General features: G+C 29.0%; 56 protein-coding genes, 2 tRNA genes, 1 other RNA gene and 1 riboswitch (1 of these 60 cut by a window edge). Of the genes, 46 read left to right on the top strand and 13 right to left on the bottom strand.

Features of this window, described 5'->3' with window-relative positions:
- Positions 1-35 precede the first annotated feature (35 nt).
- The 27 genes from HBE96_RS17275 (at position 36) to HBE96_RS17400 (ending at position 24,196) form a co-directional block, all read left to right on the top strand.
- Positions 36-944, top strand: coding sequence for a hypothetical protein (locus HBE96_RS17275; protein ID WP_169298957.1), 909 nt, complete (start codon positions 36-38; stop codon positions 942-944).
- A gap of 89 nt (positions 945-1,033) precedes the next feature.
- Complete coding sequence (locus tag HBE96_RS17280; protein WP_169298958.1) at positions 1,034-1,801, top strand: type II toxin-antitoxin system HicA family toxin; 768 nt, start codon at positions 1,034-1,036, stop codon at positions 1,799-1,801.
- Between the two features lie 22 nt (positions 1,802-1,823).
- The gene (locus HBE96_RS17285) at positions 1,824-2,264 is read left to right on the top strand and encodes a hypothetical protein (RefSeq protein WP_169298959.1); all 441 of its coding nucleotides are present in this window, start codon (positions 1,824-1,826) and stop codon (positions 2,262-2,264) included.
- A 413-nt stretch (positions 2,265-2,677) separates the two neighbouring features.
- A complete protein-coding gene (locus tag HBE96_RS17290) occupies positions 2,678-5,737 on the top strand; it encodes an RNA dependent RNA polymerase (protein WP_169298960.1) in 3,060 nt (1,019 codons plus the stop codon).
- A 65-nt stretch (positions 5,738-5,802) separates the two neighbouring features.
- A complete protein-coding gene (locus HBE96_RS17295) occupies positions 5,803-5,994 on the top strand; it encodes a hypothetical protein (RefSeq protein WP_169298961.1) in 192 nt (63 codons plus the stop codon).
- 34 nt (positions 5,995-6,028) lie between these two features.
- Positions 6,029-7,162, top strand: a complete 1,134-nt coding sequence (locus tag HBE96_RS17300) for a hypothetical protein (protein WP_169298962.1) — start codon at positions 6,029-6,031, stop codon at positions 7,160-7,162.
- 554 nt (positions 7,163-7,716) lie between these two features.
- Complete coding sequence (locus HBE96_RS17305; RefSeq protein WP_169298963.1) at positions 7,717-8,154, top strand: hypothetical protein; 438 nt, start codon at positions 7,717-7,719, stop codon at positions 8,152-8,154.
- Between the two features lie 59 nt (positions 8,155-8,213).
- A complete protein-coding gene (locus HBE96_RS17310) occupies positions 8,214-8,927 on the top strand; it encodes a hypothetical protein (RefSeq protein ID WP_169298964.1) in 714 nt (237 codons plus the stop codon).
- 69 nt (positions 8,928-8,996) lie between these two features.
- The gene (locus HBE96_RS17315; protein WP_169298965.1) at positions 8,997-9,626 is read left to right on the top strand and encodes a GIY-YIG nuclease family protein; all 630 of its coding nucleotides are present in this window, start codon (positions 8,997-8,999) and stop codon (positions 9,624-9,626) included.
- A 121-nt stretch (positions 9,627-9,747) separates the two neighbouring features.
- Entirely contained in the window at positions 9,748-9,870 is a 123-nt protein-coding gene (locus HBE96_RS26765; RefSeq protein WP_281064360.1) for a hypothetical protein, read from the top strand.
- Between the two features lies 1 nt (position 9,871).
- Entirely contained in the window at positions 9,872-10,234 is a 363-nt protein-coding gene (locus HBE96_RS17320; RefSeq protein WP_169298966.1) for a hypothetical protein, read from the top strand.
- A gap of 53 nt (positions 10,235-10,287) precedes the next feature.
- Positions 10,288-10,566 (top strand): hypothetical protein, encoded by a 279-nt coding sequence (locus HBE96_RS17325; protein ID WP_169298967.1) that lies wholly within the window; start codon positions 10,288-10,290, stop codon positions 10,564-10,566.
- 147 nt (positions 10,567-10,713) lie between these two features.
- Positions 10,714-11,157, top strand: a complete 444-nt coding sequence (locus tag HBE96_RS17330; RefSeq protein WP_169298968.1) for a phBC6A51 family helix-turn-helix protein — start codon at positions 10,714-10,716, stop codon at positions 11,155-11,157.
- A gap of 310 nt (positions 11,158-11,467) precedes the next feature.
- Entirely contained in the window at positions 11,468-12,319 is an 852-nt protein-coding gene (locus tag HBE96_RS17335; RefSeq protein WP_169298969.1) for a tyrosine-type recombinase/integrase, read from the top strand.
- Between the two features lie 330 nt (positions 12,320-12,649).
- On the top strand, positions 12,650-12,862 hold the full coding sequence (locus tag HBE96_RS17340) for a hypothetical protein (protein WP_169298970.1): 213 nt from the start codon (positions 12,650-12,652) through the stop codon (positions 12,860-12,862).
- Positions 12,863-13,533: 671 nt separating this feature from the next.
- Positions 13,534-15,315, top strand: coding sequence for a hypothetical protein (locus tag HBE96_RS17345; RefSeq protein ID WP_243186982.1), 1,782 nt, complete (start codon positions 13,534-13,536; stop codon positions 15,313-15,315).
- Between the two features lie 15 nt (positions 15,316-15,330).
- Positions 15,331-16,737, top strand: a complete 1,407-nt coding sequence (locus HBE96_RS17350) for a phage portal protein (RefSeq protein WP_169298971.1) — start codon at positions 15,331-15,333, stop codon at positions 16,735-16,737.
- A 1-nt stretch (position 16,738) separates the two neighbouring features.
- A complete protein-coding gene (locus HBE96_RS17355; protein WP_169298972.1) occupies positions 16,739-17,584 on the top strand; it encodes a minor capsid protein in 846 nt (281 codons plus the stop codon).
- Positions 17,585-17,684: 100 nt separating this feature from the next.
- The gene (locus HBE96_RS17360; RefSeq protein ID WP_169298973.1) at positions 17,685-18,266 is read left to right on the top strand and encodes a DUF4355 domain-containing protein; all 582 of its coding nucleotides are present in this window, start codon (positions 17,685-17,687) and stop codon (positions 18,264-18,266) included.
- 96 nt (positions 18,267-18,362) lie between these two features.
- Positions 18,363-19,286 carry a hypothetical protein gene (locus tag HBE96_RS17365; RefSeq protein WP_169298974.1) on the top strand — a complete coding sequence of 308 codons (924 nt, stop codon included), beginning with the start codon at positions 18,363-18,365 and terminating at the stop codon, positions 19,284-19,286.
- 66 nt (positions 19,287-19,352) lie between these two features.
- Positions 19,353-19,553: a hypothetical protein gene (locus tag HBE96_RS17370; RefSeq protein ID WP_169298975.1), complete on the top strand. Its 201-nt coding sequence runs from the start codon at positions 19,353-19,355 to the stop codon at positions 19,551-19,553.
- A 61-nt stretch (positions 19,554-19,614) separates the two neighbouring features.
- A complete protein-coding gene (locus tag HBE96_RS17375; RefSeq protein WP_169298976.1) occupies positions 19,615-19,959 on the top strand; it encodes a phage head-tail connector protein in 345 nt (114 codons plus the stop codon).
- Between the two features lie 52 nt (positions 19,960-20,011).
- Positions 20,012-20,278, top strand: a complete 267-nt coding sequence (locus HBE96_RS17380) for a hypothetical protein (protein WP_169298977.1) — start codon at positions 20,012-20,014, stop codon at positions 20,276-20,278.
- A gap of 14 nt (positions 20,279-20,292) precedes the next feature.
- Positions 20,293-22,521, top strand: coding sequence for an Ig-like domain-containing protein (locus tag HBE96_RS17385; RefSeq protein WP_169298978.1), 2,229 nt, complete (start codon positions 20,293-20,295; stop codon positions 22,519-22,521).
- A gap of 62 nt (positions 22,522-22,583) precedes the next feature.
- Complete coding sequence (locus tag HBE96_RS17390; protein ID WP_169298979.1) at positions 22,584-22,814, top strand: hemolysin XhlA family protein; 231 nt, start codon at positions 22,584-22,586, stop codon at positions 22,812-22,814.
- Positions 22,815-22,825: 11 nt separating this feature from the next.
- The gene (locus tag HBE96_RS17395) at positions 22,826-23,641 is read left to right on the top strand and encodes a GH25 family lysozyme (protein ID WP_169298980.1); all 816 of its coding nucleotides are present in this window, start codon (positions 22,826-22,828) and stop codon (positions 23,639-23,641) included.
- A gap of 114 nt (positions 23,642-23,755) precedes the next feature.
- A complete protein-coding gene (locus HBE96_RS17400; RefSeq protein WP_169298981.1) occupies positions 23,756-24,196 on the top strand; it encodes a hypothetical protein in 441 nt (146 codons plus the stop codon).
- Positions 24,197-24,233: 37 nt separating this feature from the next.
- On the opposite strand, the gene HBE96_RS17405 is transcribed toward HBE96_RS17400, so the two are convergent.
- The 3 genes from HBE96_RS17405 to HBE96_RS17415 form a co-directional block, all read right to left on the bottom strand.
- Positions 24,234-25,226, bottom strand: coding sequence for a tyrosine-type recombinase/integrase (locus HBE96_RS17405; protein ID WP_169298982.1), 993 nt, complete (start codon positions 25,224-25,226; stop codon positions 24,234-24,236).
- Between the two features lie 118 nt (positions 25,227-25,344).
- A tRNA-Leu gene (locus tag HBE96_RS17410) sits at positions 25,345-25,431 on the bottom strand.
- Between the two features lie 81 nt (positions 25,432-25,512).
- On the bottom strand, positions 25,513-25,674 hold the full coding sequence (locus HBE96_RS17415; protein ID WP_169298983.1) for a nucleoside-diphosphate kinase: 162 nt from the start codon (positions 25,672-25,674) through the stop codon (positions 25,513-25,515).
- A 159-nt stretch (positions 25,675-25,833) separates the two neighbouring features.
- Between HBE96_RS17415 and HBE96_RS17420 the strand changes: the two genes are divergently transcribed.
- The gene (locus HBE96_RS17420) at positions 25,834-27,060 is read left to right on the top strand and encodes a response regulator transcription factor (protein WP_169298984.1); all 1,227 of its coding nucleotides are present in this window, start codon (positions 25,834-25,836) and stop codon (positions 27,058-27,060) included.
- Positions 27,061-27,435: 375 nt separating this feature from the next.
- Here HBE96_RS17420 and HBE96_RS17425 read toward each other — a convergent pair whose 3' ends face one another.
- Complete coding sequence (locus HBE96_RS17425) at positions 27,436-29,388, bottom strand: S8 family serine peptidase (RefSeq protein WP_169298985.1); 1,953 nt, start codon at positions 29,386-29,388, stop codon at positions 27,436-27,438.
- 534 nt (positions 29,389-29,922) lie between these two features.
- Here HBE96_RS17425 and HBE96_RS17430 point away from each other — a divergent pair.
- Together HBE96_RS17430 and HBE96_RS17435 are read left to right on the top strand one after the other, a co-directional pair.
- Complete coding sequence (locus HBE96_RS17430; RefSeq protein WP_169298986.1) at positions 29,923-30,615, top strand: iron-sulfur cluster assembly scaffold protein; 693 nt, start codon at positions 29,923-29,925, stop codon at positions 30,613-30,615.
- A gap of 21 nt (positions 30,616-30,636) precedes the next feature.
- Positions 30,637-31,638, top strand: a complete 1,002-nt coding sequence (locus tag HBE96_RS17435) for a GGGtGRT protein (RefSeq protein WP_169298987.1) — start codon at positions 30,637-30,639, stop codon at positions 31,636-31,638.
- 779 nt (positions 31,639-32,417) lie between these two features.
- On the opposite strand, the gene HBE96_RS17440 is transcribed toward HBE96_RS17435, so the two are convergent.
- The 6 genes from HBE96_RS17440 to HBE96_RS17465 all read right to left on the bottom strand — a co-directional run bounded on the left by HBE96_RS17440 (position 32,418) and on the right by HBE96_RS17465 (position 35,730).
- Positions 32,418-32,564 (bottom strand): hypothetical protein, encoded by a 147-nt coding sequence (locus HBE96_RS17440; protein WP_169298988.1) that lies wholly within the window; start codon positions 32,562-32,564, stop codon positions 32,418-32,420.
- Between the two features lie 242 nt (positions 32,565-32,806).
- Positions 32,807-33,256 (bottom strand): hypothetical protein, encoded by a 450-nt coding sequence (locus HBE96_RS17445; RefSeq protein ID WP_169298989.1) that lies wholly within the window; start codon positions 33,254-33,256, stop codon positions 32,807-32,809.
- A gap of 104 nt (positions 33,257-33,360) precedes the next feature.
- Entirely contained in the window at positions 33,361-33,927 is a 567-nt protein-coding gene (locus tag HBE96_RS17450; protein ID WP_169298990.1) for a flavodoxin family protein, read from the bottom strand.
- A gap of 5 nt (positions 33,928-33,932) precedes the next feature.
- Positions 33,933-34,274 carry a TIGR04076 family protein gene (locus HBE96_RS17455; RefSeq protein ID WP_169298991.1) on the bottom strand — a complete coding sequence of 114 codons (342 nt, stop codon included), beginning with the start codon at positions 34,272-34,274 and terminating at the stop codon, positions 33,933-33,935.
- 21 nt (positions 34,275-34,295) lie between these two features.
- Positions 34,296-34,817 (bottom strand): nitroreductase, encoded by a 522-nt coding sequence (locus HBE96_RS17460; RefSeq protein ID WP_169298992.1) that lies wholly within the window; start codon positions 34,815-34,817, stop codon positions 34,296-34,298.
- Positions 34,810-35,730 (bottom strand): NADH:flavin oxidoreductase, encoded by a 921-nt coding sequence (locus HBE96_RS17465; protein WP_243186983.1) that lies wholly within the window; start codon positions 35,728-35,730, stop codon positions 34,810-34,812. Before HBE96_RS17465 ends, HBE96_RS17460 begins: the two co-directional genes overlap by 8 nt.
- On the opposite strand from HBE96_RS17465, the gene HBE96_RS17470 reads away from it, so the two are divergent.
- Positions 35,708-36,592: a Crp/Fnr family transcriptional regulator gene (locus HBE96_RS17470; protein ID WP_243186984.1), complete on the top strand. Its 885-nt coding sequence runs from the start codon at positions 35,708-35,710 to the stop codon at positions 36,590-36,592. The two genes, HBE96_RS17465 and HBE96_RS17470, sit on opposite strands and share 23 nt — an antisense overlap.
- A 109-nt stretch (positions 36,593-36,701) precedes the next feature.
- On the opposite strand, the gene HBE96_RS17475 is transcribed toward HBE96_RS17470, so the two are convergent.
- Entirely contained in the window at positions 36,702-38,753 is a 2,052-nt protein-coding gene (locus HBE96_RS17475; protein ID WP_169298995.1) for a methyl-accepting chemotaxis protein, read from the bottom strand.
- A 277-nt stretch (positions 38,754-39,030) separates the two neighbouring features.
- On the opposite strand from HBE96_RS17475, the gene HBE96_RS17480 reads away from it, so the two are divergent.
- The 9 genes from HBE96_RS17480 to HBE96_RS17520 all read left to right on the top strand — a co-directional run bounded on the left by HBE96_RS17480 (position 39,031) and on the right by HBE96_RS17520 (position 51,883).
- Positions 39,031-40,746, top strand: coding sequence for an AAA family ATPase (locus HBE96_RS17480; RefSeq protein ID WP_342590195.1), 1,716 nt, complete (start codon positions 39,031-39,033; stop codon positions 40,744-40,746).
- 83 nt (positions 40,747-40,829) lie between these two features.
- On the top strand, positions 40,830-42,371 hold the full coding sequence (locus HBE96_RS17485) for an AAA family ATPase (RefSeq protein WP_169299042.1): 1,542 nt from the start codon (positions 40,830-40,832) through the stop codon (positions 42,369-42,371).
- Positions 42,372-42,656: 285 nt separating this feature from the next.
- Positions 42,657-42,742: riboswitch (ZMP/ZTP riboswitch) on the top strand.
- Between the two features lie 155 nt (positions 42,743-42,897).
- A complete protein-coding gene (locus HBE96_RS17490) occupies positions 42,898-44,574 on the top strand; it encodes a formate--tetrahydrofolate ligase (protein ID WP_169298996.1) in 1,677 nt (558 codons plus the stop codon).
- A gap of 361 nt (positions 44,575-44,935) precedes the next feature.
- Complete coding sequence (locus HBE96_RS17495; RefSeq protein WP_169298997.1) at positions 44,936-45,073, top strand: hypothetical protein; 138 nt, start codon at positions 44,936-44,938, stop codon at positions 45,071-45,073.
- A gap of 831 nt (positions 45,074-45,904) precedes the next feature.
- On the top strand, positions 45,905-48,547 hold the full coding sequence (polA, locus tag HBE96_RS17500) for a DNA polymerase I (protein ID WP_169298998.1): 2,643 nt from the start codon (positions 45,905-45,907) through the stop codon (positions 48,545-48,547).
- Between the two features lie 30 nt (positions 48,548-48,577).
- Entirely contained in the window at positions 48,578-49,213 is a 636-nt protein-coding gene (coaE, locus tag HBE96_RS17505; RefSeq protein ID WP_169298999.1) for a dephospho-CoA kinase, read from the top strand.
- A complete protein-coding gene (locus tag HBE96_RS17510; protein ID WP_169299000.1) occupies positions 49,214-49,789 on the top strand; it encodes a lytic transglycosylase domain-containing protein in 576 nt (191 codons plus the stop codon). It abuts the gene before it with no gap.
- Between the two features lie 426 nt (positions 49,790-50,215).
- A tRNA-Leu gene (locus HBE96_RS17515) sits at positions 50,216-50,300 on the top strand.
- A 992-nt stretch (positions 50,301-51,292) separates the two neighbouring features.
- Positions 51,293-51,883, top strand: coding sequence for a hypothetical protein (locus tag HBE96_RS17520; RefSeq protein ID WP_169299001.1), 591 nt, complete (start codon positions 51,293-51,295; stop codon positions 51,881-51,883).
- Between the two features lie 74 nt (positions 51,884-51,957).
- On the opposite strand, the gene HBE96_RS17525 is transcribed toward HBE96_RS17520, so the two are convergent.
- Positions 51,958-52,779: an Ig-like domain-containing protein gene (locus HBE96_RS17525; protein ID WP_169299002.1), complete on the bottom strand. Its 822-nt coding sequence runs from the start codon at positions 52,777-52,779 to the stop codon at positions 51,958-51,960.
- Positions 52,780-53,002: 223 nt separating this feature from the next.
- On the opposite strand from HBE96_RS17525, the gene HBE96_RS26770 reads away from it, so the two are divergent.
- The 6 genes from HBE96_RS26770 to ssrS all read left to right on the top strand — a co-directional run bounded on the left by HBE96_RS26770 (position 53,003) and on the right by ssrS (position 56,924).
- Positions 53,003-53,128: a hypothetical protein gene (locus HBE96_RS26770; RefSeq protein WP_281064361.1), complete on the top strand. Its 126-nt coding sequence runs from the start codon at positions 53,003-53,005 to the stop codon at positions 53,126-53,128.
- A gap of 39 nt (positions 53,129-53,167) precedes the next feature.
- Positions 53,168-53,299 carry a hypothetical protein gene (locus tag HBE96_RS26775; protein WP_281064362.1) on the top strand — a complete coding sequence of 44 codons (132 nt, stop codon included), beginning with the start codon at positions 53,168-53,170 and terminating at the stop codon, positions 53,297-53,299.
- Positions 53,300-53,582: 283 nt separating this feature from the next.
- Positions 53,583-54,419 (top strand): hypothetical protein, encoded by an 837-nt coding sequence (locus HBE96_RS17530; protein ID WP_169299003.1) that lies wholly within the window; start codon positions 53,583-53,585, stop codon positions 54,417-54,419.
- A gap of 313 nt (positions 54,420-54,732) precedes the next feature.
- On the top strand, positions 54,733-54,876 hold the full coding sequence (locus HBE96_RS17535; protein WP_169299004.1) for a hypothetical protein: 144 nt from the start codon (positions 54,733-54,735) through the stop codon (positions 54,874-54,876).
- A gap of 92 nt (positions 54,877-54,968) precedes the next feature.
- Complete coding sequence (locus HBE96_RS17540; protein ID WP_169299005.1) at positions 54,969-56,534, top strand: recombinase family protein; 1,566 nt, start codon at positions 54,969-54,971, stop codon at positions 56,532-56,534.
- 195 nt (positions 56,535-56,729) lie between these two features.
- A non-coding RNA gene (gene ssrS, locus HBE96_RS17545) (6S RNA) lies at positions 56,730-56,924 on the top strand.
- A 51-nt stretch (positions 56,925-56,975) separates the two neighbouring features.
- On the opposite strand, the gene HBE96_RS17550 is transcribed toward ssrS, so the two are convergent.
- Positions 56,976-57,671, bottom strand: partial view of an AraC family transcriptional regulator gene (locus HBE96_RS17550; protein WP_169299006.1) — the 3' portion only. Its footprint extends 216 nt past the window's final position; 696 of the gene's 912 nt are visible here — the last part of the coding sequence; its start codon lies off the right edge, out of view; it ends in the stop codon at positions 56,976-56,978.

The following is a 57,671-nucleotide window of genomic DNA, read 5'->3' on the forward strand; positions in this document are numbered from 1 at the left end:
TTATTAAGAAAGATTTAGAGGAGGATTTTATTATTATGAAAAAGAAATCGCATGTAATTACATTTGAAGAGTATGAGGAAATGCAAAAAAGAAGGTTGTTAACGTTTGAGGAATACTGTGACATCATGAAATCTAAGTATAAGGACAAGTTAGAAGCAATTGATGGTGAATTAATGATGGCAGGTTCGTTTAGTAGGGGACAACTATTATATGACATTCTAGAAAGCTCTAGGTTAGAAAATGAATTAAAGTATTATGTGTTCCTAAATTGGTGGGACAGCATAGATTCATGCCATGAGAAATTTGGAGACAACGTTAAAAAATGGTTAGATGCAGCAAAAGTTAAGCTTAGCTTTAATGACTTAACTGTAGATGAAGATGGATATGTGAAAGTTTATAGAGGTACTAATGAATTTTCTCGTTCTTGGATGGGAATGAGTTGGACTACAGATAAGTATATAGCCTTAAAGTTTGCTGAAGGAGCTAGAGTAAGAATGCCAGTGCAATCTCCTGCAATATTAGTTGGAAGAGTTCATGTAGATGCGATTTTAGGTGTAATTAATAGCAGAAATGAAAGCGAAATTATATGTTATTATACCGAATCAGACAAGGTGTTATATCCTGATTCTGAAGAGTATCAAGAAATTGAAGTTGGACTTGAAGAACATATGGAACAAATACAAAAAGAAACAGATAGGCAAATTGCAGAAATGGTTGAAAAGATGAAGATTAAGAAAGAAGTACCACAATGTAAAAAGCCAACACCAGAGCAAAAAGCTAAAATAGACGAAGCAAAAGTAGCTTTTAATAAAGAGCTTGAATTAATAAAACAAGGTAAAACCGACTTAACAAGAATGGAAGAATTGAGAAAAAAACATAGAAATCTGATTGCTGAATACTGTATGACAGATGAACAAAAAGCCAATGGAGAGATACCATTTTAGTGAACATATAGGACAAGGGATTATTCCTTTGTCCAAACCATAGGCAAGGATCAATTGAACAAATAGTTAAATGAAAGGGGAATTTAATAATGAAACCACAAGAGATTAAATTAAACAGACAATTTTTGGCATTGCAAAAAGAAATTGAGGACTTTTGGTTCACAGATGGAAATGACAACATAAGTGAATTTTCAGATAAGGTAGCTAGGGAAAAATATTTTGAAATACAAGATATAGCAGCTTCAATTGAAAAGTTGTGCAAAAGTGAAGAATTTACTGTGAAGAAATGTAATGAACTTTCAAATCGTTTTAAAGATACAGTAATTAATTTTCAGGAGTATTTATATAATCCTGAAACTAAAGAAGGGTTTAAAAAGGATTTATTTGAAGGTGTTGCAGAGAAAAGTAAGAAAATAATAGATGAAATTAAGAAGGTACAGGCTTTAGCTTACTATAATAATATGCAAAAATTAGCAAATCAGATTGATTGTAGAACTTGGCAAACGGTAGGACGTATAACTTATATATTAAATACTGTTGTAGATGAAGTTATGAATCCATATAAAGTTGCTATAAATGAAGAAATAAATAAAGTAGAAAAGATTTTAAAAAATAAACATGATGAAATTGAATCTGCAAAAAATATAGAAGAAATCAGTAAAACCCAAACTAAAAAAATATTTGATTACAAAGAAATGGATAAGTTAATCAAATTGAATGGTTTTGAACCAATAAGACAAACAGGAGACCATAAGATTTACAGTAATGTAAATGGTAAGAGTATACCAGTTCCACAGCATGTACTAGGAAAGGGCTTAAGTGTAAAAATCCAAAAGCAAATATTATTGACTAATTAATGAAAGGTGATAGGTGATATATATGATTAGTAAAGAAAAACAAAGTTTAGCAAGAAGCTTAGGTATGAGTGAAAAAACATTTAGAGAATGGCGAAAGTTTTCACATAATATATTAGAGTTCCAAAAAAATATAGGAGATGAATTAGCTAATAAATTTAATAGGTCAGTAGATTCAATAGAAAAAAATAAAAAAATAATGTTGAGTTATAAAGAATTAGGAAAGGTGGTAACATTACCACTTGATAAACAAATAGAAATAGCAAAAAAATTTATTGAAAATCCACAAAATATGAGAGAGTTGTGGAAAGAGTATTTTCCGATAAAAACAAAAATAACAATAGAAGTAAATGAAATAACAAATAAACTTATAGAAAAACAAGCGAAAGAAAAAGGATTATCTAAAAGTGATTATTCAAGTCAATTAGTAATGCTCATGACAAGAGTTATAGATCAAGAAGAATAGTGGTAATGTTACCACTAAAAAATAATTCAGTTAATTCCGCAACGTTGTGTAATCTAAAATAGCTAACGTTTGCGAATTTGAAAATAGTTGTTGACGGCTTATTTGAAAAAGACAACGTTGTCTAATTTGAATTCTTCATAATGATGAGTGACTTAATAAAATTGATTTTTTATTCAGTTTAAGTACATAGGGGCTACCGCCCCAACTTTTGTGAGAAATAAAAAAGAATAAGTCAAATAACCTATTCTAAATATATTTAAAGTTTTAATTATTATTAGTTTAATGAACACTTCGTGAAACTCCGTTTCACTACGTAGCGAATGTGAGTGTTCAAGAAAATTTTAACAAGATAATAGTAACACAATATTAAAATTACATCAAATAAAATTTATATCAATGGAGGTTGATAGTGTATGTTAAAAAGTTATAAAATTTTAAAAGTTAAAAATGATAAAATTAAGAGCGAAAATATAGAAAATGAAGAAGGCAAAAAGCTTAAACAGTATAAAATCAATACAAAAGATTGGAAAAATGGTGAATATGAAAGTAATTTAATAAGAATTAATGAAAGTTTTAACGCTGAAACAGTAAGAATATTAAGTAAAAAAGACTATGAAAAAGATATGATACTTGATGAATTATTATTAGTAGAATTTGAAAGTAAAATAGAAGCCAAAAGAAAATGTAAAAACGGAATCTACTTGAATAATGAATATTACGTATTTTTCAATAGTAGTCCAAGCTGGATTAAACAACAATGTATTATGTTTATCAAAGAAGAAGGCAATATAAAAACTGGTACTGAAATGCTAATATCTTTAAAAAAATATAAAGATTCATTGGAAAATGATGTTAAGTTGTCTAAGGAAGATGCTAGATATAGTTTAGGATGGACAGGAGCAAAGAGAATTGACTCTAAACCTAGATTTATTGTAGTTGATAATCCTAAAAACATTATTACAGAGGAATGTTACTATACAGAAGAAAAAGAAACAAGCAGAGTGTATACAAATAAAGTATTAACAAAAATAAATTATGAAAAAGAAGTACATAAAGGTAAACAAACCATTGAAAATGATTTATTTGATGGTTGTGGGGTATGTAGCTTTAAATATGCTACAGAAATAACAAATAAACTTGAGTTAGAATCAACACCTTGTTGGTATGGTATAAGAATGTATGGAATGTCAATCAAGGGCGTTGTAAGTAAATTCAATATATATAAATGGTTTAAAGATAATAATATAACTCACATAAAAGATATTTGGGGTAATATGCAGCCAGTAGAAGGTGTAGATTTAATTATAAACGGTTCTATGGCTAAATGGCATGACAAATTTAATTCTATGGAAGAGTATTTGAAAAAAGTTAAAGAATTTGAAGAACATAAAAAAATATCTAAGGTTTGGAAACAAATTGATGGACTTTGGATAGTAAAACATGAAGAAAAGTTAAATACATATACCAGAGCCAATTATCAACTACTTGGAAATTTAGCTTTAAATAAAAAAGATATATTAACTTTGTCAGAACAAACAAAGCAGCACTACATGGATATTTATAAAAATGATTGGGAAAAAACAATGATATGGCTAGGAAATGTAAATAATGAAGATGTATTAGATGAAGAAAATGAAGATACATTAGAAGAATCTTTAACTTCTAAATTAAGTACAATATTAGCAACTCAACCTAAAATGATAGATGATGAATATGTTAAAGAAAGTCTTAGAAGAATGTTACAAAAGAAAATTGAACAAATAGGATATGGAAAAGTATATATAAAAGGAAATTTCAGAACAGCAATTCAAGATCCTATTATGTTTATGCAGTACATAAGCAATATATATACTGAAGAAATAGAAAATGAAGATAAGAAGGTAACTGTAATGACAGATGAAGCAGGTTGCCTTGAAAAGTATGAAATATCTTTAGATGATGCAGAGGACGGAGAAGTAAGAACAATATGTAGACATCCTTTAAATTGTTTCTTAGAAATTAAGAATGTGACCTGTAGAAAAAATAAATTATATAATAAATGGTTAGATCATATGAAAAATTGCATTATATTTAATGGAAAAGATTGTTTAGTTAATATTTGTTCAGGAGAAGATTTTGATTTAGATATGAATTTTGTAATTGATGAACAAATCATTAGAGATAGTGTAGTAGAAGGACTACCAATAATTAATGTTGATGATGGCAAAAGAAAACCTACAGAGGGACTATTTACGACTAAAAATAGAGCAATTACTATCACAAACAGTTTTGGAAACTTAATTGGAAAATTATCCAACTATGGTGCTACAAATTCAGCTTTTGGTAATGCAAGTAATGTTGAAGCTACTAGAGAAAAAATTAAAGAGAATATGATGGAACAATTAAATAATTTGGTTAAATTAACACATTATCAGATGGAAGCAATTGATGCTCCAAAGCTAAGTTATGTACCCACTATTCCTAAAGATTTAAAAGTGAGAGTTAAGCCATATTATATGAAATATATAGCCAAACATAAAGGCTATGAATTGCATGAAAAGAAACAGGTTAAAATGCCTTGTGCTTTAAATCAATTATGTTGGGATATGGAACATTTCTATAACTCAATCAAATGGGATTTTGGAGATACTGAAGTAAATAGAAATATAGCTAATGAATATATAATTGATTACAAAGAAATGTTAGCTACTGAAAATGAAAAAGATTTACTTGAAAAAGTTGAAAATATTTTAAAAGAATACTACAAACAGGAACAAAAAATTAATTTATGGGCAAAGAAATCTAAAGAAGAAATTATGAAAGATGGAACTATAGAGGCTAAATCTTCTCAACTTAAAGCTATTACAGAAAATAAAAAATTAGGACTAAAAATTAAACAAGAAGAAACAAGAAAAAGTTTAAATGAATTAAATATTAAAGACACAGTATTAGCAAGTATAATAGCTTATTTAGTTTATGTTAAAAAACCAAATAGAAGTAAAAATCCACTTTGGTTGTATTCTTTTGAGGGATTAGTTAAAAATCTTCAAAAAACCAACAATGGATATACATATAGCTTTATAAGAGATAAAAAAGGACATATTGAATATTTAGCAGATGCATATTCAAAAATAGCATCTGAAAATACATATATAACATCAGAACATCTATCAAAAATATCGGAAAAAGAAACAAGCAAAAAAGGTAGAATTATTGATTTTGCTACTCGTATAGGTAAATTTACTAATATGACAGGAGAAGAAGTTGCTAAGGAAATAGTGACTAAAGAATATCTACTAAAAGTTATAGAAGAAAATAAAACAAAAGTAGTTGGATTAATAGATGATGATGGAGTTATTATAGGTTCTATCTTTTGGGATAAAGGGCAAATTGATGAATTTACTCATATATCAAGTTGGGAAGGATATAAAGTTAGGGTTGATGTAACAAAAGTAAATGATAAGAGTTTAGGAATAGTTATTAATAGTATATAACACTACGGGGACTTCCTGTCCCCTACGCAGTGATTAATTAAGAATGAAAGGTGTGAAAGATTAATATGGAAAATAAAGAATATTATAATATAAGAAAAAAATATTTAGCTGAAGGAATGGCATTTCTAGGTTATAAATATTTTAAAGAAGGTTATGGAAAAGATACAATTTATAAATTCAAGAATACAAAAGAATTTAATACAGCCCTAACTGGCTTAATGGAATTGAAAAAACGAGTAGGACAATTTTTAGAGTAAGAAATAAACCGAGTGAAAGTGAGGAATACCGAGTATGGAAGTTACCAATTTACATAAAGGACAAATATTTAAAAGTTTAAAAGAATTATGCGAACTATTAAATATAGAATATAAAGATAGTACAAACAGTAGAAATAAAATAATTAAAGAACTAGAATGTTATTTTAAATTTCACAAAGATGGTAGAAAAATAGTTATAGATGAAATCTATGATACACCAAAAGAAAAAGTTGACAATAGAGGTAAATCAGAAGGATCAAGAGGAAACAATACAGAAGGAATTTATGGAAAATATATAGATAAATTATTAATAAACTATTTTAAATATTGTTTAGAGAATGAAAATTATGTATTATGGGAAACTGTGAATATGTTGGCAGAAAGGGTTGGAATGATCAATAGTAATTTTAGAATAGTCAACTCAAATAAATATGAATTTAAACAACTTATTAATAAAGAAAATAATATTAAAATGACTAATACACCTTTTTATAATGTATTTACAAAAATAAATGAATTAAAAAGAAAACCTATAATTTCCTCTTTAGATAGATTGCAAAAAAATGATTTAATTACATATGAAATGAGTTACATTATATATTATAAACATGAAAATAGATTACCTAAAATTGGAGAAGATGAAATTATAAAAGAATGTATAGATAAAGCTAAAGAAAAGTTTAAAATTAAATCTACTAAAGAAATAATGAATAATGAAAAATTAAAAAACGAATATTATGAATATGTAAATAAATTAGTTACAGAACAAATTGAAGAATGTGATGGAATTTATTCAGGATTTAAAATAATATTAGATGAACGAATATTAGATTTAAAAGTAAATAATATTAGAAAACAGAAAGAAGAATTTAACAAAATTATAATTAAAAAAATTAAAGAAAAAATGGCTAAAAATAAAAAAAAGATTGATGAAGAATATGGAGATTATTTTGGTACACCTAATCCATTTTGGAAAAAATATATTAAAGAAATTTTAGATGTAAATTATCTAGCATATACTGAAGTTGTAATAGATTATATATGTAATTTGAATAAAAAAAATATAACATATGAAATTGAAAATATAAAAAGACAAATGCAACAAAATATTAAAGATGCTCAAGAATTATTAAATAGTGGATTATATGAAGATGCTTGGGAAGAATAAATATAAACCGACCAATTTTAAAACACCTATATATAAATATATATATAATTAATAATATATAGGCGTTTTAAAAACGGTCGGTTTATAAAGAAAAAAATAATATAACCGCCCTTTGGGTTTGCCCTAGTGGCTTACCTTTTGGGCGAGGTCTTAATATATTTAGGGATAGTAGGAACGCTAGTGACGTACTAACCCTAAATATATTAAGAGTTGGTTAGCAAAAGGTAAAAGAACGCAATTAGATAAAGAAATATATAATAATTAATATATCTTTTCGTAATTTAATAATATGTAAGGGCAAGTTTCCTAGAGCTACTACGCAACAAGTTGCTAGTATCTCTACGTCAATGTTCCACACCCTTACGTTGTGAATAAATGAGATACTTTAACAAAACATTAAAATAGTATTAATATGATAGGATTTATGATTTTTAATCTTATTTATTCAATTTTTAGTTTTTAAAATTTTATAACACATTTAGAGTAGGATTTGATTGTTCTACTCTTTTTTATTACTCAAAATAAATTATAAATTGAAAGGTGATGGATAATTAATGGAAAACTTAGAAAACAACAAATTATATCAGGCAATCGTGGAATTAAATACTAAAGGAAGTATTCAGGATCAGTGTAAAAAAGCATATGAAGATTATAAGAAGTATAGAGATTTGGTAGCAGATTATAAAGATATACTTAAGACATATAAAAACAAAAATATGGAATTATTATTGTATAAGTATCAAGTTAGATTAGATGCTGTATTAGAAGAATTTGTATATCTTAATACTAGAATTATAAAGACTTTAAATATAATAGAATCATATGTGGATTTTAACTTGTTTATGGAGAAATTTGAGTTAAATGAAGATGAAGTTGATGAGCAGTATACGTATTATGACAATCTGCTAATGAGCAGTAATTATATAGGCTTTGTGTGCCGAAAAGGTCTAATACAAAATGAAAAAATTGTAAATGAGATGATTGAGGATTAGCCGATTGGTTAGTCCTTTTTTAATATAAAAAAATATATAAATGAAAGGTGATTGATGATATGAAAAAACAACAGAAACAAGAATTGAAAGAAAGTTTAAAGGCGATTGAAGAGGTACTTAACAGACATGAACAGTATGAGATTGATAACGGAGACTATTATGATTATGCTTTATTGCTACATAAGGATACGATACTATTTGACATAAGTGTAGAAGATGAAGATTTGCAAAGTTATGAAATAGAAATAACTGATGTAAATAAATCAGATGTTAAATCAATTTGTAAGCTACTAATAAATTACATTTATGAAAATGAAATTAATCCTAGACAGTCTTATGTGAAAAATGCTAATAATTTTAGAAAGAGAAAAATCAAGAGCCTTTGCTTATGGAGTGAAAGATTCGATGAAACTAAAGTAGAAAAAATCAATAAAGAATTAATTGAACATTATCAAAAAGTTAAAGAATATGAAAATAAGATAAGTAAATATAAGAATTACATATCTGATATTTACTCTGTATTATGGATACTTTGTAAGAATTGGAAAGCAGAAGATATTAAGGATTATTGTATAGAAAGATTTAAACATTTTAATGTACAAGATGTTGAAGTTTTTATAGAAGATAATAGGGTTACAGCAATTTATATCGGTAATTCTAGAAGGTATAAACTTAGTGATGATATAGATAGTTTTAGTAAAAATGATGATGTGTTCAGAGAATTATTTAGTAAAGTAAAAACAATACAAGAACTTGAAGAAGCTGCATGTTAAATTTAACATTCAGCTTTTTTTATTATACAAAAAAATATAAATAAAAAAATTATGAAGGGTGGAATTTTTATGTTAACAAAGCAAGGTAAAATAAATGTTATGGGAGTATATGGAATTAAGACGATGCAAGGGGTTGTGAAATATATAGGCTCAGCTTTAGAAGTCAATGATGCTTACAGTAGGCACAGAACCAATTTAATTAATGGAGATTACTATGAAACTAATAAGCATGAGTTACAGGCGCTTTTTAATCAAGAGGATTTAATATTTTATGTTATTAAAGAATGTAAAAGAGATGATCTTGATAAAGAAGAAACTAAATATATAAAACTATATTATAAGACTATAGTTAATAGAGATAAAAAGGGTAAGAGAAGAAAAAATAAGAGTACACCAGAAGAAACACTGAAAAGAAGACAATCTAATTTAGGAGAAAATAATCCTCATAATACTTGTCTAACTGAAAAAGATGCTTCAGAAATTTTGTGGCTAAAGAAAAATACAAAAATTAAGCAAAAGGATATTGCTCAAGAATATGAATGTAGTCCTAATTTAGTTTCTAGGATTGGAAATGATAGATGGAAAAGTATAGAATCAATAAAACCTACTTGGTTACTAGAAAAGCTTGGAATAGAAAAAGAAGTTGATTGTACTGCAATACTTTCAACCTCTGGTACACCTGCAAGTGTACATATGTAAATTTAGATATTATTAATTATAACATATTAAGAGGAAAAATATACATATAAAAAAGTTAAGGGTAGTAATGAAATGTTGCTACCCTATTTTAAGGCATCATATAGGAAAGGTGGTAATGGCAATGTTATTATTTTTATTAGGTATAAGTTTTTTATTGAATTTATGCTTAACTGTTTTGATATTTAAAGATTGCAAAAAAATTGATAATAATGTAGAAAAAATTGAAGAAAGGTGTGGTGAATAATATGATAACTAAGTCGTTAAATAAAATTGCATATATTACATATAAAACAGGATCAATGGGAGATATAATAGAAGATAATAAAGGAATGTATTTGTTTCAAATATTAGATACAGAAGAAATAAATATAGCAGTAGATGAATATAATAAAGCAGTTAGTTTACAATGCAAATTAGATGTAGATATGATTGAATACAACAGAATAATACACATGTATAAGAATAAAGTAAAGGAATTCAAAGTTAAAAAAGCTCAAGATATAATTTTCAATGATAAAGAGTTCAAATTGGAATGGAAGAAAAAAGAAGAACGTCTAAATAGAATAGATAAAATTTGCGACAAAATTATAAATAATTTGGAAAATTAGAAGGATTTTGGGTATTGGTAGAGAATGTTTATCTTATGAAGGGAGCTGGGAATATGGATATAAAAGAAAGGCAGAATTTAAGAAATCTTTGTTTGAAAGAAGAATATGAATATTACTTTAATTCTTATGGATATAATGGACATCATATAGAACTAAATTTGGCTGATGAAAGAGAAAAAGAAACATATTTGGCATTGTTATATCTTGAAGATAAAAAACTAATTAATATTAAAAAAGGTAATGTTCAAGGGGAATCTACTATTACAATTACATCTTTAGGAATAGATGAAGTGGAAAAATTAATTTTGGAAAATGAAGTTAATAAAAAATAATATTTAAAAGCATTGTAGAGATACAGTGCTTTTGTTTTGCTTAAATATTGGAGGATAATTTTATTATTTATTACAGAATATAATAAAGAAAATAGTTATAAATATTAGTATATTTTATGAAACAACTGAAAGGATGTGAGATAGGAAATGTTGAACGAAAAACAGATACAATGTATAGAACAAATAGCGTTAGGAGAGTTGACAAAAGAGGAAATAGCAAAGGAAATAGGGATTACTTCAAGAACTATCTATAACTGGCAAAATAACGAAGAATTTAGAGTTGAACTTCGCCAACGTTCACATGTTATACAAACTGCAATGGAAGCCGAGGGTAAAGCCAGAATGGTTGCAAAAGGTCAAATTGCTATAGAAAATATTTTTAAACTTGCAAATAACGCCAAACAAGAGAAAGTCAAGTTAGATGCTAATATATTCATATATGAGGCAATTTTCGGTAAGGCAACGACTAGATTGCAAGACATTACAGCAGATGAAAATAAGAAGGACAAGAAGGTTACAACAGAGCAACTACTTGATGAATTTAAGAAGTTCAGTGTGATTAAAAACGATGAACTTGAAAAAGCTGAATAAAAAATTTAGTAGGCATGTATATTAAGTAACATTTTTAAATAGTAATTATTAAGTAATATTATATATTGATACATATATGTATTGTTTTTAGATCATAAGCTTTGTATTAATATAAGTTATTTGATTACTAGATTAGAATTATTATTATGTCTTGAGTTTTTAAGAGATAACTTATATATAATTCCTTAAAATAGCATGAATTATGGTGTTTTTATAATTAGACTCATCACATAATAGTAGTTATGTCTTGACTTTGAAATAGCATAGTAGTACAATTACAGTATAGAAAATATTGTAAGGAAGTGCTATTATGAATTATTTAAAAATGTTTGAAGAATATTTACATAATGAAGATAAGAGCAAAAATACAATTGATGGTTACATGAGAGATTTAACCGACTTCTATAACTGGTATATTGATAAAAATAATTGTAAACTAACTGATATCATCGGCTTGGATACACAGGAATATAAAAAGGTTCTTGAAAAGCAATATAAGGCTACTACAATTAATAGAAAGGTAGCAACATTAAATAAGTTCTTAGGATGGATGAAGAATAATAACTATATAACTAAGGATATTAAGTTAAAACAAATAAAGAATAATGATGGTGTTAAGTTCAAAGGACTTGAAGAAAAGACACTATGGCAGCTTAGAAAAGAAATTCATAGAATGGGAAATTTACTTCATATATGTATAATCGAAATATTAATGAATACAGGTATAAGAGTAAGTGAGTTGTGCAGTATCCAATTGCAAGATATAGAAATAACAGAGCGTAAAGGTGTTCTTAAGGTTACTGGTAAAGGTAATAAGCAAAGGGAAATACCTCTTAACAAAGATGTAAGAGAAGCAATTAGTAATTATTTAGAAGTTAGAAAAGCTAAAAATGATGATTATTATTTATTGCAGGGGCAACGTGGAGCTATGACAAGAAAAGCAATAGATATTATATTAAAAAATTATGGCAGTAGATTAAATATAGATGTATCAGCTCATATGCTAAGGCATACATTAGCATACAAATTAGTTACTAATTCAAATGTTAGTATTACAACGGTTCAATCAATATTAGGTCATGAAAAGCTTGAAACTACAATGATATATACTCAAACATTGAATAAGGATAAAGAAAATGCACTAGAAAATATAGAATGGTAAAGATAACTTTTAATAGGTTATCTTTTTTTTATTTGGCAGGATAGTAATGAATAATAACCTTGTTAAGGTTATAGTTACCCTATCGTTTGCCTAATGACTACTTATATGGAATGGAATTAATAGTCAATGGCTGTGACGAAAGGAACAGGTCTTTAGACTTTATCATTTACTATTAATGTAATGGAATATACAATCTACAAGGCAAATGATAAGTAAATATATATATAGAAGCGGGACAAAGAAAAAATAAACAATTCAATTATTATTAATAGTAGCAGGAGCAGGGTAAATTAAAAAGGTTATATATTAAATAGAATAGGAGCGGTTGTTATGGATAGTAAGCAAATAAAAGATATATTACAAGCATTAAAAGATAAACATGATAAACAGGAACAAGTATATAATGATACAGTAGCAGAGATACAAGAACTATGTGAACATAAGGAATTAATAGGAATTATGATAGGTAAGAAGTGTACTGTATGTGGAAAGATATTTACCAATGATGATGAAAGACTAACACATTATAAAGCAATTGATTAAGTAGCAGAGGTCATGGGAGCAGGACACACGACCTTATATATATTTATAATAACAGAAGCAGGGTAAATATAAGATATATCAATAGATTACATGACAGGCTTGAGTTTAAGCTTGTTAACTATGTTATATCTATTTATAATATAGCAGCAATATATATTAATCATAGTAGCAGGGTTATATTATTTAAGGAACGGAGCGGGACTATTATATTTGAACATAATAGCAGCGATTTATGTATTAGATAAAAGAAAGAATTAAATAAAAAAAGTTTAATTGATATATTTACCTTTAAGTAGCAGGGTAAGTATATTTTTTATCAGAGAGTAGCGGGACTTAATAGAATAGTAGATCAAAATAAATTGTATTAGCATATAAAATATGGGGGTACTTTCTTTTTTGTTTTTTTTACACGCCCCCTACAGTTACTTCAATGATTATTTAAAATATTTTTGTAACTTCGGACTTATAAAAGGATATGCAATTATTGTGTACCCTTAATTTGGCTATCCTTTTCATGGATAGCTGATTTTAATTCACACTTGAAATGTGAGCAAGAATATAATAATACAAAAATATTTTATAAAAAAATTTTACAGTTTCGGAACAGATAATTCCGATTGAACTACCTCATATTATAGGTGGTTCATTTTTTAAATTAAGGAGAGGATGGAATGTTTTATGATAATATAGAATTTACTGAAAATGATAAATTCAATAGATATTTATTACATAAGTATATAAATAAAATGTATAAAGATAATGGAGCAACAGAGGAACAAGCAGAACAAGCAACACAAGAATTAATACTAAAATATAAAGATAATTTATTTGGCAAAGATTCCCTATCAGTAATGATCGGAAATGTCAGCATACCTTTTTTTTGTTCCTATTTTCTTCAAGATACCTTTGTTGCTAAAGATGATAATACTGCAAGAGAATTAGCAGAGGTTCATTATGAGATATGGGACACCTTAGAAGATATGATTATTAAAGATAAATTTGATAAATTAGAACTAATTATGCCAAGGGGAACAGCAAAGACAACAGTTTGCGACTTCGCCCTAAGTGTGTATCTACACGCATATAAGAAGTCTATATATACTCTTGTATGTGGTAAAACTGAACAAGATGCAGTTGAGTTCATAGCACAGACTAGACAAGCATTTGAGGAAAACCCTTATATAATAGAAGCATTTGGAGAATTAATTAATACTAAGGAAAACACAGTAAACAAATTGGAATTAGAATTAGACAACCCGAATGGGAAAACAAAAATCCAAGCAATATCTTCTTCAACTTCTATGAGAGGTAAAAAATATAATGGAGCAAGACCTAGTTGTATTATAGCAGACGATTATCAATCTAAAAGTGATTGTATTACTCAAGAAGCTAGAGAGAAAAAATATTTAACTTGGGTAGAAGATTCAGAATTTGCAGGTGATAAGGCAGTATATAGACAAGGTAAAAAGATTAAATCAGGGACAAAATTCATAATTTTAGGCACAATACTCCATTCTGATTGCTTCATGTCAAGGCTTTTAAAGAATAAAGAATATAAACATAAAGTACGTAGAATTTGTAATTTTGACGTTGATAAATATTTTCACGAAGGATTATGGGAAGAATTTAGGAAAGTTTATTTTAATAATAAATTACAAGATTCAGTAAGTGAAGCAAAAGAATTTTATTTCCAACACGAACAAGAAATGCAATATGAAACAATTTGGCAAGATAAATATGATTGCCTAGAAGAAGCCATATCATATTATAATAATCCTAGTTCTTGGAAACAAGAGATGATGAACGATGCTAGTAAACTCGGTGAAAAATGGTTTACTTCAATTAAAACATTACCTTATAAGAGTGAAGAAGGTAAAGATTCTATTATTGGTCATAAAGTTGAGAAAATGATGCTTACAGTAGACCCTGCAAGTACAAGTACAGTACGTTCTGATAGTTTTGCATTTGTAGTTGGTTCAGTAAGCAACAATGGATTTAAGTATGTACATAAAGGAGAGTTAATTAAATATGATGCTAGAACACAGTTTGATGATTATTTAGCACATATTATTGAATTGTTAAAGACTTATAAAGAAATAATTGCAGTTTTCATAGAAAAAAACACGTTTAATGGTTCGGATGCTAACCAATTAGAAAAGCTTATTGAAGAAGACTCCGAACTATCGGGCAGAGATATTCAAATTATAAATGAAAGTCAACGTAAGAATAAAGACGATAAAATAGCTTCATGTGTTTCAGCAGTTAATAATGGAGCAGTAATTTTTAATGAAGAAGATGAAGATTTCATTGAAGAAGTAAAGTCATTTTGTGGACAGGACTTTAGTTTACATGATGATGCACCCGATTGTTTAAGTGAATTTTACAATAGAATAGATTTAATAAAAAAGATAGAACCTTTAAGGTTCTTTAATAATTTGAAAATAAAATATTAGAATAGGAGGTAGAACATGGACACAAATACACCAATAAAAACAATAGATAGTTTAGATACAACATTAAGAAAAGTTGTTACTCAATGTTGTAGTCAATATCAGAGTGAAAAACTTTTAAATGAAACTAAATATAAATATTATAAAGATCATCATGATATTGTAGATAATTATATAAGCGTAGACAAGCGAAGTAATCAAATATGCCAGTGTAACTTTATTGGTAGATTTATTGATGAAGAAATTAGTTATATACTAGGTAAGCCAGTTTCATTCACTCCAAAAAATGGCAAAACAGATGTTATTATGGATATTGATTATTATTTAGCACATTGGAGTAAAAAACATAATCAAAATTTATGTAGGGATTTAAGTATATATGGTAAAGCATATGAACTATTTTATATAAATCAAGACAAGGAATTTTGTGCGAAAATATTAAATCCATTAAATAGTTTTGGTTTGATAGATGAAAATAATATGGTAGTTTTATTCTTATATTTTTACCGAAAGCCATTTATTGATAATATATTTATTGATATTTATACTGATAATGAGATTATAACGGTAAAAGGTGGTACTTTAGAGGTAATATCAAGAAAGCCTAACGTATTTCTTGGTAGAGTTCCAGTTGCGTTTGCAAATATAGACCGTACTATATTTGATATGATAAAGGGGTTAAATGATAGTTATAATGTAACACTAAGTAATGCAGTAAATGAAAATAGTGATTTCCGTAATGCTTATCTCAAGGTTTGTGGAGCATCTGTTAAAGAAGATGATATTAAATATTTTGACACAAAAGGAATTATTAATGTTCCAAAAGATGCTAATATTGATTTCTTGATAAAAGAATTGAATGATGGTTACTTAAAAACAACTCTAAAAGAATTAAAAGATGATATTTATGAGTGTACAGGTCATATAGATACTTCTGAGAAACCAAGTTCAAATACGTCAAGCTTGGCATTACGTGGACGATTATTAACCCTTGAGCAACGTTGCCAGTTGATAGCAGATAGTTTGACAGATGTAATAATGATAAGATTGAAATTCTTATTTTTGTTCCTTAAAAATTATCAAGCAGGATTTAAGAAAAAAAATAATAAATCTTATGATTATAAAAATATTGAAGTTAAATTTAGTCCTAATGTACCAACAGACCTAAGTATGATTTCATCTATAATTAGTCAATTAGGTGGAGTTGATATATCTCAAGAAACTAAATTATCATTGTTACCTTTTATTGAAAATCCAAAACTTGAAATGAAACGTATTAGAGATGAACAGGATAAAAATATGTTAAACCTAGATGATGATTATAACCCATATGATGATGAAAAAGTTGATGAGAATAAAACAAATATACCCGATAATGGCGATCCTTCAAATGTTCCCAATAGCATAAATTATATAGGTGTATAAAATGAAAATTGAAGATAAAAACAAGGATAAAAAGCTACATGAAAAAATGATAGCTTTATTTTTGTTTATTTTAAAATATACAAAACAAATTGATTTATTAATGGGTACATTTAAGGAAAATAGGGAACTTATTAAAACTAAAATTAATCAAATTTATTTAACTTATCCCAATGATGATAAGTTGCAATTGACTTCATCTACTGTAAATAAAATTACAACTGAATTACAACCATTATTTAAGCAAGTAATAAATAATTTAACATTACAAGAAGATGAAGCTTTAGGCAGCTTATTGTCGAAGGTATACAAGGAAACTTATTATAAAACTTCTTATATTATTGGAGCAACTAAATTAATAAAACTTACAGATGAACAAGTTGCTAAGATAATTAAGGAGAAAATAGACCGTAAAAATGCTTATGATAGGAATAAAATTAATAAAATTAAATTTATAAATCAGTTAATTAAGGAGATAAAGTATAACTTAATAAAGGGCGTATCACTACAAAAAATGTTTAAGGTAATTGATAAGAACTTTAATACAGGGGTATTTTATAGCCACCGATTAGTTGAAAATCAGTTAGTTATTGATTTTACAAAGGCACAATTACAGGCTTATGTAGATGGAGGAATAGAGGAAGTGTGGTATTCTGCAATATTGGACAATGTTACTACAGACTTATGTAAAAATTTAAATGATAATATTTATCCAATTGGTCAAGCACCTATACCCATACTTAATACTCATGTTAATTGTAGATCAATGCTTATTCCTATTATTGAAGGTCATAAAGCAAATTCCCTAAGTTGGGAAATGTATCAATCAAATAATAATATAACAATATAAAAAATCTTTTTCGGAATTTGTAGATTGAACAAATTACTATTATTTGAACTTGATAGGACATAAAAAGGTATGGACTATTAAGGGCAGGAGGTTAATTATTATGGCAATAGAAAATTTTAATGAAATAACAGAATATTTTACAACTAATAAAGATTCAGAAGATGTTAAGAATTTTATGAATGGATTAATCAACGTTGATAAGGTAAAAAACTTTCTTGAAACTAACGAGGAAGGTAAACAATATCTTCAAACTTATGGAGATAAACGTGTAACTAAAGGTGTAGAAACTTTTAAAACTAATACACTACCTAAATTAATAGAAGAAGAAATTGCTAAAAGAAATCCTAGCAATAAAGACCCTCGAGAGATAAAGTTGGAACAAGCTTTAGCAGAAATAGATAAAATAAAAGCTGAAAGTTTAAAGAAAGACCTTGCAAATAAAGCATTAAAGGTTGCAACCGAGAAAAAACTTCCTAGTGATATTTTAAATTATTTCATAGGTTCAGATGAAGAAACTACTATGAACAACTTAACAGCACTGGAAAAATCTTTAGAAACTTATACTCAAAGTGTGAAAGATGATTTTCTAAAAAGTGGAACTCATATCCCACCTAAAGGAGATAATTTACCAACTACAGAAGAACAGGCACAGGCAGAAATTAACAAATGCTTTGGATTATAGAATAAATAATATAAAAAATGGTCTTTTTGTAATTGCAGACGTTAAAGAACAAGAATTTTAAATAAAAAATAATAATATAAAAGGATGGTAATAAATATGGCAAATTCAATAGCTTATGCTACTTTATTTCAAAACGCTTTAGACAAGCAATTAATTGCAGGAGCAACTTCAGGTTGGATGGAAGGAAATGCATCACAAGTTATTTACAATGGAGGAAATACTATCAAGATTCCCAAAATTACAATGGATGGTTTAGGCAACTATGATAGAAATAATGGATTTACACAAGGTGCAGTAAATTTAGCATACGAAACTATGACTATGACACAAGATAGAGCAAGAACATTTACTTTAGATGCTATGGACGTTAACGAAAGTAATTTTGTTGCAAGTGCAAGTAATGTTATGAGCCAGTTCCAAGCAGTACAAGTTATCCCCGAAATAGATGCTTATAGATATTCACGTATAGCAAGTTTGGCTATAACAGGGGGACAGGCAGTTGGTGGTTATACACCAGTAGCAACAGATATATTAAGCAAATTAAAAGCTGATATAGCAAAAATTAAAGATGTAGTTGGAGAAGTACCTTTAATAGTTACTATGTCTACTTTAACTAAGAACATATTAGAAAATTCAACTGAAATAAATAAACAATTAGTTGTAACAGATTTTGCAAAAGGAGCATATTCAACTAAAGTATTTATGATAGATGATTGTCCTGTAATTGGTGTACCTTCAGCACGTTTAAAGACTGCATACATATTTAATGATGGTAAAACAGCAGGGCAAACTCAAGGTGGATTTACAGCAGATGCTTCAGCTAAAAATATAAACTGGATAATCTCAACTCAAACAGCACCTATAGCAGTAAGCAAAACAGATACTATGAGAATATTCGACCCAATGGTAAACCAAGCTGCTAATGCTTACAAATTAGACTACAGAAAATATCATGATTTATGGATTCCAAATAACGCTTTAGCAGGTGTATTTGTAAACGTAAAAGAAGCTTTATCATAGGAGAACAGGGGAATTAAATTCCCTTGTTTTTAATTTTTTAAAAATAATTTAAGAGGTGATATATTAATGAAATTACAATTTTTAAATGCTATTAGAATAGTAGCCAATGAAAACAAAAATGAAATTGCACATTTAAAATCTTTAGGATATAAGGAAATTGAAGAAGTTATAGAAGATGAAGAAAAAAATAATGATGATGAAGAAGTGGAAAAGGTAGAAGAAACTCCAAAAACTAAAGGAAAGAATAAAAATAAAGAAGAAGAATAATAGAAGGGGTATGGGTAGAAATATCTATATCCCTATTCTTTTGTAACAGGGTGGTGAGAATATGACAGGGAGTGGAACAGGTCAGATAATAGAAACTACAGTGCTATTATCTGATATTAAAACTTTATTGAGAATTAAAGAAACAGATAATAGTAAAGATGGAATATTAAATATTTATTTAAGGAGAGGTAACAATGCTATTATTAAATATTTAAATAATCCTTCTATCACAGATGCTACAGCATATCCCGATGCCCTAATCGAGTATGTTTTAGTTTGCTATAGAAGAAACGGAAATGAGGGTATTAAACAAAGTTCAGTTGGTAGTCAATCAGCAACTTGGGAAGGTGGACTTCCAAAGAGTGTAAAAGAATTATTACCATTGCCTTATATACAACTATTGTAATATAAGGCTTTTTATACCCTCTAAATAATAATATAAAATTGGAGGTAATGAAATGTTTTATAATGCGACAGTTGATATATATAATTTACCAACCGATTTAAAATCAATCGGTTTAGTAGATGGAGATTTGCAAGAATATGATAAACAAATAAAAATAGAAGAATTTGTTTTTTGTATAAGTAAAAGATTTTATTGTGAATATACTAATTTAATTACGAAAAAAAGCTTTTTAAAAATAGATAATGAATTTTATAAATGTATAAAACCTAAAAATTATGGTGGCTGTATGGAAATAATGCTTTATAAATGCCAAAGCTAAAGGGGGAATAATTAATGCTTGGAAATGTTAAAGGCTATTTGAATGATAATATAGATAATAATATTGATTTTCTCCTTTATGAAGTTGGTATTAATATTAAAGTCAATGAAATTGATAAAAGAGCAATTATAATAGATGCTACAGAGAAAATTAATGAATTAGATGAAAAAATTATTATTACTAATTTTCAAATTAATCAAGGAGATTTAATATTCTATAACAACATGAACTGGCTTATTTTATCAGAAATAGATGTAAGCAAAAACACTTATAGAGGAAGAATAACAAAATGTAATTTTGATGTTAAATTCCCTATTCCAATTAGTTATAAAAATGCTAATAGTGAAGTAGAAGATTATAAATATAATTATACCGTTCCAATAATTGCAACTAGATCAGCATTTAATGTTACAACTAATCAGTATTTTTCTTTAGCAGATGGAGAAGCTTATTTTACAGTTAAAAGTGATAGCTTTACAAAATGGAAAGGTTATAGTGATTTTATAAGTTTAGGTACAGAAATTGTGAAATTTGGATATGCGTTTAAGTTTGAAGGAATAGATCAAACAAAAAAAGGTTTAATTACTTATCATGGAAAAGTTAGTGAAACTAGCACACAGTTAATGGATATGGCAAACGAAAGTACATTCTTTTCAAAGAAATATGAACTTAATATAAATTTTATAGATAATTTAGAAATGGGTTCAACAATAAAACCTAGTGTTCAAATATTGGCTGATAATGTTGATATTACTGGTAAAGTTCCAGTATATTATACGTCTTTAACCCCCGATACTATTAGTATTGGAACAGATGGAACTATTACTCCTATATCAACAGGAACAGCAAAAATAAAAGTCTTTTCTCAAGGTGTTGTTAAATATCTTGAATTTAATGTGAAAGCAATTAATTACAGTATAAATATATTAAATAAAACCGACAACGTTGGCGTAAATTACACCTATATTTTAGATGTTGGGTGCTATAAAGATGGTGTAAAAGAAACTAATCCAATAATTACATATAGTTCTAGTGACCCGAATGTTGCCACTATTGGTAATGATGGTACTATAAAAGGTATTAAGCAAGGAATAGTAACTATTACAGCCAATTACAACGGTATGAGTGATAGTATGAATATTAGTATTATTGCTATAAATACAATAAATATTACTAATAAAATAAATGCACTTAAAGTTGGAGAAAGTTACAATTTGGCGATTGCTTGTACAAGTAATAATATTGTAGATACTAACCCAGTATTGACTTATACAATATCAGATCCGAATGTTTTAACAGTTATTAATGGAACAATTAAGGCTATTGGTGCAGGTACAGCAACCGTAGTTGTGGCTTATAAAGATAAAATAGATAGTATTACTATTACAGCAACAGCAATAGTTTATGCTATATCAATAGGTAATAAGCCAACTACTACAATGTATATAGGAGATACTTTACAATTAAGTATCAATTGTACTATAGATGGTGTAGCAGATACTAACCCAGTAATAACTTATGTTTCAAGTGATATCAATGTTTTAACTGTATCAAATACAGGTTTAATTACTTACAATTCAGCAGGTTCAGCCACAGTTACAACTATTTACAATGGTGTTTCTGATAGTACAACCATTTCAGTAAAATCAATACCACTAATAACAACTTATAGCTTTAAAACTATTATATTAGATAATGTTGTAATGACTAATGATGCAGTAATACTTGATAAAGGAACAACTAAAACAATAAAAGTTACTGAAATTAGAAAATTAGTAACTCAAGGAGCAACAACCATTACAGATGAAATTATATCTAATCCAACGGTTGCATATTCACTTGATAATGCTAATGTAACTATAGATAGCAATGGATTAATTAAGGGAGTTGCAGCAGGAACTTCTATTATAAGTATTGCTTATCAAGATATAGTTAAGCAAATATCAATAGTTGTAAATGATGCTTTAACTATAACTGGAAAGACAAGTGTTGTATTAAATAGGTCTACTACCTACACAAGTAATATGAATGTAAATTGGACTATTGCAAATGAACCTGTAAATGGTGTAACTGAAAGTATAGTATATGCTACCATTACAGCTTATACAGACACAACAGTAACAATCAAAACGACATCAAAGTGGATTTTCGATGATGGGCATAATAGATACTTTAATATTGTGGCTACAAGCAAAGATGGTAGTAAAACTACAACCAACAAAGTTAGAATAACACCATATTAATAGAAAAGGCTAGAAATAGTCTTTTTTTTATTACCTATTTTTATAGAAAGGATGGTGAAAGTATGGATGGTAATAGTGATGTAATTCAAGAGATTTTGGAAAGGTTGGTTCGTATGGAAACCAAATTAGACGATTTTACAAATTTAAGAGAAAAAACCGATATAGCATTTACTACAAGTAAGCAGAATGAAAAAGATATAACAGAAATAAAGGATAATGTTAAATGGTGTTGGAGGACAACACTTGGGGCAATAATTATTGCAGCCATAGGATTATTTTTTAAATTCCATTAAGGAGGTAATTTATGTTAAAGGGAATTGATGTATATGAAGGTGACGATATAGAGGACTTTAATTTATTAAAACAAAATGTAGATTTATTAATCCAAAAAGCTACCGAGGGGGTAACACATATAGATAGTTTAATTCATTATAGATATGGTAATTGTAAGTCTATTGGTATTCCAATAGGTTTTTATCATTTTGCTAGTTTTAATAGTGTAAATCCTATAGGAGAAGCACAACATTTTCTATCAGTTATTAGTGAATTTGAAAGTGATACAATTTTATGGCTTGATATAGAGGAAGATACAAGATGGTCAAAACAAAATGCTATAAATTATGCTAATCAATTTATAAATTATGTACAATCTCAAGGTTATAAGATAGGCATATATACAGGAGAAAGCTTTTATTTAGAATATTTACAAGGGAATATTACCGATATTCCTTTATGGTTAGCAAAATATTCTAGTAAAGAGCCTTGTCTATATCCTAATTGTTCATGGCAATATAGTGATAAGGGACAAATTGAAGGAATTGTTACTCAAACTGATTTAGATTATTTTCAAGAAAGTATATTAATAACTACAGGAGGTAAAAAGAAAGTGAAAAATATAGTTGTCTATAATGGTATAGCAGATCAGAGAATAGCTGAGTATTTAGCAGATAAATTAAATTGTCCTACTATTTTAGGAAGTAGACCTTTTGATTATTCGATAGTTGAAGATGTATATGCAGTAGGTGGTGGAGAATTTACTTCTTATGTAAAACAAAAATTCACTGGCGTAGATAGATTTGAAACTTTAGATTTAGTTAGGGAATTTATTAAAACATTGTAGACAAAACAATTTAAATGTCTACAGATATAAAACTTGTATACATATGTAGACACTCTTTAACCTTGTAGATATATGTATACAAAAAAATATATATTAGAAAGGATTTTTGATTTTATGGAAAATTATTTAATACAGATAATGCAATTAATATTAGGTTTAGTAATTATTATAATTACACCTTTTGCTTATAAAACCTTGACAGCTTTTGAAAAGAAAGCAATTGCAGTTGCAGGGGAAAGTAATTATAATTTTATACGGACTTTTGTTGTAGATATAGTTAAAAGTAAACCTAATGAATTTTACGAAAATGAATTAGTTGAAATACTTGATATTATAGATAATAGATTTGGAAATAAATTTACTAAAAATGAAATAGAAATGCTAGTAGATGCTACAATAAAAGATTTTGGTAAGACCGTTAAAAGTCTACCTATAGAACCAACAGGAGAATTAAATACAGATCAAAATAAATTAATACAAACTAGTGAAAATGAAGTTATAGAAAAGCTTCAAGAAACTTTAGATATATTAAAAAATCAAAATAAACAAGGGTAAATTTAATTCACCCTTGTTTAATAATTATAGTTATATATTACCTAATATATTTATCTAGTAGCTTGGTTTCACTATGTTTTTTTATAATATCCGAATTATCTAATTGAATATATTTTCGGCACATTGCTAATGTTGAATGTCCTAATATTTTTTGTAGTACAAAAATGTCACCACCAGCCTTAATGAAATTTGTTGCAAATACATGTCTGAAAACATGAGGTGTACATCTTTGTTCAACACCAGATGATTTGCCGTAATCTTCAAAGTTGTGTACTATTTGGTTTCTTGTTATTTTTCCACCAAAACTTGATTGAAAAACATAGCTACAATTATTTTCTTTGGATATATTAATCAGTTCTTTTAAAAATTTACATGTCTTATTACTTATTGGAACTTGCCTAAACATTCTTGTTTTAGCATTTTCAGCCTTAATATTAACTAATCCAACTTTTAAATCAATATCTTCAACTTCAAGATTTATGGCTTCAGTTATTCTTATTCCGCAATCAAGCATCAAAAGCATTAAACAAAAGTCACGATATCCAGAATATGCTTTTTTATTTGGAGCTTTCAGCATTTTTTTAACATCAGTATCTGATAATGGTCTAATTGTATCTTTAGGTTCTTTTACTAATTTCAGTTTTGTTGAAAAATCTATATCGATATAATTTTCATTATGCAGCCATTTTAAGAATGTTTTTAGGTTACGAAGTCTGATATTTATAGTACAAGGTTTATATTGCTTTTCGTACACCATATAGTGAATATAACCTCTTAAAAGGTCTATATCTAAGCAACGGACTGGTGTAATCCGATGCTCCGTTTCAAGATAATTTTTGAGATAATTGAAATGAGTTTTATGGTCTTGTAAACTTCTAGGAGCTAGACCTTCTAAGGCTTTGAACTCCATAAATTTTTTATGTAATTCAAAAAAATCGTTGATAGTAATGTCATTAAAAATTTCTCGGTCACTTGTAATAATCGGACTAGACTCAGTTTCATTTGTTAATTTAAGTTTTCTTCTACTCATTGATATTCCTCCATTTGTTATATTTTGAGTAGAAGCAATCCACCACGACGGACTTTTTATTTTTAGACATGAAAAAAGGCTTTAACGAGATTAATTAAAATCTGTTAAAACCTTTTAATGGTGCCGAAGGCGGGACTTGAACCCGCACGAGTGTGACCTCGACGGATTTTGAGTCCGTTGCGTCTGCCAATTCCACCACTCCGGCATGTAACGAAATAATAATAACATATAAATACCATGGTGTCAATAAAAAATGCTATTTATATTAAGAAATTTTTATTGTAGATCAAAAAATTTCTGAAAACCAAGTTTTAAGCTTTCTTGCAGCACTTTGCAAACTATCTGAAGAATGAGCTAAGTTTCGTTCTTTATTATTAGCAAATTTATCATAGATATTTCCAGAAGCAGCTTCAAGGAAACTGGTAGCCTTATTTACTCTTTTTACCAAGAAGGTAGTGTTAGCTTTTTTAGTGTTTACAGAATGTTAATAAAGTTGACACTTATATTATATATAGATTTTATAAAATTTAATCTAGATAAGTGTGTTTTACCAATGATTATTAGTATACTTTATTTTTGCCTGAAATTTTGGCTTGGAGGAAAACAAATGTGGAAATTACTTATAGTTGATGATGAATTTAGAATTAGAAAAGAGTTAAGAAATCTGATAAGTTGTATGCAAAGGGATATTGAAATTATAGGAGAAGCAGAAAATGGTGAACAGGCAATGAACATCATAAGTGAAATAAAGCCGGATATTATGTTAGTGGATATAGGAATGCCAGTTATTAGTGGGTTAGAATTTATCGAAAATATAAAAGAAAGAGACATGGATTGCATTACAATAATTATCAGCAGTTCTAGTGAATTTTTGCATGTACAAAAGGCATTAAGACTTAATGTTTTTGATTATTTACTAAAACCAGTGAAGAGTAGTACATTTCATAGTGCAATACAGAATGCTATAAAAGAATTAAATAGAAGGAAAAGTAATAGGGAATATGAGAAGTGGAAAGCAAAGAACGTTGAAGAAAATATCTCCTTGGTGAAGAAAAGTTTTTTAAATAAATTGATTTTTGGAGAAATGAATAAAAAAGGAATTGAGCAAAATTTAAAGTTTTTAAAAATTAGAAAAGAAAGCCTGTCAGGAATTTGTGTAATTAAACTTTTAGAAAGATTTAATATTGAAAATGATCTAAGAAAAGTAAATTATATGATTGAATTAAAAAGCATTGTAGAAAAAATTATGTGTGAAGAGGAATATAATGTTTTAATTCATAATGCTGAAAATATAATAATAGTATTTTCAACCATTAGAAATAAAGAGCAGTGGTATAAAGTTGGGAAAAATCTGAAGAAGGCTGTTATAAAAAAGTTAAATCAAATTGTAGTTGTTGCACAGTCAGAAAGTAAAGGGGAAATTGCTGAAATAAAAAATAAATATAAAGCTTTACTGAACGCTATAAGTAGGGAAGCGAAACAGAAGCCTTTTGCTTTGATGATGTGTAATTTTATTCAAGCACATTATTTTGAAAATGATTTCAAGATTTCTAAAGTTGCAGAGGAATTTAAAATAACTCCTGCGTATGTAACTAAAATATTAAAAGCAGGAATAGGGTGTTCTTTTGTATATTATTTAACAAATGTGAGAATTGAAAGTGCTATAGAAATGATGAAGGATTCTACAGTAAAAATTGGTGAAGTTTCTGAATTAGTAGGGTATAGCAGTCAGCATTATTTCAGCAGAGCATTTAAGAAGGTAACTGGAGAATCACCTATAAAGTTCAGAGAGAAAAGACTGCTTGGTTGCAGAATGAGTTTGGAAGAAATGTAATTTTTCATGATAAGTTAATATACATAAAATAGTAAAAAGTAATATAAGGAGAATGGAAAATTACAAACCTATACGGTGTTTTTGTAAACAGCATATTGTTTAATAGGATATTTAAGAAGAATATAACATAAAACGTTTACAAAAGTGCAAAAAAAGTTTTTATTATTACAGATATATATGTGGAAAACGATTGTATAATTAAAAATATACAGTTCTAGTATAATCACGAATCCATAATGCACATAAGATATAGGTTATGTAGCTCAACTTTCACAGTTTAAAAATATTGCAAAGGAATATTTTTTGAGAGGACAGGGGACAATTATCCTCTGTCCTTTTAAAAAGAAGTTGAGTAATTAACAAAAATCAAACTTATTATCTGTTAAGAATAATATATTGAGCTACAACTACCTGTGATGCATTTCCAGATGAATCTATTGCTATCATAGCAAGAGTGGTATTATTTTTTATTGTTATTGGTCCTGTGTACAAATTACTTTTTGATGTTGGCATAGTTCTATCTGTAGTATAGTAAATTGATACTCCAGGTGTGATATCACTTAAAGTTATATTTTGTGCTTTTAGATACAGACCACTTCTAACACTTGCTGTTGGATTAGCTGGAGGTGTAACTATGGTATATGAGTTACTTAGAACTCCAGAGGTATTTCCTGATGAATCAACAGCTATAGCTTTTAAAGTACTGGTTGTTGTTATTTTTATATAGCCAGTATATAGTGTGCTGTTAGTAGTTGGAGTGCTTCCGTCTAAAGTATAATAAGCTTTTAATGGTTTTGAATATCTATCATATAGTGTAACTGTTAAAGGAGTTCTATATGAACCTGATGGTACAGAAGCTGTTGGTGTAGGTATTGTTCCAAGCGTAGGTGTTACTTTAGGTGTAGTTCCTGATTGTGATATTGTATACAATACGCTTAAAACTGAAGAAGAATTTCCTGAATTATCTATTGCAACAGCTTTTAATGTTGTAGTTGAACTTATTATAATAGGTGATGAATATAACTTACTTGAAGATGTTGGTGTAGTTCCGTCTAATGTATAGTATATGGAAACTCCACTGGTTGCATCACTTAATGAAACTGTTTGGCTTGTAGTATAAGTTCCAGCTGCTACACTTGCTATAGGTGTTGATACTGTAGTAGTTGTAGTTGCTGCACTACCTGGTGCTACTATTAAGCCGTAACCATATAATGAATCCTTACCAGATGTTCCAAGATCTTTTACATTGCTATCAAGCATCTGTCTTAACTGTAAATTGGTATAGCTTGGATACTTCTGCTTTAATAATGCTAGATCTCCAGTTACAAAAGGAGTTGCCATTGATGTACCACTCATTTTTGCATATCCATTATTCAAGTAAGTGCTTAGTATATCAACTCCTGGTGCGCTTACTTCAAGTTTGCTTCCAGTAGAGGAAAAATAAGCTCTTGTATTGCTAGAGTCTACTGCTCCAACTGCAATAACTGAAGGATAATTAGCAGGATATTCAATGCTCGTTCCAGTACCACTAGTATTACCGTCATTACCAGCAGCTGCTACAACTAATATTCCATTATTGTAAGCTGTGTCTATAGCATTTTTTAATGCTGTAGAAGTTTCATTTGTTCCCATACTCATTGATATTATATCCATCTTATTTTGCATTGCCCAGTCTATTCCAGCTATTATATCTGAAGTATAGCCTTGTCCACTAGAATCAAGGGCTTTTACAGCATATATTGAGGCATCTGGTGCCACTCCTTTAACGCCACCATTTAATCCCTGTGCAGCAATGACTCCTGCCACATGTGTACCATGACCGTTTTGGTCAGTATAGGATGATCCCGATGAACCAGTTATAACATTAGTACCACCTGCAATTGCTAAATCAGAATGTGAAGCTATTCCACTATCTATAATGGCAATTTTTACACCTTTACCTGTTAATCCTGATTGCCATGAAGCGGGAGCATTTATATCATTAACTCCCCAATTAGTCATGGAAGCTGATGATTTTACTATTGAAGTTGAAGATATTTTTACTACGTTATCTTCTTCTACATAATCTACAGTTGAATCTTTTTTTAGCTTGTCTATATTTTGAGTTGTCATTTCAGCAGTAGCTGCATTGAAATATTTAAATTGTTGTTTGGATTTTCCGTTATATTTTGATATTACCTGGCCTTTATCAGTACTGTTTGTCTTAAATTTAATTATATATTTTTTGGTACTGCTTTGTGATGGAGTACTAGCAAAAACTGTTACTCCACATAGGAAATTAAGTAATAATACTATTAACAGTGTACCTATATACTTTTTTTGCTTCATTTTACAAGCCTCCTTGTATGTGTGGAATGAATTTCACATTTAATAGAGTGTTCATAATCTGATTTGTAATAATTGTATTTTATTTAATCATTCACATCAACTCCTTTAAAATATTTTCACTAGTTTATATGTATTTTTATATAGAATGTATTTAATTTGCGATATTTTGTCATATAAGGTCATTTTACCATACTAATATAACAATTTTGTTACAACAGCAAAATTTTCCGTGAGGGAAACTTTGGAATATTGGTAGATACTTAGGAAGTTAATACCTTATTATTCATAATTTGCAATATAAGCATATTGCAAAGCAATTTTTTATATTATTCTATAAATTTTTATACAGAAATGTATTGTTATATTAAGGCATCTTTGCTACAATATAATTGTTCAGTGTGAATTGTGCTGTACTTAGTGGGAACATAAAAATCCCACTGGGATATAAAAAGTACTACCAGGGGTGAAAAATTATGAATTAAGTTTTTTACTCTTATAAAAATAATTTTATCAGTAGAGGAAGGAGAATAAAATATGATTTATTCAACAGAAGTTGACAGAATGTGTTGCGTAACTAAAGGAGCAAACCACCAATCAGCTCCAATTCCAGAAGAAGGAAAATGGGTGCGCTCTAAAGAAATAAAAGATATATCAGGATTAACACATGGTATAGGTTGGTGTGCTCCACAACAAGGTGCTTGCAAACTTACTTTAAATGTTAAAGATGGAATAATTGAAGAAGCTTTAGTTGAAACAATAGGATGTTCAGGAATGACTCATTCAGCAGCTATGGCATCAGAAATACTTCCAGGAAAAACTATACTTGAAGCATTAAACACAGATTTAGTTTGTGATGCTATAAATACAGCAATGAGAGAATTATTCTTACAAATAGTATATGGAAGAACTCAAACTGCTTTCTCAGAAGGTGGACTACCTATAGGAGCAGGTCTTGAAGATTTAGGAAAAGGATTAAGAAGCCAGGTTGGTACTATGTATGGTACAAAAGCTAAGGGAACTAGATACTTAGAAATGGCTGAAGGTTATGTTACAAATGTAGCTTTAGACGAAAACAACGAAGTTATAGGATATAAATTCGTTCACCTTGGAAAAATGATGGAAATGATAGGAAAAGGAATGGATGCTAACGAAGCTAAAGAAAAAGCTACTGGACAATATGGTAGATTTGATGAAGCTGTAAAAGTTATCGATCCAAGACATGAATAATATATAAGGAGGACGTTTGAAATGGCATTATTTGAAAGTTATGAAAGAAGAATTGATCAGATTAAACCAGTGCTTGAAAAGTATGGCATGAAGACTATAGAAGAAGCTAAGGCTGTTTGTGATGAAAAGGGAATAGATGTTTATAACATAGTTAAATCAACTCAGCCAATATGTTTTGAAAATGCTTGCTGGGCTTACATATTAGGTGCTGCAATAGCTATAAAAAAAGGATGTAAAAAGGCTGCTGAAGCTGGAGAAGCTTTAGGAGAAGGCTTACAAGCTTTCTGTATTCCAGGATCAGTTGCAGACGATAGAAAAGTTGGAATAGGACACGGAAATTTAGCAGCTATGCTTTTAAGAGAAGAAACTAAATGTTTTGCTTTCTTAGCAGGACATGAATCATTTGCAGCTGCTGAAGGTGCTATAAAAATAGCTGAAAAAGCTAACAGAGTTAGAAAAGAACCATTAAGAGTTATATTAAATGGTCTTGGAAAAGATGCTGCTTATGTAATTTCAAGAATTAATGGATTTACATATGTTGAAACTAAATTTGACTACTACACAGGAAAATTAGCAGTAGTTAGAGAAGTTGCTTTCTCAAAGGGCGAAAGAGCTAAAGTTAAATGCTATGGTTCAGACGATGTTAGAGAAGGTGTTGCTATAATGCACAAAGAGGGAGTTGACGTATCAATAACTGGTAACTCAACTAACCCAACAAGATTCCAGCATCCAGTTGCAGGAACATACAAAAAAGAATGTTATGAACAAGGTAAGAAATACTTCTCAGTTGCATCAGGTGGTGGTACTGGAAGAACTCTTCACCCAGATAACATGGGATCAGGTCCAGCTTCTTATGGTATGACAGATACTATGGGAAGAATGCATTCAGATGCTCAATTTGCAGGTTCTTCATCAGTTCCAGCTCACGTTGAAATGATGGGCCTTATAGGAATGGGTAACAACCCAATGGTTGGAGCTTCAGTTGCAGTAGCAGTTGCTGTTGAAGAAGCTATGAGCAAATAAGGGTTTAGACCGTATTAACTGAATAAAAACTGATTAAAGTTTATAATAAAAAAAGAGACACGTTTAATTAATTAAAATTAGTTAGATGTGTCTCTTTTTTGTATGCATTTATTTAGGTGGGTGATATAATAATATGCAAAAAAATTAAGAATACAAACAGATAATGAAATTCTTACTTAGCACAGCAGTTAGATCAAATAAAATAATCAAGAGATGGGAAAAATAATATAAATTCTTTTAAAAGTCATGATATTACTCACTTAAAAGAAGAAATATATAAGTACCCACAAACTCAAATAGTATTTGAAATGATAGACAATGGAGAAATACTGAACGATTAGTACGCTAAGTGAATTATGAATAAGTTTATCTAGCTTCATAATAAGATTAATATTCACTGCATAAATATATGGTGGAAGAGCATATGTAGGTTATAAAAAAATGAGAAATAGCTGAATTCATCATTATCATAATGCAGTGAGTAACTTAATAAAGTTTAAATCAATGTTAAAGTGGTAGTAATGGTTAAAAAAACTGTTGCTACCATTTAGTTTTATAAATTAAAATATAATAGTCCACACAAGTTGAAGAATTTGCAAAGACAGTGGGATGGAATATAAGAAAATAAATTTGAGTACATAGTTTATAAAAAATTGTTAGCCTTACAGAGATTGGAAGTTAGCTGACAATTTTTGTTGCCAAGGAGAAGAATTTAATACAAAAGAAGAAGCAATATCCGCAGGAAGAGATGAATTAATTAAACGTAATAAATTAAGAATTTAGCAAGGCAAAGAAACTAGTAAATCATTTGAAATTGGATAAATTGAAGAAGTAACTCCATGCGGAGTTGATGTAGATTTTATTTTAGATAATGTTGCAGAAAATACAATAGAAGGCATGGAAGTAGGAGAAGATTGTCTTTGCAATGTTGCAAAAGAATTGTAATGAAAAATATATATTTTCTAGTAGTTACAAACAGAGCTTAACAGTTTATAAGTGTGAAACATTTAGAATAAACTTAAATTTACAGTTTTAGTAAGTAAAAATTATAAAATAAAAAATCAGTTACTTTTTAACTTAAGGTAACTGATTTTTTTTATATTTTATAATAATAAGTATTTTAACAACCATGAAGTTTCTCTATTAATGTTATTTCTAAAGAGACATATTAATGTCTACTAAGTTGAGTTTTTGAAATTGGTTGAGAGTTTAGGGTCATATTTGTTGTTTTTAAAGGATTATCAATATTAATATTAAGTGACTTCTCATTATCATTTATAAGTGATGTTTTATTTATAGTTGAAGTGGTAGATGGACCAGCAACAGTATTGAATTGAATGATTAGTGCACTAAAAAGTTCGCAATTATCTACAAACTTAATGCCTGGAAGCATATCTAATTCATATGAAGAATTTGTATCATAATTTCCAACTGGTGAATTTACTATAATAGTTTTTCTGTCTGAAGATAGTGAAATATTAGCTGCAACCTTAGTTCCATTACCATCAACTTTGTATACATTTACATAACTTTGAATAGGAAAATTATCTATAACTTGGTTAGGTAATCCCAATGTAAATGTTTTATTAGTAAACTGATATCCTTGCAGTGTATACATTCCTAATGTTGATACTCTTGCTGTTATTATATCATCAAGACGTTCTTTAGCATTAGGAATATCTTTTACATTATGATTAATAATTAATCTGTCTATTTTACATTTTATGCGTTTAGTTTTTTCACCATATTAGCCATATTGACACCTAGTGTTTGTAAAATCTTATGTCCCTTGGCATCCATCCCTACGCTAGAGCCATGCTGAAACATCATATTCCAATACTCACTGGTTACTACAGGCATTTCGCTGAATGCAAAATATTTATTTAATCGGTCAAGTGTTGCTGTTGACCCAGCACGATAACAACTTGCCACAGCAGCCGCAGGCTTTCCCCTAAATAATTGCCCATGTGTACTTGCCGCATAAAAAACACGATCAAGTAATGCACAAAGAGCACCATTTGGACCCGCAAAGTAAACAGGAGTACCAACGATAATTCCATCTGCCTGCAAGAAGGCTTCTATCAAAGCATTGCAGGGATCATCTGTAAAGACACATCGATTTGTTTTTTCACACCTACAGCAATCAATGCATCCATGAATAGGCTTGTTTCCTATATGAAACCATTCTGTTTCAATCCCATTGTTAAGTAGGGATTGCTCTACCATAGTAAGAGCGGTGTATGTACTCCCATTTTTATGAGAACTACCATTAACTAATAGAACTTTCATAATATTTATTCCTCCTCGTCAATACGTTCGATTTTGAAGATAACTGGTCGAGTACCATCGTTGCAGCAGGCAATCATCATCTTTTCGTCATTTGTCCAGCCTTTCATGATAGAACCGCCCTGAAGTGCTGCATAAACGTACCGACTGACACAGTCCCAGGCTTCTGAGCAAAATTTGCCGTTCAGCATATGCCAGAAGTCGTCTCGTTCGCCGTTACGCTCTAAAATAAATTCCTGTCCTTCTTCAAAGAATGGGCAAGGACCTGATTTTGGATCTTTAAGATATTGGCCTTGTAAATCTGTATAACATTCTTTTCTCAAAACTGTTATTTTACATTTATGTTGCATAATATTCCTCCTATATTTAGTTTATTCAATGTAGTAGACGTAATTTTCTTTTCTTGGTGATGCTTTCGGCAATTCTCCTTCGGCATAACCAAGAATACAGTGTCCAATACCTTCGTACTCACCTTCAATATCAAGGGATTTAAGAATTGCTTTTCCTTCTGGACGTTCAAATTCTTCTTTTGCTCTGTGAATCCAGCAGCTTCCGATACCAAGATCATGTGCTGCCAGCATCAGATTCCCCATAACAAGACTACCATCATAAACGTGATTTACCCAATTCTTATCAGCTAACACAATTAGAACAACTGGAGCCCCATAGAACGGGTCACTATTAGTTCCCATGATTTCTGCATTCAGTTTGGAAAGCTTATCTCGTAGTTTCTTATTTGTCACAGCGATAATAATAGGTGACTGTCTATTCATTCCCGTAGCAGCATAGGTACCGGCTGTCACGATTTTATCAATGATTTCCTTTGGTACCATATCTGGCTTATACTTTCGTATACTTCTTCTTGTTTCAATTTTTTTGATTACTTCACTCATATTTTTTTACCTCTCTTTTTCGTGCAGGACATTTCCTTCCATCTATATACCATAGACAGCTCCTGCAATTTTTGCATGGAATAGGTTCTATTCCATTTAGGACCTTATTAGCCCAGCTTGGATCACACAGATGCCCTCGACCAACTGCCACTAGATCTGCATATCCCTTTTCTAGAATGTCTTCTGCCTGTTTTGCAGATGTAATGCCACCAACACATATGACTGGAATGGTGGACACTTCTTTTACCAAAGATGCCATATAAACTGTTCTTTCATATGGAAAAGAATCTAGGCATTCCTGAAAATAGTAACATCCCAAAGATACATTTAGAAAATCTGCACCAGCAGCTTCTGAAGCTTTTGCTATCTTTATTAATTCTTCTTTATTGTTATGACCGAAACGGACATCTACAAGGAAATCTGAACCACAGTTTTCTTTAATGGCAGAAATCAGCTCAGTCAACAATACTGTTCCATCTGCATATTCATCAGTGCGGTTGTTTCGCTCCATAATCTGATTCAGATAAAAGCCATGTGCTGCATGAAGTTCTACACCATCAAATCCTGCAGTTTTGCAGCGAACTGCTGCAGATACAAAATCATCCCGATAGGCAAGGAACTGTGACCTTGAGATTTCATTTAGTGAAATTTCTTTCATAGCAGACAAACCTGTATTCATCATTTGCACAACAGCTACAGCATCATTCTTTTTTGTTGCCTGCGCAAGAAGGGTTAATCCTTCCAGACAATTGACATCAAAGATACCAATGGTGTTCCTTGTCTCCTTAAGTTTTGAAGTCGCACAGGCTTCTATAATAATCAAGCCAGCCCCACCCTCAGCAAAACTTTGATAATGTTGTAAATGTCGCTTGTTTACCAATCCATCTGGATTGGTTAATCCAAAATCAGCCATTGGTGGTACCACGATTCTGTTTTTTATAGTCTTTACATTAATCTTAATTGGAGCCTTGAGGTTAGAGAACGCTGTTACCATATTTATATCTCCTTTCCTACTTCCTTTATTTTTATCAGCTCTTTTTGAAAGTCATATATTTTTTGGTATAATAAAAGTATTTAATTTTAATTCTAAAGGAGCTGATTTCATGCTTACACCACGTTATTTTTTTACAAATGATTTTTTGCAATGTTATAACTACTTTTTGTTACAGTCACATAAAAAGAAAATATTCCATAAAGGCGATTACTTATGGAAGCCTGGGGAACCTTTTAATACAATCCACTACATTATTTCTGGAGTTGCACAAAATTACATTGAGCATGAAAATGGTCATCGCAAGATTGTTTCATTTCATGGAAAGGGCACCGTATTTCCTGGCTACCACCAAAAAAACTACAAAATTGAAAAATCCATTATTACAATTGCTATGACTGACATGGAAGTATTGGAATTCACAAAAGAAGAATTCCACACCATGTTTGAAGACAATTACAATGTGCGATCCGCTGTCATCGACTGGTTTTCAACCTATGCCAATTTGCTTTTATATGATAATGCACATCAGGAGTACAACAGTTCTTTCATAAAGCTTTGTAATTTGATCTATCTACTTCTGGTTAGTGAAGATATTAGGTCAGAAAGCTTTATTGGAATTACACAAAATGATCTTGCTGATGTTCTTGGAATCAGTCGTGTAAATTTAACACGTGGGTTATCCTTTCTGCGCAATGAAAATATCATTGCAACACGTAGAAAACATATTGAAGTAATTGATTCTTCTGCATTAGCTAAATATTGTTCTATTGAAACACTTTAACATTAAATGTTCTGAATCATTATTCAATTAATATTGATTATATATAAATAAATTAAATTTTTCTGCTAAGAATGATACAAAAAACACTTTATGTAATTTATAATTATATTTAAAGCTGAGTTTTAAATTTAGCTATACTTTCTTCAAGGTTTTCTGCTAACTTATTCAATTGCTCAGTATGAGAATTAAATTCCTCTATCATAGCTAGAGTCTCTTCGGTACTTGCTGACATTTGCTCTGTAGAGGCACTAGTATGTTTTGATGAAGTGTAAATATCTTCTATAATCTTTACCATAAAATTCTTATTATCAACCATTTCCTTATTTAAGTTATTTACTTGTTTTGCTTCATTATAAAGCCTTTGTATATTTGAAGATATATCTTCAAATATACTTTTAGTATCATTAACTGCATTATTTTGTTCTTTAAATATTTGTTCATTTGAACTAATAGAAGCTACTGCATTTTTTGATTTTACTTGTATTTTCTTAACAAGATTCTGTATCTTACTAGAAGCTGCAGCACTTTCCTCTGCCAATTTTCGCACTTCTTCTGCAACAACTGCAAATCCCTTTCCTGCCTCTCCAGCTCGTGCAGCTTCTATAGAAGCATTAAGTGATAATAAATTAGTTTGTTCAGAAATTTCATTAATCGCTTCACTTATAATTGCAATTTCCATAGAACTATTATCAACCTCCAAAACCATTTTAGTAAGTCTTTCTTCTGCAGCAATTGTGTTTTGAGTTTTATCTGTTAATGTTTTTACTGTATATATTCCTTTTTCATTTATTTCTTGTGTTTCTTTTAGCATTTCTCCTATTACACTGATAGAGGTAGATACATTTTCAATATTTTCAGCTAAATGAGAAATGTGTTCTTCACTCTTTTCAGTACTACTTACTTGAGATATGCTTGCTTTTGATATTTCGCTTATATTTATAACTGCATCATTTGTAGCTACCTGAGTTTGAGCTGCTGTTTCTTTCAATGATGATGATTGCTCTGTTATAACCTTTGAATATTCTTTAACCTTATCTACTAATGTGCTTATACTTAAAGTCATATTATTATATCCTTCACCAATTTCTGAAAACTCATCTTCTGTTTTTATATAAACCTGTGCGGTTAAATCACCCTTTGAAGATTTCCTTAATACTTCTTTTAGTTTATCTAAATGCTTAATAACCATATTAGTACTTACATAGGATGCTATTATTAAAGCTATTATTATTGTTATAATGCCTATAATTATCATAAACTTTTTTATTGAAACCGCACCCTGATTCAATTCAGATACCGGTAAATTACATATTACCTTCCAATTTGTATTAGGCTCTGTCTCAAAAGAAGTTATATATTCTTTTCCATCTGTTTTGGTTCTCAAATTCCCTTCAGCTTTTTTTAAACTATCAAGTAATTCTGTACTTTCAACTAATTTCCTAATTTTTTTCTTATCAGAATGTATAAGTATTTCTCCATTGCTGTTAGTTACATAAACAAATCCTGATTGTCCTATTTTTATTCCATTTATCTTTTTTATCAACTCATTAAGATTTATATCCATAGCCACAGCACCATACATTGTTCCATTTCTCTCTATAGCCTTTGATAAAGTTACTACTGTAATGGGTTCTTTATTATTTTTATTATTATCTAAATAGGGTTTTGTCCATAAGATTTTGTCTTGAGAAGCAGCATTTTTATACCATTCTGATGTAGTAGGATCATATGTTTTTTTCTCTGCATATAAAGCTTTTACTTTTCCTGAATACATATTTTTATTTCTTGTAGCTATATATGCTGCTTTTACATTGCCATTTGAATCAACCAAATTACTAAGCATAGCTCTCATTGTTGAAACCTCTGGTTTGATCAGCATAGTATCTGAAGCTTCTCCACTTTCTTCACTATTTACCATGTCTACAAAAACAGGACTTTTAGCCAGCAGAGTTTCTGTTTTATTAAGACTAGATGTAAATTCATTTAATGAATATTCTATTTGCTTATTTATTTGAACAGTTTCTGACGTTTTTTGCATTTTAAGAGTATTAAAAACTTTTAGGTAGGATGAAATTCCCAAAATAGTAGCAGGCACTATCATGATTGTAGTAAAAATTAAAAAAAGTTTAGTCTTTACCGATTTAAATTTTATTTTTTTCATTGGGTTACCTCCAAATCTTACTTTTATCAGTTATCAGTATATAATATACATTTTAATAACATATTTTTTTATGTTAATTTCTTGTAAAAAATATTTTAATCATTAGTGAACAATTATATGATTTAAATAAATTATAGAGAAAATATTGTATTTCCTTATGCTTTTTTTCTTTATATATTGATATAAGATTTCTGCTCAAAAATTTATTATGTAAATTTCGTTTAAGTTTAATATGCTTTAGGATATAATAAAAATAAGTGTGAATAGCTGAAGGAAGGTGTTTAAGCTGATTAAAAAATTACCATATGGTCAAAGTAACTACAAAAATTTAGTATATGATAATTATATATATATAGATAAGACAGAATATATTGAAAGACTAGAAAATTTTCATTCAAGTTATATAACTTTTTTAAGGCCAAGACGTTTTGGAAAAAGTCTTTTTACTTCAGTTTTGGCTAATTATTATGATATAAATGAAAAGGATAATTTTGAAAAATTTTTTGGAGAAACCTACATAGGAAAGAATAGTACTAAAGAAAAAAATAGTTATTATATTTTAAAGTTTAATTTTACAGGATTAAATACAGATACAGAAGAAGGGCTTAAAGAAACCTTTATAAGAACTATAAAAGATTCTTTTGATAAATTTATTCAAGTATATAATTTGGATATAAGTTATATACAAGAAGGCAGTGCCGCAAGCATATTCGAAAATTTTCTTACCCAGGTAAGTTTTAAAATCCAAAGCCCAATGTACGTAATAATAGATGAATATGATCATTTTGCAAATGAACTTTTAAGCTTTAAAACAGATTTATTTTCAAATGTAGTGAGTAAAACAGGCTTCGTAAGAAAATGGTATGAAGTATTAAAAAAAGGTACAGAATCCATAGTGAAAAGAATATTTATGACAGGTGTAAGCCCTATAACTTTAGATAGTTTAACCAGTGGTTTTAATATTGCAATGGATATAACAAGATATCCTGCTTTTAATGAAATGATGGGATTTACTAAAGAAGAAGTTATAGGACTAATAAATAATGTAGTTAGAAAGCCTCTAAATAAAATTGAATTAGAAGAACTTTTACAGGTACTTCAAAAGAATTATAATGGATATTTGTTTTCAGAAGAATGTGAAAAGAGATTGTTTAATAGTGATATGATTCTTTATTATATGCAAAGTTATGTGGATTCAGGTAAAGGACCCAAAAGTTTAATAGATAGAAATATAGCAAGTGACTATGGAAAACTAGGTAAAATGTTTGATTTGAAGAATAAAAGTGCCAATATGCAGGTATTGGATGATATATTAAAAGGAGAAAGAATTACCTCAAGAATAACAGAGGGGTTTTCTTTAGAAAAGGATTTTAGTAAAGATGATTTTAAATTATTGCTCTTTTATTTGGGAATGTTAACAATAGATAAAATAGTTTTAGATAGATCTATATTAAAAATTCCTAATTATGCTATAAAAGGTCTTTATTTTGAATATTCTGGTAAAAAGCTTAATGAAGCTATAGATTATGAAATAGATGTATCGGATATAGAAGATTCAATAGCAGAAATAGCTTTAGAGGGTAAAAATGAAAGCCTCATAAAAATAGTTGAAAAAACCTTAAATAAACTTTCCAATAGGGACTACATTAAATTTGACGAAAAGTATGTAAAACTAATATTTTTAACTTATTGTTTTTTAAGTAAAATATACTTAGTTAAGTCTGAATATGAAGTTGATAATGGATATATTGATGTAGCACTTTTAAAACAGGCAAATATGGAGCCAACCTATTTTGCAATATTTGAACTGAAATATATAACAAAAGCAGAGTATGAAAGAGAAGGAGAAAAAATAGTAGAAGAAAAAACAAAGGAAGCATCAGCACAACTTAAACAATATTCTAAGTCAGAAGAACTAAGTTCACTGCCTAATTTAAAAAAGTGGGCATTAGTATTTGTAAATGATAAATGTGTAGTTAATATGGAAATATAGACTTCTATATCAGGTGATTTTTAAGTTCAGATTGAATTTGGTTTAAGGCAAATATAAATTAATTTGAGATAGGGGTGAGATTAATAGATAGGCGTTTTAATACCACTGGTATTTGTATTCCACATTTACACTATATGGTTGATATAACCAATAAGCTTAAGAAGATTGAAGCTATGGTTAAAAAAGGTGACTATTTTGTTATAAATAGACCGAGGCAGTATGGTAAAACTACTACAATGTATATGCTGGAACAAGCGTTAAAAGATGAATATTTAGTTTTAAATATTAGTTTTGAAGGCTTAGGAGACAAAGTTTTTGAAAGTGAGTCGGATTTCTCAGCAGTTTTTTTAAAAGTTTTAGCTAAAGCTGCAAAGTACCAAGATAAAGAAATGAGTGATTTTATACTTCAGCTTATAAGTGGTATAAATAACTTTGAACTTTTATCAGAAAGTATAACAGAACTTATAGAAAAAAGTGAAAAAGAAGTAATTCTTTTAATTGATGAGGTTGATAAAAGTTCTAATAATCAGCTGTTTCTAAGTTTTCTAGGCATACTTAGAAATAAATTTTTATTAAAACAGCAGGGTAAGGATAAAACATTTCATTCAGTTATTCTTGCAGGTGTTTATGATATTAAAAATCTTAAGCTTAAAATTAGACAGGATGATGAGAAAAAATATAATAGCCCATGGAATATAGCAGTAAAATTTGATGTAGATATGAGTTTTAATTCTGCAGAAATAGCTACTATGCTAAAGGATTATTGTGAAGATAAAAATATACAAATGAATATTTCTAAGATTTCAGAGAACATTTATTTTTATACTAATGGATATCCTTTTTTAGTAAGTAGGATTTGTGAAATTATTGATGAAAGTCAGTTGGAGTGGAATAAAGACAGTATTAGTAAAGCAGTAAAGGAATTGCTTCAAGAAAATAATACACTTTTTGATGATTTAGTTAAAAATGTTGAAAATAACAATGAACTTAGAGAATATATTTTTGATCTAATAATTAATGGTAGTGAAAAAACTTTTAATATTGATAATCCAATTATAAGTTTAGGTATTGTGTTTGGTTATTTTAAAAATGTTAATGGAAGAGTGAATATATCTAATAGAATTTTTCAGGAGAGACTTTATAATTATTTTTCTTCTAAGCTGGAAAATAAGACAGATATGTCTAATTATAATTTTAGAGATAACTTTATAATAGATAATAAATTAGATTTTGAGAAGATACTTTTAAGATTTCAACAATTTATTAAGGAACAATATAGTTCTATTGATTCAAAATTTATAGAACGAGAAGGTAGACTTCTTTTTTTATCCTTCATAAAGCCAATAATAAATGGAGTAGGTTTTGACTTTAAGGAAGTTCAGATTTCAGAAGAAAAAAGATTAGATATAGTAGTTACATATCTTTCTAATAAATATTTAGTAGAATTGAAAATATGGAGAGGTATTGAATATCATAAAAAAGGATTAAAGCAGCTTAAGGATTACCTGGATATTCAAGGTTTGGATAAGGGATATCTTGTTGTTTATAATTTTAATAAAGATAAAGAGTATAAGGAAGAAAAGATTGAGTATGAAGGAAAAGAAATATTTGCAGTATATGTGTAGGAAGTTTTATCCGATCGCTACCATTGCTAATACCCCTATCTTCTTTAAGTGGGGTATAAGCACTGCTACGCGCCTGGATAAGTTCTTCTAAGACTCAGATGGGTAAAATGCCTAAATGGCATTTTACGAGCTCTGCTCCGGTAAGAGGTATTTCTCACAAGCAAACTCCACCTGAGTCTAAGAATCACTTGATGAAAATAATTAAATTTTCCATTTACCAATTGACATAATATGCATTATCATTTAATATTAAACGAGAGACAAGTATGTGTGTTAAAATAAACTAAAGAGTCACATAACTGGCGGAAGTGGAGTTTACCACAGGGAGTGTGATTTATAAAGTATGAATGTCGACCGCCTGGGCAAATGTCCAGGGGGTTTTATGTTTTTTGATAACGCCTGGACATCTCTAATTAAAACTAAATAGAAATTTCAATGTAAAGTTATCTAATTTTCTCAGGTTTTAATTATAGAAATTATTGAGAAGACAAAAATAAACAAAAATTAGAGATGGAGGTATTTTAAAATGGGTTTTAAATCAGATATCGAAATAGCACAGGAATGTAAGGTGCAGGACATAAGGAAAATAGCTTCTAAAGTAGGTATTTCAGAAGATGACATTGAGCTTTATGGAAAATATAAGGCTAAAGTAGATTACAACTTATTAAAGAAAACTCCAGGAAAAAACGGTAAGCTAATTCTTTGTACAGCAATTAATCCAACACCAGCAGGTGAAGGAAAAACTACTACATCAATAGGTGTGGCTGATGCTTTGTCGAAATTAGGCAAAAACGCAATAGTAGCATTAAGAGAGCCATCACTAGGACCTGTATTTGGTATAAAAGGTGGAGCAGCTGGCGGTGGATATGCACAGGTTGTTCCTATGGAAGATATCAACCTACATTTTACAGGTGATTTTCATGCAATTGGAGCAGCTAACAATTTATTAGCTGCAATGATAGATAATCATATATATCAAGGAAATGCTTTAGACATTGATCCAAGAAGAATAGTTTGGAGAAGATGTGTTGATATGAACGACAGACAATTAAGATTTGTTGTTGATGGCATGGGCGGAAAAGCTAACGGAATGCCAAGAGAAGATGGATTTGATATTACTGTTGCTTCAGAAATAATGGCCATATTCTGCTTAGCTAGTGATATAACTGATTTAAAAGCAAGACTTGCTAGAATAGTTGTAGCATATACAAGAGCAGGAGTACCTGTAACAGCTGGACAAATAAATGCTCAGGGCGCTATGGCAGCATTACTTAAAGACGCATTAAAACCAAATCTAGTTCAAACTTTAGAGGGAACACCAGCTTTTGTTCATGGTGGACCTTTTGCAAACATAGCTCACGGATGTAATTCAGTAATAGCTACAAGAATGGCTACTCATTTTGCAGATTATGTAGTTACAGAAGCGGGTTTCGGTGCTGATCTTGGAGCAGAAAAATTCCTGGATATAAAATGTAGAATGGCAGGACTTAAACCAGATGCAGTTGTAATAGTTGCTACAGTAAGAGCACTAAAATATAATGGTGGAGTGCCAAAGTCTGATTTAAATAATGAAAATTTAGAGGCTCTTGAAAAAGGACTTCCAAATCTATTAAAACATGTTGAAAATATAACTAAAGTATTTAAATTACCAGCAGTGGTTGCAATAAATGCATTTCCAACTGATACACAAGCTGAATTAAAATTAGTTGAAGATAGATGTAAAGCTCTTAATGTAAATGTTAAATTATCAGAAGTTTGGGCAAAAGGTGGAGAAGGTGGAGTTGAAGTTGCTAAGGAAGTAATAAGATTAATAGAAACAGAAGAAAACAACTTCCAATTTGCTTATGATACAGAACTTCCAATAAGAGAAAAAATAAGAGCCATAGCTCAAAAAGTTTATGGTGCTGATGATGCAGTATTTACAGCACAAGCTGAAAAAGAAATTGATGAATTAGAAAAAAATGGATTTTCCAAAACCCCAATATGTATGGCAAAAACTCAGTATTCTTTAACTGATGACCAGACTAAACTTGGAAGACCAACAGGATTTAAAATAACTGTAAGACAGGTAACAATTTCAGCAGGGGCAGGTTTTGTTGTTGCTTTAACTGGAGCAATAATGAAAATGCCAGGACTTCCTAAAGTTCCAGCAGCTGAAAAAATTGATGTTAATAAAGATGGAGTGATAAGTGGACTATTCTAATTTTATTTAGTGTAAAACCACTAATCTAATTCTATTTAATATAAAACATTAGCTTGTTGATAGATGTATTTTACCAACAAGCTTTTTTATTTTGTTTAAAAAAGGATTTTTTATAGATGGTGTTTCTTTATATATTTTTTTAAATGGAAGAACTAAAACATCTGAGTAAATTTTTAAAATATTTCAATTATTCTGTTAAATAGTAGTGACATTTATTTATAAAAATATTATAATGATATTATAAAACAATAAAAAACATACATAATTTAGATCTTTTAAGAAAAGTATGATTTTATGGCTGTTCCATAGTGTAACCATATTATTAGAAATGCATATTAATAAGTGAAAGGAAGTGGTTTTCATGAAAAACTACAATAATGAAGATAAAAAAAATGTGGAGGCTGCTAAAAAAGGTAAAAAAGCAGTGAAAAAGATCAGAAGAAGGGAATCTCATAGATTTTTATTTGATATGATTGGTGCTTTGTTTACTAGAGGTTAAGGTTTTAAATGTAATACAGAATAATGATTATAATTATTGGTATTTAGCAAGATTTAAAACTTTACTGTTTTTCACTTAAAATAAGGATTATTAACTTAGCTTTCACAAATACAAAACTTTAACTTAATGTAATTAAGCATAATGCGAAGTATTATTTTTGAGGGAACATAGGGATGATTCACAGAAGACAGTGAAGGGGGATTTCTTTTCAGATACACTACGAAAAATCTTTAATTTAAAAGCAACTCCTGCTCTTTTATTTTTTTAGATACTTTTTGAGTAAGCGATGTTTTGCATTATCAAAGCAAGCTATAAATATCAATTAATTTATAATAGAATATTAAAAATTATAGTAACAGGTAAGTTTAAATGCTTGTTACTTTTTTCTATTTAATCAGGCATCTAAAATCTATGATTTTCAGATGATCACTTACTCATCCGACAAAGGAGGAGGAGTTTCATTTAAGCAGGTATCCAAAATCTATGATTTTGTGATATTCGCTTACTCATCCGACGAAAGGAGGAGGAGTTTCATTTAAGCAGGTATCCAAAATCTATGATTTTGTGATATTCGCTTACTCATTCGACAAAGGAGGAGGAGTTTCATTTAATAATCTGGGTATAATTAAAATAAGAGAAAAGTTATTTAATAAAATATTAAAAAAAATGGAGACTAAACTTATTAAGATGATATAATAAAGAGATTGGAAAAATAGAAAGTAAATATAGTATATATAAAATAACTCAACTTTCGTAGTTTAAGCAAATTGAGATAAAACCTTTTTTGTGTGTGAAAGTTCAGTTAAACAATTAATAAATTTGGAGGATTTTATGTCTAAGGAAAAGTTATTAATACTTGATGGAAACAGTTTAATGAATAGAGCGTTTTATGCATTACCACCATTAACTAATTCTCAGGGTATACATACTAATGGAGTATATGGTTTTGTAACAATGCTTTTAAAGATGAGAGAGGAAATAAGTCCTGATTATATAGTGTGTACTTTTGATAGAAAAGCTCCTACATTTAGGCATAATGAATATAAAGATTATAAAGCAGGCAGAAAAAGAATGCCTGAGGAACTGGCAGAGCAGTTTCCTATAGTGAAAAAATTATTGAATATGCTTTCTATAAGTATATTTGAAATTGATGGATTTGAAGCAGATGATCTCATAGGAACTTTATCTGTATATGCAGAAAAGAAGGATGTAGAAGTTTATATAGTTACAGGAGACAAAGATGCTCTTCAATTAGCTACAGATAATGTAAAAGTTGTTATAACTAAAAAAGGAATTACAGAAAAAGAAATATATGATAGAAACAGAATGATTTCAGAATTTGAAGTTACACCAACTCAGTTTATAGATGTAAAAGGTCTTATGGGAGATAAATCAGATAATATACCTGGTGTTCCAGGAGTAGGTGAAAAAACAGCTTTTAAGCTTATAAAAGAATATGGAAGCATAGAAAACGTATTGTCTAATATAGATAATATTAGTGGAAAAAAACTAAAAGAAAATTTAGAGCATTTTAGCCAGCAGGCTATATTTAGTAAAAAACTTGCTACAATTATGCTTAATGTTCCTATAGAAATAGATTTAGAGGAAATAAAGTCTAAGGAAAATTATGATGTAGAAGGTGTAAAGGAATTATTTATAGATCTTCAATTTAAATCTCTTATAGATAAAGTAATAGATGAAAAAAGATTACAGGAAGAGATTGATAGAGAAGATATTAAAGTTGATTTTAAAAATATAAGTACTATACAGGATTTTAAGAAGCTTGAAGAAAATATAAATTTACTTGCTAAAGATAAAATTTTGTATGTAACTTTTAATATTGTAGATGGCAATGTTTATTCAAAAAGTTATATTGAAAAGATGTTCTTAAGCATGGAAAATGAAAATTATGTGGTAGAACTTCAAAAAATATATGAAGAAAATAACCAAGAAACATTAAATATTCTTAAAAATATATTTGAGAATGATAAAATAGAAAAGGTAAGTCATGATGTGAAAGTGCCATATACTGTATTTCACAAAATGGGAATAAACTTTAAAAGTGTAAAATTTGATACAAAAATAGCAGCTTATTTAATTGATTCTTCTAGAGGAGAATATGAATTAAACTCTATTATACAGGATTATCTTAAAATAATGCTTCAAGGTGAAGAAGATGAGCTTAGAATAAAAGAAAATTATCTTTTAAAAGATGTTTTTGAAAAATTAAGTAATGAGATAAAAGAATTAGGCATGGAAGAACTTTTATATAAAGTTGAACAGCCACTTACTTTAGTATTAGCGTCTATGGAATATGAAGGCTTTAAAGTTGATAGGTCAAAGTTAGAAGAATTGGGAGAAAAGTTTAAAATAGAAATAGATAAACTTCAAAAGGACATATATGACCTAGCAGGAGAGGAGTTTAATATTAATTCTCCAAAGCAGCTTGGGAAAATATTATTTGAAAAGCTTGATTTACCTGTAATTAAAAAGACAAAAACAGGATATTCAACTAATGCAGAGGTTTTAGAACAACTTTTAGATAAGCATCCTATTATAGAAAAAATAACTTATTACAGACAGGTTAGTAAGCTTTATTCTACATATATTGAAGGATTAAAAGCTGTAATTGATGAAGATTCCAAGATACACTCCAGCTTTAATCAAGCAGTTACTACTACAGGAAGATTATCAAGCACAGAACCTAATCTTCAAAATATACCAATAAAATATGAAATGGGTAGAGAAATAAGGAAAGTATTTGTACCTGAAGATGAAAATTCAATAATACTTTCAGCAGATTATTCACAAATAGAGTTAAGAGTGCTTGCACATATAGCGGATGATGAAAATTTAATAAGTGCTTTTTTAAATCACAGTGATATTCATACTAAAACAGCATCAGAAGTGTTTAAAGTACCTATAGATCAAGTTACTAAGCTTCAAAGAAGTAATGCTAAGGCTGTAAATTTTGGTATAGTTTATGGTATAGGAGATTTTAGTTTAGCTAAAGATTTAAAAATATCTAGAAAAGAAGCTAAAAATTATATAGATACTTATTTTGAGAGATATCCAGGTGTAAAAAGCTATATGGATAATGTTATAAAGCAGGCAGAAGACAAATTATATGTAAATACTATAATGAATAGAAGAAGATTTATACCTGAGATAAAAAACTCTAAAAAGATGATAAAAGCTTTTGGAGAAAGATTGGCTATGAATACGCCTATTCAAGGAAGTGCTGCTGATATAATAAAGATGTCTATGGTAGATGTATACAATACTTTAAAAAGCAAAAGTTTAAAAAGTAAAGTAATACTTCAAGTACATGATGAACTTATTTTGAATGTATATAAAGATGAGCTTGAAGAAGTAAAAGAGTTAGTGAAAAATCAAATGGAAGATGTTATGAAATTAAGAGTACCTTTAGAAGTAGATATTAATATTGGAGACAATTGGTATGAAGCAAAATAATTTTATCTAAACATAAAGGGGTTGGCATTTATGCTTAAAATAGGCCTTACTGGTGGAATAGGAAGTGGAAAAAGTACTATTTCTAAAATGCTTAAGGAAAAAGGGTTTAATATTATAGATGCAGATGTTGTAGCTAGAGAAGTTTTTAATATATATCCTGAAATTACTCTAAAAATAAAGCAGGAGTTTGGAGAAAGCTTTTTTGATGAAAATAACGCATTAAAAAGAAAAGAATTTGGGAATTTTATATTTGCGTCTCAAGTAAGAAGAAAAAAGTATGAAGAAATAATTTTGCCTTTTATTCAAAAAGAGATATTTAACAGGATGAGTCGATTGCATGAAGAAGGAAAAGAATTATGCATACTTGATGCAGCTACTCTTATAGAAAATGATTTACATAAATGCATGGATGTAAATATATTAGTTTGGGTAGACACTTTCACCCAATTTGAAAGAATTAGAAATAGAGATAAGTTGTCACATAGTGAAATTTTAAATAGAATAAATTCACAAATGTCTTTAGAAGAAAAATCTAAGGTTGTAAATTATTCTATAGATAACTCAAAAAGCTTAGATAATACAAAGAAGGAATTAGACAAAGTTTTAGAAGAGATTGGCAGAAATTTTAGGGGGGTGAAGTGCCTTAATAATTTAGGCACAAATTAATTGAAGGGTATTAAAAGAGCATTAGCTTTTATAGCGTTAATAATATTACTAATGAATGCAAAAAATATAGTTAAATATTTTTATCCATTAAAATATGCAGAGAGTATAGTTAAGTATTCTTATAAATATGATTTAGATCCTTATTTAGTAGCAGCAGTTATAAAAACGGAAAGCAATTTTAATAAAAATGCAAAATCAAATAGAAATGCATATGGGCTTATGCAAATAACTCCAGATACAGCAGAATGGGCAGCTGAAAAAATGAATGTAAAAAACTTTAAAACAGATATGCTTAATGATTCTGATTTTAATATAAAAATGGGATGCTGGTATTTGGATAATTTAAAAGATGAGTTTGATAATAATGTGGATTTAGTATTAGCAGCATATAATGGTGGAAGAGGAAATGTTCAAAAGTGGCTGAAGAGTGCAGAACATTCTTCTGATGGAAAGAAACTTCAATACATACCGTTTAAGGAAACGGACAAGTATGTAAAAAAAGTTAAAGTAAATTATAATGTATATAAGTGCTTATATAGTAAGGATAAAAGAATGCAAAAGGATAAGAGTAAGTAACTCTTATTTTTAAGAGGACAGTTGACAGATGACAAAGGACAGTGAATGTGAGTTTTCTTCCTTATGTCAGAAAACTAATTTATTTTTTTAGGCTTGTTTTGCTAATGCAAAATATCGCTAGCTTATATAAATTAAAGATTTTTCGTAGTGTAGCGGAGAAAAATCCTCCTTCACTGTCCTCTGTCAATTGTCCTCTAAAAGGTTCGGCCGCATTATGCTTATATTAAGTAATAAATCCTATTTTTTCATCAATAATTGTTGAAAACAATTTATTGACGAAGATAAAAACACATAGTATAATAGTCATAGTTGCAAAAGACAGTAAACGATAATATGCAGGAGTGGCGGATGCGCACATTTGTGAGTACGCAGACTCTGTGATAGAAATATTGAACAGCGTTAATAAGATACTTAAAGCAAGTTAATGCGAAGGTGGCGGAATAGGCAGACGCACTACTTTGAGGGGGTAGCGAGTAACATCGTGTGGGTTCAAATCCCATCCTTCGCACCAAACATGAATTGTCAGGGAAGCATATTGCTTCTCTTTTTTTATGCCACAAATTACTTTTTTTACTTACATTATATTTGCAGAGGAAAATGACCTCTTAATGGCTTATTCTATTATTCATAATCATTCATCCTATTGTTAGCACTAAGCAAAGAATTTGATGAATAAAGTAATATTACTGTAATGTTTAATTTAGGTATGCTTAAGAACTTTACACCAGCTTAATTAAAAGTATTACTGTCTATAGTAAGCAATATGGACGATAATGGTGAGACTTTCTCTTCCATTAGGTATATCAGTGAGGTTACAGGAGTAGCGCTAAATGCTGCAGGCACTGCTATAAAAGAACTATTGGAATTAATTATGGTGTCTATAATAACAAGAAAGATCGAATGCACATGATCTAGGAAAAGAGTAAATGTAATTTTTAGGTTGATACAAATAACCCAGTAATTGATGAAGAAACTAAGACTATTATTTATATTGTAATCACAGAATCTAGGAAAAGATGTGCAAAACCACAGTATCCTGCACCAACAATAAGGCTAATATCTGGCTGGCTAAGCATTTAGTCAATTCAAATATTAAGTAATAAAATTGAAACAGTAGCTTCAAAGAGGTACAAACTTGATAATTTAGAAGAGGATTTAATGTTGTAACGTGGGGAAAACGTTTTTTTAATATTATTTATCTTTTATGTCACAAGCTTGAAATTACTCCTACATGATTTTTGAAAAGAGAGAAATTAAGAGGAGATTCTTGTGAATTGCAAATTAAGTAAAAAATACAATTCAGAGCATTGCAATAATTACTGTTACCTTTACTGGAGTAAACAGGTACTATTAAATAATAGATTTTCCACTAAATGGCTGTAAAAATTTGTTGCTTTATAATATTCCATATTGGCACAATGCATTTCAAAGCATATTATTTAAACATAGTGTATTTTAAAATGATTAATGTTTATATAAAATATAGAAAGTGAGGAAAAAACCATGGATTTAAGTTTTGACAAAAGTGTTATAGAAGTTGAGATTTCGACTTATGCGTTAGAAGCTGCAAAAACTAAATGGGGCTGGCGAAGTAAAAGTTTAATAAGTCAAGTTCTAGAGGCTTCGTTAAAAAAAGAGTTAGGAATAGAAAAAGACGATAAAAATTATATGGAAAGTCTTAGAGATAAATTAGAAAATGATATTATTAAAAATGGGGTATCTGATAGTACAGAAATTTATAGTTTTGAGGTTGATAAGTTATCAATGATGTTTGGGATGGATTTACCATATAGTCCAGAGATTAATATTGAAATTATTAACACTGAAAGAATTTCTTATATACGCTTCAAGGGGAAGGAAACAAGTAGAGCTTTTAGGGATTATCTAAGTATGGCTTTAGATAAAATAAATGGCTCTAATGGTATAAAAAAACTTTATGTATCGGTTGCTGAAATAAAAGTACCACTTGAAGGTACTTTAGAGAGTATTGATGATGATGTTTTTAAAATAGTTTCTCGAATTAAAGAAACTTTGCAACATATTTATAATGCTTTATGTGAGGTGTACAGAAAAAAGTCAAAAGTTCTTTTCTAAAAAGTAAAGTAATAGGGCAAAGTAGTAACAATGAATAGACTACTTGCCCTATATTATATCCCTATTGGCATGAATTAGTTGTTTAAAGCTGTTCCTTTATCATAGCCTAATCTTAAATCGTAAAGTACCCCTGCTCTACTATTACCTGAATTATCGGTTGTAAATTCTAATTTATCAATCCCGGTTACATCTATTTCAAAATAAATAAGCTCATCTCCTCTTTGAGGATTTACATTTAATAATTCCTTTCCATCTCCACATATTTTTATTAATGAGCCAGATCCACTTATATCATCTGGAGAAGCGTAATATCCAGTTAACTTTCTCATCTTTTTCCCCAACAAATAAGTAAAATCATCTGGAACGGCAGTACAAGAAAAATTTATTCCATTATTTAGTGAATAACTTTTTTGTCTTACTTGTGCCTTATAGCTACTATTAAATGCAATTAAGCCCAAACCAAGTGTTTTATCGTACATACCTTTACCGTTTTGAAAATCGCTAAAATTAATGTATTCTAGGTCATTAGTATCTTGTGTTGTGAAATTCAGCTTGATTCTTTTTCCATTATTCAAAAAAAGTCTTAAGGAATATTTTGTATTACTATCGTAATTATTAACGGGAGTAATCTGTATTTGTTTACTATTTGAAGTGGGATGTAGGTTAACACTAACTGGAATATATGTATTTGTCTGCTCATTTTCGATTGTTATTCCATCAATCTTATCTGGAGTAACATCTTGATTAAAAGTTAACGTCCAAGTTTTATCTAGTGCTATATTAGTTCTATCAGGAAGAGTACGCCATGTACCTGTGTCAGAAGCATGTACTGGTATACTTACTGAAAATATGATAAAGGATATTGCTAGTGAACTGATTTTTTTTAAAAGTTTCATAGAAAAACCTCCCAAATTTATATAATTCAACATATATATTCAACATTTTCTTATAAAATCCTTTAATAATTACAAAAAAACACATATTACGATTTTTTAACTCTAAGTATTCTATTAAGAATTTTATGAAATAAATAATAATAATGAAAAAAACAATGGTTGTAAAGTGTACCCAGTAACGGATAAGATAGCGAAACAGTGAATAGTAGGTTTTAACTGTGTTATGACGATTACACATAGCTTACTGCAAATTTTCTTCTCATATGAGAAAAGCAGTTCTGTAAAAGAAACTGCTTTTACTCATTATTTTGGGAAAAATATTCCGAAAGGTGAAGGAGATGGAATGTAAAAAGTTGTAAAAGAAGTTTTGAATAAGTTCACTACAAAAATGGCAGAATATATTGCTCCTCCAGAAGATGTTTCACTAGTGGAAACTCTAGAGTATAAACAAGACCCTGCTAATTATGACAATAAAGATAAGTCAGAGGAGAAACAGAAGAATCTCCAAATGAAAATATGAAATATGGAAAAGATTCGTGTTTAATGAAGGATTTAGAAATAGTATGTTGAATAGTATATTTACGGAATGTAGTACAAGAAGTTGATAAAGACGTAATTTAGAAGAAAGGTGCTATATGAACAAGGAAAAAATCATTATAGTAATTAAAACGACAATTATAATTGTTGCTTTGGAAATAATTAACATTAAGGAATGCCGAAAAAATGCATACTTAAAGTAAAGAAGCAATAGCATCAGCCTAAGAAATGAAAGAACAAATAAGTTTATATAAGGGGGATAAGTTATGTTTAAAAGTAAAAATACTATGATTACTCTAGTTACAGCTTTTATTGTAATAGTATCAATATCTTTTTTTGGTTATCAAAGGTTCAGTATAAATAATAAATATGAAAATATTATAAGTGAAGCCAATAAGGCAATGGGTAGTGAACAATATGATAATGCAGTAAAGCTTTATGAAGAAGCTATGAACTATAAAAAAGATGATAATACTAAAAAACAAATTGATTTAGCGATAGTATTAAAACAATCTAAAAGTATTTATGAATCTGCAATGAAACAGATGGCTAATAAAAAATATTTAGAGGCTATTGATTATTTTAATAAAGTAAGCAAGCAAGATAGTAAAAGATATAATGAATCACAAAGTAAAATTGCAGAGTGTAAAAAATCATATATTGATTATAACCTCAAGAATGCTAACGATAGTTTGAAAAATAGTAAATTCAGTGAAGCAAATAACTATATAGATCTTGTCTTAAAACAGGATGCTAATAATGCTGATGCTAGAAAACTAAAAGATGATGCTGCACAAGCAGCTAACATTAAGGCGAAAGAAAACACTAGTGCTTTGGGAGATAAAATAATGCTTACAGAGGATCAAGCTTTTGAATTGGTTAAATCTAAGGTGAAAATAAATGAAAAACAAGAAAGATTATTTAGGTATTCTGATTTTAAAAATGCGCCTAAGATAGCAGATGATTGTCCTTATTATTTAATAGTAAAAGATGCGATTACACCTAGTGGCGATGAAGATTTTACAGAAGCAGAATATCAGGTAGATAAGCATTCTGGTAAAATTAAGGAATGTATTCAAGGTCAATGTAAAGAAATAAATTAAATTTAAAGTTGCTTTCAAATTTATGTGTTAAAATCTATATTTATTTAAAATATATTTATTATTTTCGTCTGGAATTTTAGAAGAGATTAATACTTTTGCTGTGTAAATATGATAATTATTATTCAGATGAATTTTTCGTCGGATATAGTCCTTGTAGAGGATAATAGTATGCATGATATAACTAAAAAATACACAAATGAGCATCTAATTTAGTTAAGGTTAGATGCTTTCTTTGTATTCTAACTGAAATGTTTCTAGGTATTAATTCAGAGTATATATACAGCTTTTTCATTAAGGAAGTTCTAAAAAATATGTGAAACTTAATAAAGTTTTATTAAGTGCTGCAGAGTATAAATGTAATTTAGCAGTATGTAGAGCAGGAGAATCAGAAGATATCTTAACTGAAATTTTAAAATTTATGATACTGGATTATGCAAGAAAGTTATTGACTAAGTAATTTTCAACCAAGTATAATAATGCTACACAGAGTGTACATCAATACATTGCTACTGTGTGTAATACATATAATGAAACAAGGGAGGGGTAACAGTGTCAAACATAGATGTATACGGTTATGTGAGATTGAGCAGAGATGATGATAAAGAACAGAATTCACTTAATAATCAAAAGAAGATAATAATAGATTATGCTTCAAGAAAATCTTATAATTTAATTAAGATATTTGAGGATGATAATGTCTCGGGAATGACATTTGATAGAGAAGGAATTAACGATTTAAAGGATGCAATTGAGGATAGAACAGTACAAGCTGTACTGGTAAAAGATTTATCGAGGTTGGGAAGACATAAAGCTTATTCCTCCTTGTTTATGGAACAACTTAAACAAATAGGGATTAAGGTTATATCAATTACTGAAAATATTGACAGCTTTGACGAGAATGATGATTTAGTAATTGGTGTAAAGCAGATACTTAATGAGCAATATGCTAAAGACATAAGCAGAAAAATTAGAAGTGCCTTTAAGCAGAAACAAAAGGAGGGATTAGTTATAATTCCACCTTTTGGATATGAGAAAAATAAATTTACAAAAGAGATTACAATTAAAAAAGAAAGTGCTGAAATAGTAAGATTGATTTATAAGTTATATGCTGATGGTTACGGTACAAAGAAGATAGCAGAGCATTTGACAGTAAGCCACTATCACACACCTTCATGGTATCAAAAGCAATCTATGGGTAAGACTTATCATGCAGGAAAGAAATGGATTGGACAAGATATTTGGAGTGACCGAACTGTTTCAAGAATATTAGAGAATGATGCTTATATTGGTACTTTACGCTGTGGCGTATCATCAAGATCTGTAATATATAAATATAAGAAGGAATTGCCAAAAGAGGAACATGTGGTACATGAAAATTATTATGAGCCTATAATTGACAAGAGTTTATGGAGTATTGTACAATCCATTCGAGCGAACAGGTCAAAGAATAATGTTAGGGCTTCTAACAATACTAAAATTCACAGATATGCAGGGTTATTATCTTGCAGTGACTGTGGAGCAAGTTTTGTAGCGAAAAAGAGAAAAGACTACGTGGAATATGTCTGCAATGGGTATCACAGGTTTGGAACTTCTGTCTGTACGTCACATAGGATAAGAGAAGAGAAACTGGATAAATTTGTACATGCTTATTTGGACAGAGTGAAAGATGTAGCTGAAATCAACTTACAGAGAATAGACCAATTCATCAAAGAATGGAATTACAGAAAAAGAGATTACAATAAATCTATTGAGAATATCCAGCTACAGGTAATTGAGCTCAAAGATGAAATTAAGGCTTATGCTAAACAGTTGGCAAAGGAACTTATTAGCGAAGAACTGTTCCAAGAGTTGACACAGGAAACTAAAGAAAAGATTAAACTTCTTGAACAACAGTGTAACTCTCTAGAAGAAGTGAAGGAAATTAACAGAGAAGCTAATCAGGGAATTATTTATAGTATAGCCATGTTGAAAGAGATAATAGCTGGTGGAGAAATAACCAATGCTCAAATCCAAATGCTATTTAATAAAATGTCAATACGAGAGAATGAAGATGGAACTTTAAGTATAGATGGTACCTTAAATGCTCCGTTTAAGCAACATATCATGCTGGCATAAAATATTAAATTTTAATTGAAATGTTGAATTTATTATGATAAAATACACTCATGGGAATGATGAACGGACGTATTGTAAAATGATGTTTTAGATGAATTGAAATGTTAATTTGCAATAGTTTAAGATGCAATTTTTGTGCGTACGTTTGAGTAATCGTACGGGTTCAAGTCCCGTTTTCTACACCATGAATTTGTATAATTTCTGAAATATTCGACAGACTCTATATTTTGAACCTACATTACTAAAACGGGAGTTCAAAATTTAGATGCAGATATGTACTTCCTTGTGAGACCTTTTGACGGCTTTGGGATTGATAGAAACATCTGTGAGGGCACCCACCTATCAGAGAGATAGGTGTCAAAATTAGGGTAACGGTATTTTGGATTTTAATTTAAAAGCAGAGAGAGAGTTAATCTCTCTTTTTTTATTTCTAAAAACATCTCATGATTCAATAAATTTAGGATGAAAGTTTCTGAATTCCGTTGGGGTACAATTTGTTTGTTTTCTGAATTTTTCAATATAGTAACTGACACTTCCAAAGCCAACTTCCTCTGCAATTTCTGTTATTGGCATATCGCTGTTTCTAAGCAGCAGAGCACTTTTGTTAATACGATATGAAATTAAATATTCAAAGGGAGTTTGCCCGGTCATACGTTTAAAGAATCTACTGCATTCAGCACGACTTAAATTTGCATTTTTAGCCATATCTTCAAGTGTGATTTTCTGGTTATAGTTTTCTTCTATATAGGATAGCATTTTTTTAATACGCTGATCTTCAATAAAAGAATATGAACTAATTTCTTTGTCTAAGTATTTGATATTGATAATCATCAAATGCAAAATATTTAGTATAACATATTGCATCTTAAGTTCAAATCCAAAATTCTTTTCTTCATAAATCATATATAAATCTTTTAAGGATTTTAGAATCTTCTTCTCCCAATCAATAGAGAGATTTAGTGTAACAAACGAAATAGCCTTTGATTTCAAAAATGGCTCTATATATTTCTGACGTATAATGCTTTCGGAGGAACCTAAAAACAGCTCAGGAGATATATCAATACATATATACTCACTATCATTATTATTATATGATTTTGCAGAATGCAGACAGTTTGAATTAATAAATATGCCATT

Source organism: Clostridium muellerianum (genome assembly GCF_012926525.1).
Taxonomy (GTDB): Bacteria; Bacillota; Clostridia; order Clostridiales; family Clostridiaceae; genus Clostridium_AM; species Clostridium_AM muellerianum.

What these genes read in the sequence shown, in the direction of transcription:
- HBE96_RS17455 (WP_169298991.1), bottom strand. Translation starts at nt 34,274, where the DNA reads ATGCAACATAAATGTAAAATAACAGTTTTGAGAAAAGAATGTTATACA.
- HBE96_RS17350 (WP_169298971.1), top strand. Translation starts at nt 15,331, where the DNA reads ATGGACACAAATACACCAATAAAAACAATAGATAGTTTAGATACAACA.
- HBE96_RS17315 (WP_169298965.1), top strand. Translation starts at nt 8,997, where the DNA reads ATGTTAACAAAGCAAGGTAAAATAAATGTTATGGGAGTATATGGAATT.
- HBE96_RS17490 (WP_169298996.1), top strand. Translation starts at nt 42,898, where the DNA reads ATGGGTTTTAAATCAGATATCGAAATAGCACAGGAATGTAAGGTGCAG.
- HBE96_RS17320 (WP_169298966.1), top strand. Translation starts at nt 9,872, where the DNA reads ATGATAACTAAGTCGTTAAATAAAATTGCATATATTACATATAAAACA.
- HBE96_RS17465 (WP_243186983.1), bottom strand. Translation starts at nt 35,730, where the DNA reads ATGGCTGATTTTGGATTAACCAATCCAGATGGATTGGTAAACAAGCGA.
- HBE96_RS17280 (WP_169298958.1), top strand. Translation starts at nt 1,034, where the DNA reads ATGAAACCACAAGAGATTAAATTAAACAGACAATTTTTGGCATTGCAA.
- HBE96_RS17390 (WP_169298979.1), top strand. Translation starts at nt 22,584, where the DNA reads ATGGATGGTAATAGTGATGTAATTCAAGAGATTTTGGAAAGGTTGGTT.
- HBE96_RS17530 (WP_169299003.1), top strand. Translation starts at nt 53,583, where the DNA reads ATGTTTAAAAGTAAAAATACTATGATTACTCTAGTTACAGCTTTTATT.
- HBE96_RS17420 (WP_169298984.1), top strand. Translation starts at nt 25,834, where the DNA reads ATGTGGAAATTACTTATAGTTGATGATGAATTTAGAATTAGAAAAGAG.
- HBE96_RS17330 (WP_169298968.1), top strand. Translation starts at nt 10,714, where the DNA reads ATGTTGAACGAAAAACAGATACAATGTATAGAACAAATAGCGTTAGGA.
- HBE96_RS17435 (WP_169298987.1), top strand. Translation starts at nt 30,637, where the DNA reads ATGGCATTATTTGAAAGTTATGAAAGAAGAATTGATCAGATTAAACCA.
- HBE96_RS26765 (WP_281064360.1), top strand. Translation starts at nt 9,748, where the DNA reads ATGTTATTATTTTTATTAGGTATAAGTTTTTTATTGAATTTATGCTTA.
- HBE96_RS17335 (WP_169298969.1), top strand. Translation starts at nt 11,468, where the DNA reads ATGAATTATTTAAAAATGTTTGAAGAATATTTACATAATGAAGATAAG.
- HBE96_RS17290 (WP_169298960.1), top strand. Translation starts at nt 2,678, where the DNA reads ATGTTAAAAAGTTATAAAATTTTAAAAGTTAAAAATGATAAAATTAAG.
- HBE96_RS17360 (WP_169298973.1), top strand. Translation starts at nt 17,685, where the DNA reads ATGGCAATAGAAAATTTTAATGAAATAACAGAATATTTTACAACTAAT.
- HBE96_RS17395 (WP_169298980.1), top strand. Translation starts at nt 22,826, where the DNA reads ATGTTAAAGGGAATTGATGTATATGAAGGTGACGATATAGAGGACTTT.
- HBE96_RS17445 (WP_169298989.1), bottom strand. Translation starts at nt 33,256, where the DNA reads ATGTATACACTGCAAGGATATCAGTTTACTAATAAAACATTTACATTG.
- HBE96_RS17405 (WP_169298982.1), bottom strand. Translation starts at nt 25,226, where the DNA reads ATGAGTAGAAGAAAACTTAAATTAACAAATGAAACTGAGTCTAGTCCG.
- HBE96_RS17450 (WP_169298990.1), bottom strand. Translation starts at nt 33,927, where the DNA reads ATGAAAGTTCTATTAGTTAATGGTAGTTCTCATAAAAATGGGAGTACA.
- HBE96_RS17475 (WP_169298995.1), bottom strand. Translation starts at nt 38,753, where the DNA reads ATGAAAAAAATAAAATTTAAATCGGTAAAGACTAAACTTTTTTTAATT.
- HBE96_RS17355 (WP_169298972.1), top strand. Translation starts at nt 16,739, where the DNA reads ATGAAAATTGAAGATAAAAACAAGGATAAAAAGCTACATGAAAAAATG.
- HBE96_RS17520 (WP_169299001.1), top strand. Translation starts at nt 51,293, where the DNA reads ATGGATTTAAGTTTTGACAAAAGTGTTATAGAAGTTGAGATTTCGACT.
- HBE96_RS17300 (WP_169298962.1), top strand. Translation starts at nt 6,029, where the DNA reads ATGGAAGTTACCAATTTACATAAAGGACAAATATTTAAAAGTTTAAAA.
- HBE96_RS17325 (WP_169298967.1), top strand. Translation starts at nt 10,288, where the DNA reads ATGGATATAAAAGAAAGGCAGAATTTAAGAAATCTTTGTTTGAAAGAA.
- HBE96_RS17375 (WP_169298976.1), top strand. Translation starts at nt 19,615, where the DNA reads ATGACAGGGAGTGGAACAGGTCAGATAATAGAAACTACAGTGCTATTA.
- HBE96_RS17385 (WP_169298978.1), top strand. Translation starts at nt 20,293, where the DNA reads ATGCTTGGAAATGTTAAAGGCTATTTGAATGATAATATAGATAATAAT.
- HBE96_RS17525 (WP_169299002.1), bottom strand. Translation starts at nt 52,779, where the DNA reads ATGAAACTTTTAAAAAAAATCAGTTCACTAGCAATATCCTTTATCATA.
- HBE96_RS17285 (WP_169298959.1), top strand. Translation starts at nt 1,824, where the DNA reads ATGATTAGTAAAGAAAAACAAAGTTTAGCAAGAAGCTTAGGTATGAGT.
- HBE96_RS17380 (WP_169298977.1), top strand. Translation starts at nt 20,012, where the DNA reads ATGTTTTATAATGCGACAGTTGATATATATAATTTACCAACCGATTTA.
- HBE96_RS17425 (WP_169298985.1), bottom strand. Translation starts at nt 29,388, where the DNA reads ATGAAGCAAAAAAAGTATATAGGTACACTGTTAATAGTATTATTACTT.
- HBE96_RS17310 (WP_169298964.1), top strand. Translation starts at nt 8,214, where the DNA reads ATGAAAAAACAACAGAAACAAGAATTGAAAGAAAGTTTAAAGGCGATT.
- HBE96_RS17430 (WP_169298986.1), top strand. Translation starts at nt 29,923, where the DNA reads ATGATTTATTCAACAGAAGTTGACAGAATGTGTTGCGTAACTAAAGGA.
- HBE96_RS17340 (WP_169298970.1), top strand. Translation starts at nt 12,650, where the DNA reads ATGGATAGTAAGCAAATAAAAGATATATTACAAGCATTAAAAGATAAA.
- HBE96_RS17460 (WP_169298992.1), bottom strand. Translation starts at nt 34,817, where the DNA reads ATGAGTGAAGTAATCAAAAAAATTGAAACAAGAAGAAGTATACGAAAG.
- coaE (WP_169298999.1), top strand. Translation starts at nt 48,578, where the DNA reads ATGCTTAAAATAGGCCTTACTGGTGGAATAGGAAGTGGAAAAAGTACT.
- HBE96_RS17275 (WP_169298957.1), top strand. Translation starts at nt 36, where the DNA reads ATGAAAAAGAAATCGCATGTAATTACATTTGAAGAGTATGAGGAAATG.
- HBE96_RS17495 (WP_169298997.1), top strand. Translation starts at nt 44,936, where the DNA reads ATGAAAAACTACAATAATGAAGATAAAAAAAATGTGGAGGCTGCTAAA.
- HBE96_RS17400 (WP_169298981.1), top strand. Translation starts at nt 23,756, where the DNA reads ATGGAAAATTATTTAATACAGATAATGCAATTAATATTAGGTTTAGTA.
- HBE96_RS17305 (WP_169298963.1), top strand. Translation starts at nt 7,717, where the DNA reads ATGGAAAACTTAGAAAACAACAAATTATATCAGGCAATCGTGGAATTA.
- polA (WP_169298998.1), top strand. Translation starts at nt 45,905, where the DNA reads ATGTCTAAGGAAAAGTTATTAATACTTGATGGAAACAGTTTAATGAAT.
- HBE96_RS26770 (WP_281064361.1), top strand. Translation starts at nt 53,003, where the DNA reads ATGACGATTACACATAGCTTACTGCAAATTTTCTTCTCATATGAGAAA.
- HBE96_RS17295 (WP_169298961.1), top strand. Translation starts at nt 5,803, where the DNA reads ATGGAAAATAAAGAATATTATAATATAAGAAAAAAATATTTAGCTGAA.
- HBE96_RS17345 (WP_243186982.1), top strand. Translation starts at nt 13,534, where the DNA reads ATGTTTTATGATAATATAGAATTTACTGAAAATGATAAATTCAATAGA.
- HBE96_RS26775 (WP_281064362.1), top strand. Translation starts at nt 53,168, where the DNA reads ATGGCAGAATATATTGCTCCTCCAGAAGATGTTTCACTAGTGGAAACT.
- HBE96_RS17365 (WP_169298974.1), top strand. Translation starts at nt 18,363, where the DNA reads ATGGCAAATTCAATAGCTTATGCTACTTTATTTCAAAACGCTTTAGAC.
- HBE96_RS17370 (WP_169298975.1), top strand. Translation starts at nt 19,353, where the DNA reads ATGAAATTACAATTTTTAAATGCTATTAGAATAGTAGCCAATGAAAAC.